The following is a 57,671-nucleotide window of genomic DNA, read 5'->3' as shown; positions in this document are numbered from 1 at the left end:
GAGCACTAACGAAGCACTAGCGAAGCAGCAGAGTCTTAGGCGCGCATCTGTGCGCCAAGGCGCTGCTTGGCCAACTCCGCAGCGGCGAGGCGATGCTCGTTGGCCTCTTCATCAGTCAGAGTGCGGTCACCAGCACGGAAGAGAAGCTGGAAGGCTAGGGACTTCTTTCCTTCGCCGAGCTGCTCGCCACGGAAGACATCGAAAAGCTCCACGGACTCGAGGAGATCACCAGCACCCTCCTCGACCACACGGCGAACCGTCTCCGCCGGGGTTTCCTCGTCCACCACCAAAGCGATGTCCTGGTGCAAAGCCGGGAAGGAAGACAGCACGGGGGCGGGGAACTTCTCATCCAGCGGCAGAGCTGACACATCGAGCTCCATCGCACACGTGCGTGCTGGCAGCTCCAAGGCCTCAAGGACCTGCGGGTGCAGCTCACCCGCGTAGCCAACGACCGTCTCCTCATCGCTTGCGAGAACGATTGCAGCACAGCGGCCCGGGTGCCACGGCAGCTGCTCAGCTGCCTTCACTGCGATGTCCACGCCAGCGGAACGAGCAACCTGGCGCGCAGACTCAATAGCATCCGCGTAGCTGTAGGCGCGGCCCGCTCCCCACGGCCCTTCGTGTTCAATGTTTCCGGTGGCCACCGTGGCTACGTGCAACGGCTGGAGCGGCAAAGACCCAAGGAGATCGGCGACCATTGACTCCTCTGGGCGCGACTCCACCGACGGCATGGGAGAAGAATCAGCGCGCTTGAAGGCCACCTGCTGGAGGCCGAACAAGGCCAGATCACTGCGGCCACGGGCAACGTTGCGGGCGATAGCCTCAAGGAGATTGGGCAGCAACGTCGTGGACAGGATCGCCTTGTCTGACTCGAGCGGATTCTGCACGGCCACGGTCTGGCGGCGCGCATCCTCCTTGTCCAAGCCCCACGTGTCGAAGGTGTCGTTCGCGATGAACGGCGACGGGAGGACCTCGGCGTAGCCCGCGTAAGCCAACCCATGTCCGATCGCACGGCGACGCTTCTGCGCCGGAGTTAGGCCGCGGCCGCCCACCGGAGTGGGCAGGATGGTCGGAATGTCTTCAAGCCCTTCCAGACGCAGGATCTCCTCAATGAGATCAACGTCCATTTCGATGTCCGCGCGCCAAGAGGCGGGGACGACGGAAAGCTCCTCCCCGCCAGACACCTCGCAGCCGACCTCCGTAAGGCGCTTCACCACGGTCTCCTGGGAGTATTCGATACCGGCATACTCACTCGGCTTCGCCGCACGCAGGGAGATGGGCTCGCGCTTGGCGACGTCTCCCACAAGCGTCCGCCCAGCCTCGATCGTGCCGCCAGCAATCTGCTGAAGCAGCACGCACGCCACGTCCAGCGCAACCTCAACGATGGCCGGATCTACTCCGCGCTCGAAACGGCGAGAAGCCTCCGAGGAGAGCTTGTGGCGGCGGGATGTGCGGGCCACGGTGATCGGATCCCAAATGGCCGACTCGAAGTAGACATCAGTCGTCTCGTCAGAAATTTCGGAGGTGGTGCCACCCATGACGCCCGCCAAGGATTGGATACCGTTGTCATCGCAGATGACCACGTCGCCCTCCGAAAGCTCCCGCTTGACATGGTCGAGGGTCTCGAACTTCTCGCCCTCGTTGGCATTGCGCACAACGAGGTTGCCCTTGATCACGTCGGCGTCAAAGGCGTGCATCGGCGCGCCCAGAAGCAGCATGACGTAGTTCGTGACGTCGGTAGCCACGTTGACGGCGCGCTGACCGGAGAGCATGAGCTCGCGCTCCATCCAGAACGGGGTACGCGCTGCCGGGTCAATACCGGTCACCTTGCGCAGACCAAATCGCTGCGCCTTGGTTTCCTCCCTCAGGTCAACGTCGATAAGCGTGCCCTCCGGAGCCGGCACGACGGAGGTGTCGATGCCAGCCACGCTCGGATCCTGCGCCACGTCGGGGAAAGTGAGATCAAATGCGGAGGCAATTTCACGCGTCAGGCCACGCGCAGACAAGGCATAGCCACGATCCGGGGTGATGTTGACGTCGAAGACGGTATCGGACAGCCCAATAAGGGGGCGGGCATCCTCACCAATCTTGTCGGCAACCTCCTCCCCTAGCACGATGATGCCGTCTGCCTTGGGTCCGAAGCCCAGCTCAGCTGCGGAGCACATCATTCCGTTGGAGATATGGTCGTAGGTCTCGCGGGCGGCAATCTTGAACCCGCCCGGCAGCTCAGCGCCCGGAAGGGAGACCACGACGTAGTCGTGGAGGCGGAAGTTGCGGGCGCCGCAGATAATGCCCTGCAGCTCCCCCGTCCCATTGGCCTGGCCAACGTTGACCTGGCAATAGCGAATTGGTTTCTTGAACTGGGTGAGCTCTTCGATCTCTACAACCTGACCGATAACCAGCGGGCCCGTGGTTTCCGGAAGGGCCTCGTAGCCCTCGGTTTCAAAACCTACGCGGACAAAGCCAGAGTCCAGTTCCTCAGGGGACACGGTCCAGCCGGAATTAGCAGTGCCCAGGATGCGGGTAACCCAGTCTTGGGAAATAAGCATTGTTTTCTTTCTATCCTTTCTCTGGGTTCCTATGCCTGCACGCCAAAAGGCAGGGTGAAGCGGACATCGCCTTCGACCATGTCGCGCATATCGGTCAGGCCATTGCGGAACTGCAGGGTGCGCTCGAGGCCCATGCCGAAAGCGAAACCGGTGTATTCCTCGGGGTCAATGCCTACCGCACGCAGGACGTTGGGGTTGACCATGCCGCAGCCGCCCCACTCGATCCAGCCGGCGCCGCCTTTCTTGTTGGGGAACCAGACATCGACCTCAGCGGAGGGCTCGGTGAACGGGAAGTAGTTCACGCGCATGCGAGTGGTGGTCTCCGGACCGAAGAGCACCTTGGCCAAGTGCTCCAAGGTGCCGCGAAGATGAGCCATGGTCAGCCCCTTGTCCACGGCAAGGCCTTCCACCTGGTGGAAGACAGGAGTGTGGGTGGCATCGAGCTCATCGGTACGGAAAACACGGCCCGGGCAGGCAATGTAGAGCGGGACATCGCGGTCAAGCATCGTGCGCACCTGCACCGGGGATGTATGGGTACGCAGCACCTGCTTGGAACCTTCCTTGCCCACGTGGAACGTGTCCTGCAAGGTGCGGGCTGGGTGGTCGGGCTTGAAGTTCAGAGCGTCGAAGTTAAAGTACTCTGCTTCTACCTCAGGGCCCTCCGCGATTTCCCATCCCATGCCCACAAAGATGTCCGCGATGCGCTCCGACAGCGCTGTGATGGGGTGCAGGGCACCGGTCTGCGCGCGGGTGGTAGGGACGGTGACATCGACCTTCTCCGCCTTCAGCTGCGCGGCGCGGGCCTCCTGCTCCAGCACTTCACGAATCTGGGCAAAGCGCTTTTCCACCTTGCCGCGGGCCATGTTCACTGCGCGTCCAGCATCCTTGCGCTGGTCCTTCGGCAGCTGTCCGAGCGATTGGCGGGCCTGCGGGATATAGCCGCTATCACCAAGGTGCTCGCGACGGGCGGAGGTGAGCTCGTCGAGGCTGGTTGCAGCTTCGAAGGCGGCGATGGCCTTCTGCGCGGCGGCCTCGAGGGCCTCTTCGGTCAATTCGATATGAGGTGTATCGGACACGTGCCTTGATTACCTTCTTCTCGCACAAAAACTAACGCGAGCTATCTTACCGTGCCGCCTGACTTCTGTGGCCACCAACCCAGGCACGTCGGCGGCGCTAGCTGCTCTGCTGCTTCGCAGACTCATAGAGGCAAATGCTGGCGGCCGTAGCAAGGTTCAGAGATTCCGCTCGGCCAAGAATCGGGATGCGCACACGCATGTCCGCCTCATCCTGCAGATCACCCAGGCCGTGCGCCTCATTGCCAAAAAGCCACGCGGTGGGCTGGGACAGGTCCGCATCGGCGAGGTCCACCTCGCCGTCGGCTGCCGTAGCCAACACTTGCAGTCCAGACGAGCGCAGCTTGCCCAGTACATCCTTGATGTTGGGGTCTCGGGCTACGGGCACATGGAAAAGCGATCCGGCCGACGCGCGCGCCACCTTACAGCCCAAGGGATCCACGGTTTCCCCGGCAAAGATGACGCCATCGGCACCCATGGCATCCGAGGTCCTGATCAGCGTTCCCGCGTTGCCCGGCTCCGCCGTCAAGACAGGAACCGACACCAGCTTCGGCTTGCCGGCCAAAATCTTCCCGGCGGTCCACAACACTGGGCGGCACACGGCAAAGAGCCCGGTGCTCGTGGCGGTGTCAGACAGGTGCTTTGCCGCCCTATCCGTAATGGGATGCACATACACGTCCATGTAGCCGCAGGCTTGAACAATGTGTGCAAAGCGCTCGGCGGCCTTCTCCGTCACGAAAACATCCGTAGCGGCACCGGTGGACACGGCCGCGTCCACGGCGTTTTCGCCCTCAATGATGAAACGCTCCGCCTTTCGGCGGCTGGCCGCCCGGTGCAATTTGGCGGCATTAACCACGCGCGGGGTGCGTTCAGTAAAGGCAGAGGAAAAATCCAGATTCATGCATTTGACGGTACCCACCGAACCAGACATTGAAAAGTCCCGCTCCCCCAGCAAGTTTGAGTGGGTAGCGGGACGGTTGGTCTCCACGTCATCTACGCGGATACGGGTGGGCTTTATTTCTTTAGCGGAACTCCGTCGGCGTCCTTATCAAAGCCAGATAAACCACCGGCGATGAATACGAGCTCGACCCACTTCCAGATCACCAAGGCACCGATGAGGATAAAGCCAATGAGGATAAAAGAGGTAACGAATCCTACGATTGCAAGGCCCAACTGCCACATGCCGCGCTGCGTGCGACCAATATAGAAGTTATAAACCCCCAATTCGCCCAAGAAGAAGCACAGGAGCAGCGCTACCAACCATGACTTCTGCTCGCCGCCCGGGTGTGGCTGCTGGCCATAGTTTGACTGGTATGCATCCTGCTGTGCGGGCAGATTCTGGGACTGCTGCGAACCGCCATACGGAGCCGAGCTGTAACCGTACTGATCACTGAATGATCCGAAGGGGTTCGACTGCTGCGACTGTCCGCCATAAGAGCCACCGCCATAAGCATCGCCATTGGGCTGATACGCGCTATTCGGGTTGGTCATAACTATCTTTCCTTCGCACCATGTGCCCCTAGGGCAGGCCCAGAAGCCAACGGCTACCTTGATTTACACAACAACGAGCAATGTAACACAAACCACAAAGAGGAGCAGTACGCCCGCCAACCTAGCGGGTGCTACTCCCCACAACAAGAAACCCACCGGCCCTCCATAAGAGGGCGGTGGGTTCGTGACGTTTCTACGCTCGACGCTTACGCAGCCTTCGGTGCGTTAACGTCCTCCGGCAGTGCGGCCTTGGCGGCCTCGCACAGTGCGGAGAAAGCCTCGAAGTCGTTGACGGCAAGTTCAGCGAGAATCTTGCGGTCGACCTCGATCTCAGCCAGGCGCAGGCCGTGGATGAGGCGGTTGTAGGTGATGTCGTTCATACGAGCGGCAGCATTGATGCGCTGGATCCACAGCTTGCGGAATTCAGACTTACGGGCGCGACGGTCGCGGTAAGCGTAAGTCATGGAGTGCAGCCACTGCTCCTTGGCCTTACGGTAGAGGCGGGAGCGCTGGCCGCGGTAGCCCTTAGCGGACTTCAGGATCGCGCGACGCTTCTTCTTGGCGTTAACTGAGCGCTTTACTCGTGCCACAGTAATACTTCCTTATCTTGATTGTGAGTGTGTGGGGATGGGAGTTTCGGCGCTGACTATGCGCGGCCGAGAAGGCGCTTGACGCGCTTGGTGTCTGCCTTGGCGACGTCCTCGGTGCCCTTCAGACGACGGGTGCGCTTGGAAGGCTTGCCTTCCAGGAGGTGGCGGCGGTTAGCCTGCTCGCGACGCAGCTTGCCGGAGCCGGTCACCTTGATGCGCTTGGCGGTGCCCTTGTGAGTCTTCTGCTTCATGAGAATTAAATCCTTAAATCCTAAGTGGAGCGTGGTCTACTTCTTGCCTTTGCGGACGGGCCCAAGGACCATGGTCATATTGCGACCATCCTGCTTGGGGCGCGACTCCACGACGCCGACCTCTGCGACATCGTCAGCCAAACGCTCCAGCAGGCGGAAACCCAGCTCCGGACGCGATTGCTCGCGGCCACGGAACATGATGGTCACCTTGACCTTGGAGCCCTTCTCCAGGAAGCGCACCACGTTGCCCTTTTTGGTCTCGTAATCGTGATCATCAATCTTCGGACGGAGCTTCTGCTCCTTCACCACGGTTTGCTGCTGGTTCTTACGGGACTCGCGGGCCTTCTGAGCCTGTTCGTACTTAAACTTGCCGTAATCCATGATCTTGGCTACGGGCGGCTTAGCGTTCGGGGCAACCTCGACCAGGTCGAGATCGGCTTCGTACGCAAGCTTGCGAGCATCGTCTGTACGGACAATGCCCACCTGTTCACCACCGGGGCCAACAAGACGGACCTCGGGTACTCGGATGCGCTCATTAATGCGAGCTTCAGCGCTGATTGTGGTTCTCCTCGATTGTGGGGGCTAGTAGTGTGCCTACCGTGACCACAAACGAATAAATCCCGGTGCCAAAGGCATCCGGGAGTTTCTTTTCAAGCACGCGCCAATGTATGGCGCCTACTCTTAACCTTTATCCTGCGGCGAAACTAGTGTCCGGCGCGGCTTCGGGTGGGAGAAACTCCGCTTGCGGCCCAAGTACCTCCTGGAGGAGGCGCTACGGGCGGTAGTGCGCACTACTTTAACACCTGATTTTTCAGGAACCAAATCGGCGTGCCGATGTCGTTCCTGCAGTCTGCGTTGCCGTGGGCGGTGCGCAGCCCTCCACCGGTTTAAGCGCGCCAGCCTCCAAGGCCTCAGTTACGACTCGGTCCACTCCAGCAGCAAGAACGTTGAGCGCAGGAATTGCTTCTTCGGCGTACTCACCCGGCATGGTGACTTCAATGGCCAATCCCACCGTGGACTCTTTACTCGAGCCCGATGGGGTGGTTTCCCGCACACCAATTTGGCGGTGGGTATAACCGTCGTCGTACTCGGATAGTCCCCACCCGCCCTTGGCGCGGGTGTTCGGGAGCTTGTCCAATCCGTTGTCTTGCCACTCCACAATGTCATCCATTGCGTCATAGACCTGTTCTGCTTCCGGAATACACGGTAAGTGTGCGCCAAACTCTGCCTGGTCTTGCAGCAGCCACGTGGAGTAGCCAAAAGGTTCCTCGAACTCGCCGGTCGAACCATAATCTTCCAAGAGCGCCGTTACTGCGCTCCCAGCATCGCCCTCAGTCCATCGCACGTGGGACCACAACGCGTAGGCAGCATCATTGTCGGATTCCTTAATCGCGAGGTCGACGAGCTCCGGGCTAGCGCCGTCGCGCAGCGCGGCAATCGCGATAGGAACCTTCACCGTCGACCACGCAGGCTCTTCACCGCGTAATCCGGCGTTGACAGTCCCTTCCCTATCCGCCACCGCCACGCCGGCGCGGACATTGAACTCCTTCTCTACTTCAGAGACGACATCGCGTAATTCGGCGCGCACGTCATAGCTGGCGGGTGCTTCCACGCCTGGTGATTCTTCGGGAGCCGGCGGCGATGTGTCTTCCGCTGGTCCGGAACACCCCGTCATGGTGGCTGTCGCAGCAATGCTGATGGCTAGTGCTGCCGTGCGGGTACTTCTGTGGCCCAACATCACACCAGCTCCTTGAGGAACCCTCCCGTATAGGAGCCTTCCACCTGCGCCACGTCTTCTGGCGTGCCTTGGGCCACGACGGTGCCGCCGCCCGAGCCGCCTTCCGGGCCCATGTCCACGATCCAATCGGCGGCCTTAATGACGTCGAGGTTGTGCTCGATGATGATCACCGAGTTGCCCTTATCAACCAGGCCTTGAATGACGAGCATGAGCTTTCGGATGTCCTCGAAATGCAGTCCGGTGGTTGGCTCGTCCAGGATGTAAACCGTGCGCCCATTCGTGCGCTTTTGGAGTTCGGAGGCCAGCTTCACGCGCTGCGCCTCACCACCGGAAAGCGTCGTGGCGGCCTGACCCAAGCGAACATATCCCAGGCCCACCTCCACCAAGGTGTTGAGGTAGCGGTGGATCGACGTGATGGGTTCAAAGAACTCGGCTGCCTCCGAGATCGGCATGTCGAGAACCTCGGCGATGTTTTTGCCCTTGTAGAGGACCTCCAGGGTTTCGCGGTTATAACGGGCACCGTCACAAACCTCGCACGGCACATAAACATCGGGCAGGAAGTTCATCTCGATCTTTATGGTGCCGTCGCCCTGGCACGCCTCACAGCGTCCGCCCTTGACGTTGAAGGAGAACCGGCCCGGCTTGTAACCGCGTACCTTAGCCTCCTGGGTTTCCGCGAACAGATTACGGATCTTGTCGAAGACCCCTGTGTAGGTTGCCGGATTCGAGCGCGGGGTGCGGCCGATAGGGCTCTGGTCCACCTGCACCAGCTTGTCTAGGTGTTCCACGCCTTCAACGCGCTTGGCGCGACCGGGTACTTGGCGGGCACGGTTGAGTTTGTTGGCCAAGGTCTTGGCCAAGATCTGGTTGACCACGGTGGATTTACCGGAGCCGGACACGCCTGTCACACACACGAGCACGCCCAGCGGAATCTCTACATCAATGCCCTTGAGATTATTCTCGCGCGCGCCGACCACCTTGAGCATGCGCTCAGGGTCAATCTCACGGCGCGTATCCGGGACCGCAAGCTTCTTCTTTCCTGACAGATACTGCCCCGTCAGGGACTCCTCCACAGATTCGATGCCGGCGGGCTCGCCCTGATAGACCACCGTTCCGCCGAATTCGCCGGCCCGCGGTCCAACGTCGACAAGCCAGTCCGCCTCCCGGATGGTGTCCTCATCATGTTCCACCACAATCAAGGTGTTTCCGATATCGCGCAGGCGCTTCAACGTGGCGATGAGGCGCTGGTTATCGCGCTGGTGCAGACCAATGGAGGGCTCATCCAGCACGTAGAGGACTCCCGCCAGGCCGGAGCCAATCTGGGTTGCGAGGCGAATGCGCTGTGCTTCGCCACCGGACAACGTGGAGGCGCCGCGGTCAAGGGTGAGGTAGTTCAGGCCGACGTCGAGAAGGAAGCGCAGGCGAGCCTGGATCTCCTTGAGCACAGCACCAGCAATGATCTCCTCGCGGTGGCCCAACACGAGAGAGTCGAGGAACTCCGCCGCCTCCTCGATGGACAGTGCCGTCAAGCCGGCGATGGACTGCTCGCCATGCGCGGTGGAGGCCAAACGCACCGCCAAGATTTCCGGCTTCAGGCGGGTACCGCCACAAGCGTTACACGGCACACGGCGGGTGTACTGAAGGAGACGGTCCTTCTGCGACTCGGAATCCGCCTGATCGAGCTTGCGCTCCAAGAAGCCGATAGCTCCCTCGAACGGCGCTGACCAGTTGCGCTGGCGGCCATAGCGGTTCTTGTAGCGCACACTGACTTCCACATCTGTGCCATAGATCAAGGCGTGGCGCTGCTCCTCGGTGAGCTCGGAAACCGGGGTGCGCGGATCAAAGTCCAGGGCTTTCGCCAGGCCTTCGACCAGCTTGACAAAGTACCGCGCATTGGGGCTCGACGTCCATGGTTGGATGGCCTCAACGGCTGGGGCATCCGGGTCCGGGATCAACAGATCCACATCCACCTCAAGGCGCGTGCCCAAGCCATCACACACCGGGCAGGAACCGAAAGGCGCGTTGAACGAGAACGCGCGGGGCTCGTATTCCTCAATGGTCAGCGTGTGGCCGTTAGGGCAGGCAGCCTTTTCCGAGTAAGTGTGCGTGAGCTCTTCGCGGTCTACGAAATCCAGGGTGACGAGTCCGTCTGCCAAGCGCAGCGCCGTCTCGACAGAATCCGTCAGCCGCTGCTTTTGGGAAGCTTTCACCTGCAGGCGGTCCACGACGACATCGATGTCGTGCTTGATCTGCTTCTTCAGCTTCGGCGGGTCACTGAGCTGGTAAAGCTCCCCATCTACCCGAACACGGGAGTAACCCTGGGCCGCGAGGTCAGCAAAGAGGTCAACGAACTCGCCCTTACGTCGGCGAACGACCGGTGCGAGGACCTGGAATTTCAGCTTTTCCTCGTGGCTTAAGACTTCATCAACAATCTGTTGCGGGGTTTGGCGCTCAATGACAGCATCACACTCAGGACAGTGCGCAGTGCCCGCGCGGGAGAAAAGCAAACGCAGGTAGTCGTAGATTTCGGTGATGGTTCCCACCGTCGAGCGCGGGTTGTGGTTGGTGGACTTTTGGTCAATGGACACTGCTGGGGATAGACCGTCGATGAATTCGACGTCCGGCTTATCCATTTGGCCAAGGAACATGCGTGCATAGGAGCTCAAAGACTCCACGTAGCGCCGCTGGCCCTCGGCGAAGATGGTGTCAAAGGCGAGTGAGGACTTGCCTGAGCCCGATAGGCCGGTAAACACCACCAGGTTATCGCGCGGGATATCGATGTCCACGCCCTTGAGGTTGTGCTCACGCGCACCACGTACGACCAAACGATCAGCCACTAGTTGTTGCCTTCCTACACAAAAGAATGTGTGTTCAGAGAGTTCTCATTCAGAATGTACCCGTATGGTTGGACTTATGAACAACGCGCTTGAGCTTCATAAAATTTCCGTGTCCGAGATGGACAACAATTGCTACCTGCTGTGCGCGGGTGACGAGGCGCTGCTTATCGACGCCTCCGCTGACGCCCCCGCGCTGCTCGCTTTAGCCGCCGACCACGGAGTAAAGATCTCCGCGGTGCTGACCACGCACCGCCACTGGGATCACGTACGCGCACTCAAGGAAGTCTTGAATGAAACCGGTGCCGTTCACTATTCCTCTTTCTTGGACGCCCCTGCTTTGCCCGCGCCCGTCGACGTGGAACTGGAGCATGGCGATACGCTTCCTTTCGCCGGTTACGATCTGCCCGTCATTATCCTGCGCGGACACACCCCGGGCGGAGCAGCAATTGCAGCGGAGATTGATGGCGTTACCAACCTCTTCGTCGGTGATTCCCTCTTCCCCGGCGGCGTGGGCAAGACCACCTCGGAAGGTGACTTTGTGCGCCTCTACAAAGATGTCACGCAGCGGCTCTTTGATGTCTATCCGGACGACGCAATTGTCCGCCCCGGGCACGGGGCCCCCACCACGCTCGGCGCGGAACGCCCGCACATGGACGAGTGGTGGGAGCGACGCTGGTAACTACGTGTTAACTGCTGCGCTCACAGCAGCAGTTGTTTAACGCGCGTACTATGGTGTGGCGAACGTCTTTACAGATCTATTGAATGGAGCACGTTATGATTCGTAAATTTGCCCGTCCTATGCTGGCCTCCGTGTTTGTCTGGGATGGTGTGGATACGCTCCGCAACACCTCGGAGCACGTCGCGGACACCGAGTCCGTGCTCAAGCGCCTGCGCAAGGTGCTGCCCCGCGAATACGCGGGTTACATCCCCAATGACCCAGAGCTGGTTACCCGCGCGCTCGGCGGCGCGAAGACCGCTGCGGGCACGAGCCTCGCGCTGGGCAAGGCTCCGCGCACCTCGGCTGCAGTGCTCGCGCTGACGCACGTCCCCAACCTGGTCGGCAATGCTTTCTGGACCGCGGATTCCAAGAAGGACAAGGAAGCACAGCGCAACAGCTTCATCACCAACACCGCTCTGCTTGGTGCCCTCGCCATCGTTACGCAAGACACCGAAGGAAAGCCTTCCGTGCGGTGGCGCGCTGCTAAGGCCTCTGAGCGTGCAAACAAGAAGATTCAGCAGGCGCTGCCGGGCAAGTCCGAACAGCAGAAATTTGCGGAGGACTTCTCCAATCGCGCAAACGAGATTTCTTCCGATGTCACGGCCAAGGCCAATGACTGGTTTGAGACCGCCAAGGACTACGTCGAGGACAACCGCGATGACTGGGAGTCTGCCGGCCGTGACTTCATCGACTCCGCGCGTTCCTTCGTCGAGGACACCGCTGAGACGGCACGCGAGTTCTTTGAGGAGAACAAGGACGATTGGCTCGACGCTGCACGTGACAACACCGAAACCGCCCGCAAGGGTCTGGTCAAGGCAGCCGGCAAGGCACAGGACCGCGCTGACGAGGCACTGGCCAAGGCGGATTCGCTCGATGGCAAGCGTGCCCAGAAGAAGGCTCGCAAGCGCGCCGAGAAGCTGCAGAAGGAAGCCTCCAAGAAGCTGGATAAGGCTTTCAAGAAGTTCGGTGACCGCTTCTAAGCTCTCCGTCCTTCGCTGCGGATAACTCCGCAACACACCGCGGCAATCGCCGCGGTGGAGAGAACAACGGCTCAGCTAGTATGCTGGGCCGTTGTTCTTTTTCCTGTCCACCCTTCCCCATCTCCCTTACTTCCCGTCTGTCCACGAGAAGCCTTCATACGCACCCAAGGAGCCTTGTGTCTGAATCTTCACCCGCGACTCATACCGGGAAACCCGGCGCCCACGCGAACGAGCAGAGCGCGGAAATAGCTAGCGAGCAAGCATATGTCGATGGCCTCTTCGAGCGTCTGGACAACGAGGTTCAAGCGGCCAACGAGCGCTTGAACGAAGTGCAAGCTGCCGTCGATCCACATACCCCGGACGCCGATGCACTCGTTCGGCGAGAGACCGAGTACCACGGCCTGCAGGCTAAATTGGATCGCCTCAACGTCGCCCAACTCGGCTTAGTTTTTGGGCGCATCGACATCGATGCACCCGGTGATAACCCCACCCCGGAAGGCCTGGACCGGCGCTACATCGGCCGCATGGGACTCGACGCCAGGGAGGAGAACTACCGGACACTCCTTCTGGATTGGCGTGCGCCGATGGCGCGCCCCTTCTACCTCGCCACTACAGCGCACCCTGAAGGCGTCCATGTCCGTCGGCATATCCGGACCACTGGGCGCACGGTTATTGGAATCAGCGACGAGGTCTTGGAGGGAGAATCCTCTGCTGACAGCAGCGATGTCGCAAGCGAGTCCGCCCTCCACCACGTGATGCAGCGCGCCCGCACCGGGCACATGCCCTCCATCGTGGAGACCATTCAGCGCGAACAGGACGAAATCATCCGTGACAGCACGCGGGGCGTCATGGTGGTCGAAGGTGGCCCGGGAACCGGCAAGACCGCTGTTGCACTGCACCGCGTGGCCTACTTGCTCTACACCTACCGCGAACAATTAGCCGCTACGGGCGTGCTCATCGTCGGACCCAATTCCACCTTCCTGGAATACATTTCCCGAGTACTCCCGGAACTTGGTGAAACCGGCGTCGTGCTTTCCACCATCTCTTCCCTCTTCCCCGGCATCGAGGCTACTCACTCGGAGTCCTTGCTCGCCCGCGAGATCAAGGGCTCCGCTGCCATGGTGGAAATCCTCGGCAACGCGGTCAAGGATTATCAGCGCCTACCGGAGCAGCCGCGCACGGTGGAGATCGATCGGCTCGAGCTCACCGTCACCCCAGCTATGGTCAAAGCGGCGCGTACCCGCGCGCGGCGCTCACGCAAGCCGCACAACGACGCTCAAGCGGCATTTGCGGAACACCTCATCGAGTCTCTGGCCCAGCAGATGGCCGAACGCATCGGTTCTGACCCGCTGGGAGGTGCCAACCTGCTCTCCCGCGCGGACGTGGATCAGCTCCACGATGACCTCGCCGAAGAACCACAGGTCACAGAACTCATCGACGAGTTCTGGCCCCATCTCACGCCTACCGAGGTACTCGCCAATCTCCTGAGTAGCGCCGAACGAATCGATACGGCAGCCTACGCTTATGATGACGAAACCCGCGGTGCCCTCTACCGCGAAGACGGTACGTCATGGGCGGCCTCCGACGCCGCGCTTCTCGACGAGCTCGCGGTCCTCATCGGCATGCCCGACCCCGAAGCAGAGCGCGCCGCCGAGGAGAAAGAATGGCGCGAACAGGTCGCGGAGGCAGAAGACGCCCTCGATATTCTGAGCTCCTCTGATTCCACTGACAACGATGATGACATGTTCGAAGCCGAGATCCTCTCTGCGCACGATGTCATCGACGCCGAGCACCTCGCTCGCCGTCACGAGGTTCGGGATTCTCGCACCACCGCCCAGCGGGCCCGGGAAGACTACACGTGGGCCTACGGGCACGTCATCGTTGACGAAGCCCAAGAACTTACCCCCATGGAATGGCGCATGATTTTCCGGCGTAGCCCCTCGCGATGGATGACGCTCGTGGGCGATACGTCCCAGACTGGAGCGCCCGCCGGTGTGGATGACTGGGGCGAGACGCTCGAGCCTTTTGTTGGAGAGCGCTTCCGACTGCACGGGTTGACGGTCAACTACCGCACCCCACGCCCGGTTACGGAATTAGCCAATCGGCTGTTGGAAGAAATCAACCCTGAGGCCACGCCGAGCATCGCGGTGCGCGATGGTGTTGACGTTGTCTGGCACGACGACGCCACCGATGCGGAGCCGAGGACATTTGAGGATGAGGACGGGCGCCTGCGCGCCGTGATCACGGCTGCCAACGTCGAGGAGATCAAAGGCCTCGAGTTTGATCACGTCACGGTGGTCAACCCCGATGACATCGTGGCAGCCTCCCCACAGGGTTTGCACAACCTCTATGTTGCGCTCACGCGTGCGACGCAGTCCTTGACCATCACCGGCCGTTATGCGGAGGTTTTCGGATAGTCTGGTGCCCATGGCTCTTTCCGATATCGCCCGCAAAGTCGAATTCACTGTAAATTCCCTCTCGCTCAAGCGCTCGGCGCGCAAAGGGTGGCAACCCAGCATCACTGGCTATGCCGGTTACGGCAATGAAGAATTCGTCCGTGTTCTGGGCCGTGTCCTCATGCATGACCCGACGGCTGAAGAAACGGATACCTGGGCGCAGCGTGGCTACCGCCAGTTCTTCACCATTCAGGTCACAGACCACGAGGTCGAAGTCACGGTTGGTGGGAAGACGGTATCGGGAACCACGAACGACAACGGCTACATCGATATCCTCGTCTACAACCACGGCCTAGAGCCCGGCTGGCACGAGGTCACCATCCGTGCCAAAGGCGCGGACGCGGTGACCTCGGAAGTGCTCATCGTGGACAAGGACACCACGTTCGGCGTGGTCAGCGACATAGATGACACCATCATGGTGACGTGGCTCCCGCGCGCAATGATTGCAGCATGGAACTCGTGGGTTAAACGCACCAATACCCGCACCCCCGTCGAAGGTATGGCACGGTTCTACCGGGAAATCGCCCAACATCACCCCGATATCCCCTTCATTTACCTCTCCACCGGCGCCTGGAACACCTACGACACCTTGGTTAACTTCATGGCGGAGAAGGGCTTCCCGCGTGGTCCCCTGCTGCTGACAGACTGGGGTCCTACCCCCACCGGCCTCTTCCGCAATGGTCAGGAGCACAAGCGCGTGCAGCTCCGCAACCTCTTCATTGCTTTCCCGAAGCTCCGCTGGCTGCTCATCGGCGACGACGGTCAGCACGATCCTCTTACCTATGCAGACGCGGCGGCGGAGCACCCCAACCACGTAGCGGCCGTGGCGATCCGCAACCTCAGCCCACAGGAGCAGCTGCTCGCACACGGTTCGCTCGCGCCTTTGGTGAAGGTCAACGAGCAGACCTCCTTCGATATCCCACTCATTCAGGGGACGGATGGCAACGTTCTTGCCCGCGCTTACCGCGAGCTGCGATTGAGCGACTAAAGCTCGTTAGAAACAAAACGGCGCGCAGGCCCAGAGACTTCCTCAATGCTAAGGACTTCTCCGGAGCATGCGCGCCGTGACGACTAGCGTCCTAGCTCACAGTGTGAACAATCATAACGTCACAGTCAGACTGACGTGCGACATCCGCCGGAACCGAACCGAGGAGGCGGCCGGTCAGGGAGTTAATTCCGCGGTTACCGACGACGAGCAGGTCTGCCTTGTTGTCGTTGACGATGGACATCAGGGCCTGAACCGGGGTTCCCGGGCGCACAGCGGTCTCCACCTTCGTCACGCCGAATTTCTCTGCGTGTTCCTTGCCGGAAGCGAGGTTGGCCTGGGCCTTCTCATCACCGAGAATCGTCACGGAATCCTGGCGCAGCGTCTTGGAAGCCTGCTCCTGATTCTCGTAGTAGGCGCAACCGATGATGAGGGTGGCATCGAAGGCTGCGGCGATCTTGGCGGCACGCTCCACTGCGAGCAAGGAGGACTTGGAACCGTCGGTACCGACCACGATCTTGTTGTAATCGCTCATGATGACCTTTCTTCGCTGGCCCCAACCGTGGGGCCACCGCTTGACAAAATTTTAAAGCTTTTGCGCACCAGCTAGTCTAACAACGCTGGCGCGTTCACGTCGATCAGCGCGCACGAGGATACGCGCGCGGTGCACTGCCCTAGTCAGTGGTGTTGACCACCACGACGTCGGCGTGGGCCTTGCGCGTGAGCTCCGTCGCTACGGAGCCAAACACTCGACCGCGCACCGAGTGAATTCCCTTGTTGCCCACGACGAACATATCCACGTCGTAGTCCTTGCCCACCTCGAGGAGCGAATTCACGGGGTCACCAGACTTAGCAATGATTTCAATGCGCTTCGCACCCTCACCGTGCGCGATCTCCGCAGCATTGCTGAGGAAGCTTTCCGACATCTCCTCGCTCACCACCGGTACTCGTGCGTCCTCCGAGTTCGGGGCGCCGAGCATCGAACCAGAGTGGTTGTAGAAAGCGGACACGATAATCAGCGTCGCGTCATAGGCGCGCGCCATGGATGCGGCAGAACGGACAGCGCGCATGGAAGTCTGAGAGCCATCGGTTCCGACGGCGATGACGTTGTAGCTCAGCATGATTCTCCTTATAAGTAGCGATTAATCCTTAACAGTATGACACGGCCTTCTACGCAGAGATTGGTTTTACCCGCATATTGAGTAGGCAAATTTCAGCACTGGGCGCGCCATTAGATCCCGGCCTCCTTAAGACCGCGTTGCTCCTTTTTCAGATCAGCGATCTCATCGCGCAAACGCCCCGCCAACTCGAACTTGAGCTCTCGGGCAGCCTCTCGCATTTGGGTCGTCAGGTCGTCGATAAGCGCCTGCACCTCGTCGGCTGCCATGGAGGACACATCCGGCTTGTCGACGATGGCCGTGGGATCCGCGTCTTGCCCCTGCTCATCGGCGTTCTCATAGACCTGGTCCAAAATGTCGGCGATCTTTTTGCGCAGCGGCTGCGGGTCAATGCCGTGCTCCTTGTTATACGCAATCTGCTTCTCTCGGCGACGCTCGGTCTCCTCGATCGCCTCCTGCATCGAGTCCGTAATTTTATCCGCGTACATGATGACCTCACCGGAGACGTTTCGGGCGGCGCGGCCAATCGTCTGAATAAGCGAGGTGGTGGAGCGCAGGAAACCTTCCTTATCGGCATCCAAGATCGCAACGAGTGAAACTTCAGGAAGGTCGAGGCCCTCACGCAGCAGGTTGATGCCCACGAGGACATCGAACTCACCCAAGCGCAGCTGGCGCAACAGCTCCACGCGCTGGAGCGTGTCAATATCCGAGTGGAGGTAGCGCACCTTGATGCCGTGTTCCAGCAAGTAATCTGTGAGGTCCTCCGCCATACGTTTGGTCAAGGTCGTGACTAGGACGCGCTCCTGCTTCGCGGTACGGGCGCGAACCTCATCGATGAGATCATCAATCTGGCCCTTGGTGGGCTTGACCGTCACCTTGGGGTCTACGAGGCCGGTGGGGCGAATAACCTGTTCCACGAACTCGCCGCCGGAAGCCGTCATTTCGAAATCGCCCGGTGTGGCCGACATGTAGACGGTTTGGCCGACGCGCTCCTCAAACTCATCGAAGGTCAACGGCCGGTTGTCTACGGCAGAAGGAAGACGGAAGCCAAACTCCACGAGGTTGCGCTTGCGCGCCATATCGCCCTCAAACATGCCGCCGATCTGCGGGACGGTCACGTGAGACTCATCGATGATGGTGAGGAAGTCCTCTGGGAAAAAATCCAAGAGCGTCGCCGGCGCGGAACCGGCGGGGCGGCCATCAACGTGGCGCGAGTAGTTCTCAATGCCGGAGCAAAAGCCCACCTGCTCAATCATCTCGAGGTCGTATTCGGTACGCATGCGCAGGCGCTGCGCTTCGAGCAACTTGCCGCGGTTCTCCAGCTCGGCGAGGCGCTCCGCGAGCTCCTCCTTGATGTCCTCAATGGCACGGGCCATACGCTCTGGGCCTGCTACGTAGTGGGTCGCGGGAAAAATCCGCACCTCATCGACCCGCTCCAGAACATCACCCGTGAGCGGATGGATGTAATAGAGCTCGTCCACGTCATCACCAAAGAACTCGATGCGTACCGCACGCTCTTCGTAGGCGGGGATGATATCCACGGTATCGCCCTTGGCGCGGAAGGTTCCGCGCGTAAAGCCCACGTCATTGCGCTCATACTGAATATCGACGAGCAGACGCAGGAAGCGATCGCGGTCAATTTCCTCCCCTTCCTCGAGCACGACGGAGCGGTCAAGGTAGGACTGCGGGGTGCCAAGGCCATAGATGCAGGACACTGAGGAGACGACGACGACATCACGGCGAGAGAGCAGGGCCGACGTTGCCGAGTGGCGCAGGCGCTCCACGTCCTCGTTGATAGAGGAATCTTTCTCAATGTAGGTGTCCGTCTGCGCGATATAGGCCTCCGGTTGGTAGTAGTCGTAATAGGATACGAAATACTCAACCGCGTTGTGTGGCAGGAGTTGGCGCAGCTCATTTGCCAGCTGTGCTGCCAGTGTTTTATTTGGTGCCATCACCAGTGTCGGGCGCTGCTGCTGTTCAATGAGCCACGCAGCGGTCGCTGACTTACCGGTGCCCGTGGCACCCATGAGGACGACGTCGCGCTCTCCGCGGTTGAGGCGTTCGTTGAGTTCCGCGATCGCCGCAGGTTGGTCACCGGCGGGCTGGTACTCGGACTCAACACGAAACTCGGCCGAGCGGCGCTCAACTTCGCCGACTGGGCGGTGTTCAGAGACCGGCAGGATAGGGTGTTCAGCAGCAAAAGCCATGCCGACCAGTCTAACGCGGCGCGGACGAAACCTGCTAGGACAGCGGCTTAGGGCAGCGCCGCACGCGTGGTGCGCAGCCACAGCTCAAGCTCACCGGTGGTCTCCCAGAGCGCATAGATTGCGGATTTGTCCGGCTCCATCGCCGTGTTGATCCGCTTGCGCAACCACGCCCGGGTCTGCGGTGTGCGCAGCGCCTTGACAGCGTCAGTGCTGATCCCCGGGGGCAGCTTGTCGGCCGGCGCCGTGGCCAGCGCTCCCAAGGCGATGACAATCTCGGCGTCGTCGATATCAATGGGCGAATCCACACAGCTCTTTTTGAATGCATCGAGGTCGAAGGAACCGTCACGAATATCCGCGAGCACTTCGCACGCGGCATGATTATCAAAAGGCCCAACGTCCCAGGTTCCCATGAAGGGGGAGAATAAACCGCTTACATGAACGGGATGAGAGCAGCAGGTAAATTTTACCCGCCATATCCTTTAAAAGTTCCTGCCTTCCTTTAGAATCGGCTGGCATGAAGTTCCGTTCCCTTGCCAGCACCCTGACGATTGCCGGGCTGCTCCCCCTCGCCGTACTAACCCAGACACCCTCGGCCTTCGCCGCGCCGTGCACACCCTACTCGAAGTCTGGTAGCTTTACCTCCACTCCGAAGGCTTCCGGTCCAGCCGGTGGATCCTCTCTCGGTGGGCTCGATGCGCTCTTCGGCAGCTCCTCCCGTTCGGGAAAGCCGGGAGAGCCTGCGAATGGGCAGCGCAGCAACTATAACCAGCGCCAAATCACTGGCGGGCCCACCCAGATCATGCAGCTGATCACCGGTTCCGGTTCACCCAACCGCACGGATCAAAAGTTTGGCATCTCCGGGACCGATCTGGGCATCGCCTACTCTGATGACACAGGTCATTCCTACTACGTCTTCGGTGACTCCATGGACTGCGTCGGCGAGGGCGATGGTTGGCGTTCTAACCTCCTGTTGCGCACGACGGACCACGATTATGGCGACGGCCTGCGTCTCGAGGAGGCACTGACTACTGGCGGCTGGTCCGACAATGGCCGGGCAAAGGAGTTCATTCCTTCACAAAAGGTTGGGGATGCCGATACCAACGGTGAGCGCACCACGATCCCCACCGCGGGCATCGTTGTTGACGGCGTGCATTACGTTGACTACATGTCCGTGCGCTCGTGGCACGACCCGAACACAGGCTGGTCCACCAACTATGCCGCGACGGTGAAGTCCACCGATGGCGGAGTCACGTGGCGCGCGGTTCCGGAGGCCACACGCACCAACGCTAGCCACGGTGCGAACGCGCCCATCCCTGGCGGGGCCAACTATCGCGCCGGTTTTGAGAAACTACAGCAATCGGCCTACATCGAACACGGGGACTATGTCTACCGCTTCACCACGGGCAACGGCCGCCGCGGCCCCGCTTACCTATCGCGCGCACCAAAGTCGGAATTCCCCAACGAACGTGCCTTCAGCTACTACTCTGATGGCTCCTGGGTAAAGGACCCCGCACAAGCTAGCGAAGTGCTTGACGGTAAGGTCTCAGAGCTCTCCGTCGCCTACAACCAGTACTTGGGCAAGTTCGTCACCATGTACGGGGTGGAAGGTGAAGGCATCGTCATGCGCACTGCGGATAGTCCAGAGGGACCGTGGTCGCCACGCCGCATGCTAGTCAGCGCCGAGACCACAAAGGTCGTCAGCGGCGAACCTCTCAACGACACCTACGCGCCCTTCGTGCTGCCAAACCAGGATGATCAGCACCTGTATTACACGCTAACGTCGTGGCGCGACTACAACACCATGCTTATGCGCACGGACCTCGATTTTGTGGGTGAAGACATGGAAAACAATGACCACATCGCCGTCTCAGACGTCGTAGCAACGCGATAGTTAGAAAGAGATTCTTAGCTATCGGGTGAGCCTAGGAGTGCACGCAGCTTCTCGACGACCCCCGCGACCTGCCCATCGAGCGCTTCGCGGGGGCCGTTGTTATCAATGACGAAGTCGGCGGCGGCACGGCGCACATCGTCGGGGAGCTGCGCGGCTATGCGGCGGCGTGCATCGGTTTCCTCCAGGCCGCGGTACTCGACTAGTCGGCGTACTCGCTCCTCTGCGTCGACGTCGACGACGATGGTGGCGTCCATGTCTCCGTGGAGCCCTTTATCGACGAGGAGCGGCATGTCATAAACCACGAACTCGGCACCGCCTTGGCGCGCTGCCTCGAAGCGTGCCTGGGTTTCTTCCTGGATACGCGGGTGGGTAATGGAGTTGAGAACAGCGGTTTTCTCGGCGCTGGCAAAAGCGCGGGAGGCCAAGAGACCGCGATCAAGGCTCCCATCGGGGAGCAGAATGTCCTGCCCAAAGGCCTCCGCCAGCTCAGTGAGTGCCGGCTGGCCTGGCTCAACGATGTCACGGGCGATGCGGTCTGCATCGACCAGTACCCAGCCTTCCTGCACGAGGAGCTGCGCTACGGTGGATTTTCCGCTGCCGATTCCGCCGGTAAGTCCAATCAGTTTCATACCGGCTTAGGATACGCGAAAGGCCGCCTCTCCCCCAGCGGGAAAAGACGGCCTTTCCTAAGAAGCAATGTCCTTAGTTGCCAGCGAGCTTGTCGCGAAGAGCAGCGAGCTGCTCGTCGGATGCGAGGGAGCCGCCAACCTCTGCCTGAGAATCGGATGCCGGAGCTGCATCCTGAGACTCGGAAGAGTAGTTGGAGTTGGCAGCGGACTCGGCGGCCTCAGCGGCTGCAGCACGGTTGCGCTCGATCTGAGCGGTGTGCAGGTTGAAGCGACGCTCGGACTCGGCGTAGCGAGCCTCCCAAGCCTGGCGCTGCTCGTCGTAGCCCTCGAGCCACTCGTTGGTCTCCGGGTCGAAGCCCTCCGGGAACACGTAGTTGCCCTGCTCGTCGTAGGAGTCAGCCATGCCGTACTTGGACGGATCGAACTCGTCGGTGTAGTCCTCGTCTGCCTGCTTAACGGACAGGGAGATGCGGCGACGCTCGAGGTCGATGTCGATGACCTTGACCATGACTTCCTGGCCAACGTTGACAACCTGGTCCGGAACCTCCACGTGGCGCTGAGCCAGCTCGGAGATGTGGACGAGGCCCTCGATGCCCTCCTCGACGCGAACGAAGGCGCCGAACGGAACGAGCTTGGTGACCTTGCCCGGGACGATCTGGCCCACAGCGTGGGTGCGGGCGAAGACGCGCCACGGATCCTCCTGGGTTGCCTTCAGGGACAGGGACACGCGCTCGCGGTCCAGGTCGACGTCGAGAACCTCGACGGTAACCTCGTCGCCCACGGTGACAACCTCGGACGGGTGGTCGATGTGCTTCCAGGACAGCTCGGAAACGTGAACCAGGCCGTCGACACCGCCGAGATCGACGAAGGCGCCGAAGTTGACGATGGAGGAGACAACGCCCTTGCGGACCTGGCCCTTCTGCAGCTGGTGCAGGAACTCGGAGCGGACCTCGGACTGGGTCTGCTCGAGGTATGCGCGGCGAGACAGGACAACGTTGTTGCGCTGCTTGTCCAGCTCGATGATCTTGGCCTCGAGCTCCTGGCCGATGTACGGCTCCAGGTCGCGAACGCGGCGCATCTCAACGAGGGAAGCCGGGAGGAAGCCACGGAGGCCGATGTCCAGGATGAGACCACCCTTGACAACCTCGATGACGGTACCGGTAACCGGCTCCTCCTTGGCGTGCAGCTCTTCGACGGCGCCCCAAGCGCGCTCGTACTGTGCGCGCTTCTTGGACAGGATCAGACGGCCTTCCTTGTCCTCCTTGGTGAGAACAAGAGCGTCGATCTCGTCGCCGACCTCGACAACCTCATCCGGGTTGACGTCGTGCTTGATGGAGAGCTCGCGGGACGGGATGACGCCTTCGGTCTTGTAACCGATGTCGAGCAGGACCTCGTCGTGGTCAACCTTGACCACGGTGCCCTCGACGATGTCACCATCGTTGAAGTACTTGATGGTGGCGTCGACAGCTGCGAGGAAGTCCTCTGCGGTTCCGATGTCGTTGATCGCAACCTGAGGGGTGTTAGAAGTTGGCATGTAGTTATGCTCCGAATAAACGTAGGAGATCGTAATTGGACAGTTACGCGTCTCTTGAAAAGCGTCATTAAGCAGCGTAAATACGCAAGGCTTAAGATGGATTCCAATCCCGACTCGCAGCCGTGCCAAGCTCTCCTACAGTAGCCCAGCGCGTCCCGAGTCATAGACACGCCCGTACAACCCTACATCCTCGCAGCTAAAACGGCAAATACGACATGGAAAAAGAATTGGGAAAGGAAGAATGTCTTCAGCATCGTTTTCTGCATCCGCAGCCAATCGTAATTTCTGGGATGATGACGCCGACTCCTACCACGCAGATCATCCCGAGTATCTATCCTCTTTCTACTGGTGTCCGGAAATGCTGCATGAGGCTGAAGCGCAGCTGCTTGGCGACGTCTCCTCCGCTACCGTCCTCGAGCTCGGCTGCGGCTCCGCGCCGTGCACGCAGTGGTTGCAAGGACGCGCGCGCTTTGCGACGGGCTTCGATCTCTCGCCTGGAATGCTCTCCCATGCCGAGACTGGCCTACCGCTCGTTCAAGCAGATGCCCTGGCGCTTCCCTATCGCGATAAAGTCTTTGACATCGCTTTTTCTGCCTTCGGGGCCCTTCCCTTCGTAGCCGACCTTGACCAGGCACTGTACGAAGTTCACCGCGTTCTGCGCCCTCGTGGCCGCTTCGTCTTTTCTGTGCCACACCCCATGCGTTGGGTCTTCCCCGATGATCCACAGGACCTCACTGCACAGCTGTCCTATTTCGAGCGCGCCTACCTCGAGCAGGATGCCAACGGCGAGCTCACCTATGCTGAGTTTCACCGCACGATGGGCGATTGGGTGCGAGCGCTCCAGGTGCGTGGTTCATTTGAAATTTACAACCTCATCGAGCCCGAGTGGCCAGAGGGCCTCGACATCACTTGGGGCCAGTGGTCTCCTGAAAGGGGAGCCATTTTCCCCGGTACCGCCATCTTCGTCTGCGAAGCGCGCTAGGCCGGCACCGCCCACCCTGTTGCGGAGTTTGCCGGCCGCAGCGAACTAAGCTGGCAGCCATGCTTTTAGAACGCCTCGGGATTTTTCTGCGCCGCACGGTGGCGTGGTGGATCGACGCTTTCCTCGCCGCCGCCGTCATCGTGGTGCTCAAGTGGCTCATCAACCTCAGCACCGATGCCGCACTCACAGGCAGGGCGGGCGCCATATATGACATCGTCGCCCTCGCCCTCGTCTTCTACGTCTACCGGGTGTGGGCAGAGGCGACCAAGCAAACCTCCCTGGGCAAGTGGTCGCTGAAGCTGGAGGTCATCGCCGAGCGTCCCGGCATCGCCAGCGCTGCAATTCGCAACAGCTGGCTACTCCTCACCCTTGTTGCACTGACAGGACTCCCCTATGTTGAGGCAACCATTTTGGCCATCCTCGGATTGAGCGTCCTACTGCTGGGACAAACTCCCTTCGATCTCCTCGCCGGGTGCTTGGTGGAGCGCCGCACGCCCACCGAGGACGAGCGCGCGGTGGGCTTGACTTAAATCCCTAAAGCGCTCCCTAGTGCGCTGCGGCATCCCAGTTCTTGCCCACGCCCACGGAGACTTCGAGGGGCACGGTCAACTCGATAGCCTTGTCCATCTCGTGTTCGAGGATGCGCTGGACTTCCTCGGTTTCACCTGTCGCCACCTCCACGACGAGTTCGTCGTGAACTTGGAGGAGCACGCGCGAAGCCATGCCTTCCAAAGCCTTGTCCACGCGGATCATGGCGACCTTGATGATGTCTGCCGCTGTGCCCTGGATGGGCGCATTGAGGGCCGCACGCTCGGCGTTTTCGCGCGCCACACGGTTATCGGAGTTGAGCTCCGGTAGATAGCGGCGGCGCCCGAAGACCGTGGAGGTGTAGCCATCCTTGCGGGCCTGCACGACAACCTCATCGAGATAGCGCTTCACGCCACCGAAGCGTTCGAAATAGCTCTCCATGATCTCCTTGGCTTCACGTGCCGGGATACCTAGCTGCTGCGACAGACCATAAGCGGAAAGACCATACACAAGGCCATAGGACATGGCTTTGACGCGGCGGCGCAGCTCCGGCGTGACCTCATCCACCGGAACGTCAAAGACCTTGGAGCCGACGTAGTTGTGCAGATCCTCGCCCTCACGGTAGGCCTCGATAAGGCCCGGATCAGCAGACAGGTGCGCCATAACGCGCATCTCGATCTGCGAGTAGTCCGCCGTAATCAGGGTTTCATAGCCTTCGCCCACGACAAAGGCCGAGCGGATCTGGCGCCCCGCCTCCGTGCGCACCGGAATGTTTTGCAGGTTCGGCTCCGTGGAGGACAACCGGCCCGTTGAAGTCACAGTCTGGTTGAACGTGGTGTGGATGCGGCCATCCGGCTGGACGGTCTTGATGAGCCCCTCCAGCGTCGTTTTCATCTTCTGGTACTCGCGGTGCGCCAGCAGGTGATCCAAGAAGGGGTGCGGGTGGGTAGCAGCGAGCTGCTCGATTTCCTTAGCCGCGGTGGAATAGCCCGTCTTGGTCTTCTTCGTCTTTGGCATATCGAAGGTCTCAAACAGCACTGCCTGCAGCTGCTTCGGGGAGTTCAGGTTGAGGGAGTCGTCGCCAGCCAACTCACGGGCAGCGCGCTCCTGCTCGTTAACCTGCTCGATGAAGGCATCGCGCTGCGTCTCTAAGACGTCTCGGTCCACTGCGATGCCCGCGGCTTCCATGCGCGCCAGGATGCTCACCAGAGGCAGCTCAAGGTCGGTATAAAGCTCGAAGGAATCAATCTCCTGCAGTTGACTCGTCAACTCTGCCGCGAGCTCCATGATGGCGCCGGCCTGTTCCGCAAGCTGATTGTCATCCAAGAGGGAGAGCTGCTCCGTGGCGGCCCCGAGAGACTTCTGCAGATGGCGCTGGTACACATCCGTCAAGGCGTAGGTGCGCTGGCCCGGCCGCAAGATATAGGCGGCGAGAGCGGTGTCGTGGGCAATTCCTTGCAGCTCGATTCCCCGGCCGGACAACATATGCCATGCCGCCTTTGCCTCGTGGAGGTACTTCGGCGCATCCGATTCCAACCAGGCAGCCAGTGCGGCGTCATCGGCCGCGTCCAGGTCCGCCAATTCAATCTGGAGTCCCTCGAAGGAGGAATCGACGAGTGCTAGTGCGGCGGCATCACCCGCGCCCGGTGTTCCGTCGCCTTGCACGAAGACCGCTACGTGTTCTTTGTCTTCGAGCCACTCAGCCAGCGGAGTGTTTACCACGGTCACCGATACGTCTGGTGCCTCCTCAGCCGCCGCAGCTTCAGCCGCTGCGTCATGCGGTACGGCGTTGAGAACCCGCTCGCGCAGATTCGTGCCGAATTCCAATTCATCGAAGCGAGCTGCCACCTCGCTAGCCACGGCACCCTTAAAGCCGAGGTCCGCCGGGCCGACCTCGAGGTCCATATCCGTCACCATTTGCGTGAGCTGTCGGTTGAGCTTGACCTGCTCGATGCGATCGCGAAAGTTTTGCCCCGCCACGCCCTTAATCTCCTCGGCGTGCTCGATGAGGCCATCCAAAGAGCCGTACTGCGTAATCCACTTCGTGGCGGTCTTCTCCCCTACCTTCGGGACAGACGGCAGGTTATCGGAGGGGTCCCCGCGCAGGGCTGCGAAATCTGGGTATTGCTCGGGGCTGAGGCCATACTTCTCTTCTACTGCCTCCGGGGTAAAGCGGTGCAGCTTGGAGACTCCGCGCATGGGATAGAGGACGGTCGTGGAGTCGTCGACAAGCTGCAAATAGTCGCGGTCACCAGTGACCAGGAAGGTCTCATAATTCGCGCCGGCCTGAGTGGACAACGTCGCCACGATGTCGTCAGCTTCGAAGTTATCGCGCGACAGCGTAGTGATTCCAAGCGTCTCCAAAACCTCACGGATGAGCTCGACCTGGCCGCGGAACTCTTCGGGGGCGGCTTCACGCTGCGCCTTATACTCGGGGAACATCTCCGTGCGGAAGGTCTTTCGCCCCACATCGAAGGCCACCGCGACAAAGTCCGGCTTTTCCTCAGTCAGAATGTTCGCCAACATGGAAAGAAAGCCATACACCGCATTAGTGTGCTGACCGCCCGAGGTGGAGAAGTTCTCTGCGGGCAGTGCATAAAATGCGCGAAAGGCCATGGAGTGGCCATCAATGAGCAGGAGTCGAGGCTGAGAAGTAGTCACCCGGCCCATCCTAACGTGTTGCGCTCAATGACACCGTCGAGGGCCACAGGCAGGCAATTAGGTTCGAATTGGTCCGCTGCGCTAGTATCGTTGCTTGTGCGCCCCTGTAGCCCAATTGGCAGAGGCAACGGATTCAAAACCCGTGTAGTGTGAGTTCGAGTCTCACCAGGGGCACAATTCCACCCCACGACAGAGCCTGTTGTGGGGTGTTAGCGTTTTCAACGGAAAGGAACCCGTCGCCATGCGTCGCACTATCATCGCTGTGAGCACCGCCATTGCCCTCACCGTAGGCGGCACCGCCGCTGCTACTGCTGCCGAATCTAGCGCGGACAAGCAGATATCCACCAAGGTTGAAGGATCTTCTTACTATCAAGAACTGCGCAAGTCCACGGCTTCCTCCAACGATCCTCAGCTGAATAATTTCTACGCAGTGCTTCTCGACGGCCTCGTCGGCCTCACTGTCTTCGCCATCCTGGGATCGATCTACGGCGAAGTATCCAAGCGCCTGCCGATGTAAAAGGCGTATATCCTTCTACTGATTGAATAGTTTGCATAAGCCTGCGTTGAGGTGAGAGAATAAAAAGTCATCTGCTCACCCGCTCTTCCCGGCACGGCAATCCCACCGGGTAGACAGTCAAGGTTACTTTCGGTTTATGCATTATCTTTTCAACGCCATTCGCGGCGCCCTTATTGGCATGGCCGAGTTAGTCCCCGGAATCTCCGGCGGCACCGTTGCGCTCATCGTCGGCATCTATGAGCGCGCTTTGCATAACGCCAATGATCTCATCTCCGGCCGTTTCAAGAAGGTCGAATGGGGCTTCCTCGTCTCCGTAGCCGTCGGCATGTTCGCCGCCGTTTTCGGCTTCTCCACGATCCTCCATAACTTTGTGGAGGGCCAGGTTTCGCTATCCAGCGCGCTCTTCCTCGGCATGGTCGCCGTGTCTATCATCGTGCCGCTGAGCATGATGTCGCGCGTTTCACCCGCGTCCATCGCCGCGCTTGTTATCGCCGCCGTCGCAATCTTCTTCGTCACCGGCTTCACCTCCACCCCAGTGGAAGACCCCAGCCTGATCGTCGTCTTCCTAGCGGCCATGGTGGCTGTGTGCGCGCTCGTTCTTCCCGGTGTGTCAGGCTCCCTCATTTTGCTGACGATGGGACTTTACGCACCAATCATTGGCGCGGTCTCGGACCGCAACATGATCGTCGTGGGTGTCTTCGCACTCGGCGCGGTGTGTGGCCTCGCAGCTTTCGTCAAGGTGTTGAACTACCTGCTGGATAATCACCGCGATGTCACCCTTGCAGCCATGGCTGGTTTCATGCTTGGCTCCCTGCGTGCGTTGTGGCCGTGGGGCGCTGACCAAGACGCCTCCACACCACTGATCCTGCTTATGTTCGCGATTGGTGGCATTATCGTGGCCATTTTCATCGTTGTGGACCGGCGCAAAGCCGCTAGCTACCAAGAGAGTTAAAGCATGAGAAAGAAAACGGCCATCGTGGGCGCTGCCGGGTTGCTAGCATCCGCGGCCCTCTCCGGCTGTGTCACCAACGAGGAGCCGGCGCTGCCGGAAGGCTGGTCCGCGCCCAACGTGGACGAAGTTCCCGAGATTGCCGCAATGTACGAGGACGCCGATGGCGTCCTCACCGTAGGCACGAACCCGCCTTTTACACCTTTCGAATTCAAGGATTCCGACGGCTCAATCATCGGCCTAGAGATGGACTTGGCCAATGCCGTCGCCCAAGTATTGGGGCTTGAATTTCAGCCGGTGGAGCAAGACTTCTCTATGATTCTACCGGCGGTCCAAGCCGGACAAATTGATCTCGGCGGTTCCGGATTCACCGATACCGATGAGCGGCGCGAGAACTTCGATTTCGTCGATATTCTCTACGCCGGCATTCAGTGGGCGAAACTCACCGATGGCCCCAATGAGGTGGACCCATCCAACCCCTGTGGCCTCACCGTCGCGGTCCAGCGCACCACGGTGTCGGAGACCGACGATCTGCGCCCCAAGCAGGAAGCCTGCGACGGCGACCTGACCATTCTTCCCTATGACACGAGCGACAATGCCGCCCTAGCGGTCCTGATGGGGCGCGCTGATGCTCTCTCAGCGGACTCCCCCGTTTCTGCCTGGGCTGTCAACCGCTCAGATGGACGTATGTCCATGGTCGGCGAAATGTTCGACGCGGCACCCTACGGCTTCGCCGTGCCCAAGGATTCTGACCTCGGCCCCGCCGTGGCCGCGGCACTCCAACACCTCATCGACACCGGAGCCTATGCAGAGATACTCAATAAGTGGGGCGTCGACGAGGGCCTCGTCGAGCACGCAATGATTAATGAAAGGCCGATCAATGACTAACTCCTCTCTCCCGGCAGCGTCGGAGTCGTCGGCTTCGACTACCCCAGAAAAGATCGAAGCTCGCCCACTGCGCCACCCTTGGCGCTGGGTCTTCGCTACCCTCCTCGCGCTGCTTGCAGTGTGGTTCATCATCTCCTCGGCACGCAACGAGGCCTTCGGATGGGGAACGTATTTCCAGTATCTTTTCGATACTCGGATTGCCACCGCTGCACTGCACACCATTGCCATTACGATTCTGGCGATGATCATCGGCGTCGTGGGCGGCGCTGCCCTCGCGGTGATGCGCATGTCCCCCAACCCTGTGCTGGGAGGCGTGTCGTGGGTCTTCCTGTGGCTCTTCCGTGGCACGCCAATCTACGTACAGCTCGTTTTCTGGGGTCTACTTTCAGCCCTCTACCAATCCATCAACCTAGGATTCGCGGAGATTTCCCTCACCGAGGTTCTCAATAACGCATTCCTTCTTTCCGTCTTGGGCTTGGGCCTCAACGAAGCCGCATACATGGCGGAGATCGTCCGCTCCGGTATCTCCTCCGTTCCGGAAGGCCAGAAGGAAGCCAGCAAGGCCCTGGGAATGGGCTGGTGGATGACCATGCGCCGCACGGTGCTGCCGCAGGCTATCCGCATCATCATCCCGCCGACCGGCAATGAGTTCATTTCTCTGCTCAAGACTTCCTCCCTTGTGGTTGCCATTCCCTACACCGCCGAAATCTTTGGCCGCGCTACGGATATCTCCGCTGCGCTCTTCGAGCCCATTCCACTTCTGATGGTGGCCGCGACGTGGTACCTGGCCATCACCTCTCTGCTCATGGTGGGCCAGTACTTCCTGGAGCGCCGCTTTGAGCGCGGCGCCACCCGCGAGCTCACCGGCCGCCAGCTGGCCGCGCTAGCGGATGCCGAAGGAACTATCCCCCGCAACGTCTCTGTCATCCCGGAGGTAAAGAACTAATGACCACCCCCATGATCTCCGCGCAGAATGTGCACAAATCCTTCGGCCAGCTCGAGGTTCTTAAAGGAATCGACCTCACCGTCATGCCCGGCGAGGTCACCTGTCTCTTGGGTCCCTCCGGTTCCGGCAAGTCCACCTTCCTGCGCTGCTGCAATCACTTAGAGAAGGTCACGGCCGGCCGACTCTACATCGACGGCGAGCTCATCGGTTTCCGCGAGCGCAACGGCGTGCTCTATGAGATCTCCGAGAAGGAAGCCGCCGCCCAGCGCCAGGATATCGGCATGGTCTTCCAACAGTTCAACCTGTTTAGCCACCGCACCGTGCTGGAAAACATCATCGAGGCACCGGTCCAAGTAAAGAAGCAGAACCCAGAGCAAGCCAAGAAGAAGGCCATGGAGCTGCTGGAAAAGGTTGGCCTCGCGCACAAGGCGGAGGCCTACCCGGTGCAACTGTCTGGTGGTCAGCAGCAGCGTGTCGCCATTGCCCGTGCGGTTGCCATGGACCCGAAGCTGATGCTCTTCGACGAGCCCACTTCCGCCCTCGACCCCGAGCTCGTCGGTGAGGTTCTCCGCGTCATGAAGGAGCTTGCCGCTGATGGCATGACCATGCTCGTTGTTACCCACGAGATGGGCTTTGCCCGGGAGGTCGCCGACACCATTGTCTTCATGGATGGCGGCGGCGTCGTCGAAACCGGCACCCCGGAGCAGGTCTTGGACAACCCGCAGCACCAGCGCACGAAGGATTTCCTCTCTTCGCTGCTCTAGCGCGCTGCACTGCAACCACCGACGCAACTGCCCTAGTTGCCAAAGTTATTGCCTCTGACTCAAGATCTGGCAATAACTTCGTCAACTAGGGCAGTTTTCTATTTGAACCCGTCCAAGACAAAGCTCCGACCAGTTCACAAAGGATAGCTGGCCGGAGTTTTCTGAAGAGAGCTAGCGAAACAGCTAACGCTAGCGGTGGGGTTCTATTCGGTGTCCCTTTCCGTTTCCGCAGTCTCAGCGGGCTCCTCAGAGTCCTCGGCAGAGGCCGAGGCCATCGGGCTATCCGCGGACTGGGCTTGGATGACGTCATCCAGCACCGCGTGGATGTAGGGCGCGGCCTTGTCATTGGAGTACTCCGAGGCAAGCTCTACGCCTTCGACGAGCGCAGTCGCGTTGGGAACATCCGCGTTGAAGAGGATTTCCCATACCGCTACGCGCATGATCGCGCGGTCAACAGCAGGGATGCGCTCGAGGGACCATTCGCTGGAAAGGTAGCGGGCGATGGCGTCATCGATAGCGTCCAACTCTTCAGCTGCGCCGCTGACGATCTCGCGGGTGTACTCAGCGATCGGCGCCACACCATTTTCCGGATCGCGGGCAAGCTCGACGCGGTCCTCCACGATTGCTACCGGATCAACATCGCGAGACTCTGCCTCGAAGAGGATATCTGCGGCTCGGCGGCGCGCACGGTAGCGCGCCGTGTGACGCTTATAGTTAGGCTCTGGCTGGGTCATCTTAGTTGTTAACGCGAGACAGGTACTCGCCAGTACGGGTATCGATCTTGAGGGTGTTACCGGTCTCAATGAACAACGGAACCTGGATCTCAGCACCGGTCTCGAGCGTCGCCGGCTTAGTGCCGCCGCTGGAGCGGTCACCCTGCAGGCCCGGCTCAGTGTGCTCCACCTTCAGGTCAACGGAGATCGGCAGCTCACCGAACAGAGCCTCACCGTCGTGGAAGGAGACCTGGACGCGCATGTTTTCCAAAAGGAACTTGCCGGCGTCGCCGAACTTGTCAAATGGCAGCTCGTACTGCTCGTAGGTCTTATCATCCATGACCACGTAGTTCTGGCCATCGTTGTACAGGTAGGTCATGTCGCGGCGGTCGACGTTAGCGGTCTCCACCTTCACGCCAGCGTTGAAAGTCTTGTCCGTTACCTTGCCAGAGACCACGTCCTTGAGCTTGGTACGCACGAAAGCTGGGCCCTTGCCCGGCTTCACATGCTGAAACTCAACAATCTGCTGCAGCTTGTTGTCGATCTTCAGAACGAGACCGTTCTTGAAATCAGTGGTATCTGCCATGAAATGACTCTCCCAAATTACTTGTAGTCGAAACTATGAAAACAGTGTCTAAGCATACCGTACGCACGGCACCAGCGGAGCGAAGGGGTGCTGGCTACAGCACCTGAAGTTCCTTCGGGTAGGGCGTAATGATCTTCGGCGCACCGGAGGTAATGAAGAGGCTGTCCTCGATACGAACACCGCCCTTGCCCGGAACGTAAATGCCTGGCTCGATGGTCAGCGTCATACCTTCAGCCAACTCGCCCTTCCCGGTCTTTGCTGCGGAGGGGCCTTCGTGCACGTCAAGCCCGATGCCGTGGCCGGTGGAGTGGACGAAGTACTCGCCATAGCCGGCCTCGGTAATGATGTCGCGGCAGGCCGCGTCGACGTCGACAAGCTTCGCGCCCGGCACCGCAGCCTTGACGCCTGCTTCCTGGGCCCGCAGCACGACGTTATAGATCTCGCGGGCGAAGTCGGTGACCTCACCGATGACAAAGGTGCGTGTGCAGTCGGAGTTAAAACCGCGCAGGTGAGCGCCGAAATCAATCGTGACCAAGTCACCCTTGCGCAGCTCACGGTCATCTGCACCATGGTGCGGCTTAGCGGAGTTTTCGCCGGAGGCCACGATGGTGTCAAAGCTCACGCGCTCCGAACCGAGCATGCGCATGCGGTATTCCAGGTCAGCAGCGACCTGTCGCTCCGTGCGGCCAGCAGCTACCTCACCAGCCTCGATGAGCTCGGTAAGCGCCTGGTTTGCCAAAGCGGCAATTTCTTCCAGTTTCTGGAGTTCAATGTTGTCCTTGACCAGGCGAATCTTCTCAATCACCCCGCTGACGGGTACCAGCGTTACGCCTTCGGGCTTTGCCTTCTCCAGACGCTCGAGTTGTGCGACAGTGACATAGTCCGCCTCGTAGCCAACCCGCAGATCATCGGATACCTTTTCCAACAGGTGCGGGCCCACATCGCGGCCAAGGCTGGCTTCGATATCCGGGACTTCCTGGGCAATCTGGGTGGTGTAGCGGCCATCAGTTGCCATGAGCGCGGAGAGATCCTTGCGGAGCAACAAACCGCCATTCGAGCCGGAAAAACCTGTCAGGTAGCGCACGTGCGTCAAGTGGGTAACAATAATGGCGTCAATACGCTGGCCGGACAGCTCGGTCATAAGCTTACGGCGACGGTTGCTATAACGAGTATCGGCTAATGCCATGAGAGAACCACTCCATTCATTTTCAAGCGATACTCCATGATAGCTAATTTGCCAGCAGGTACCCCAGTGCCGCGACGTAGCCATACGAGCCCAGCCCTGCGATAACACCGCGCGCGAGTGGACTGAGGTAAGAGTGTTGGCGGAAAGCCTCGCGTGCATGCACGTTGGAGAGGTGAACCTCGACGAAACCGGCGCCATCGGCTACCTCCGCCAAGGCATCTCGTAGCGCCACCGACGTGTGGGTAAAGCCGCCTGGGTTGATGATCACGGGCCAGCCTTCGTCGGCGGCTCGATGCACTTGCTCGATGAGTTCACCCTCATGGTTGGACTGGAAGAAGACGATCTCTTCCTCCCCCGCCGCGGCGCGCACTTGGCTTTCGATATCCGCTAGGCTTTCGCTGCCGTAAATCTCCGGCTGGCGCTTCCCCAAACGGTTCAGGTTGGGGCCGTTGAGAACGAGGATGGTCATGGTGTGCGCTCCTTAAACTTCAGGGGGTCAGCTGAAACTCTACGAGGCCAGTTGCGCGTAAGCTGCGCGCAACTCCTCTTCTGTGGCGTCTTCTAGGCGGGTTGTTTGCCCAATACCAGTGAGCGCGACGAAGCGGATGCGACCCTCGCGGTTCTTCTTGTCGTGCCGCATGCCGTCGAGCAACTCCTCGAAGTGGCCCTGCTCATAGGTGGTGGGCAGCCCAATCCGGGTGAGGATGTCTCGGTGGGTGGCGACGAGGGTGGCGTCGATTAGCCCCCGAGCGTGGGACAGGTGCGCAATAAACATCATGCCCACAGCCACAGCACGGCCGTGGCGCCACGAGTAATTTTCGCGGCGTTCCACAGCGTGGCCGAAGGTATGGCCGTAATTGAGGGTTTCGCGCAGACCGGACTCCTTCAAGTCCTGGCCCACCACGTGCGCCTTGACGGCAATGGACCGCTCGATGAGTTCAGGAAGCAGGCCTTCCGGTTTGAGGCAAGCGGCGGGGTCCGCTAGATAGTGCTCGATGATGCGTGGATCGTGGATGAAACCAGTCTTGATGATTTCTGCGGAGCCAGCGATGATCTCATCTTCGGGCAGCGTGCGCAGGTGATCCAGGTCGACGAAGACTGAATCCGGCTCGTGGAACGCCCCAACGAGGTTCTTTCCTGCGGCTGTGTTGATACCTGTCTTCCCGCCCACGGCAGCATCAACCATCGCCAGCAGCGTCGTCGGAGCCTGAATAACCGGGATGCCGCGCATCCACGTTGCCGCAGCAAAACCCGCCAAATCTGTGACGGCACCGCCGCCGAGGCCGATGACTGCATCGCGGCGGCTAAACCCAGCGTCACCGAACACATCCCACAGACGTGCCAATACATCAAGCTGCTTGGCAGCCTCGGCATCGGGAACCTCGACCGGGGTGGCCTCGAGGCCCTGTGTGCTGGCTTGCTCAGCGAGTTTGCGGGCAGCTTGGGACAGCGGCGGCTGGTGGATAATCGCCACCTTCGCCGCACCAATACTGGCGGTGCGCTCAATCATCGCAGCACTGAGCCCACTGCCGATCGTGACCTCGTAGGGGGATGGTCCGTTAACCGGAATGGTGTGCATGGGAGCGGCTCCTTCAGCAGCGCTAGTAGTCGTCTTCATTAGTCGTCGCGGGGGTGGAGTGACAATAAGCCAGTGTCTTAGAGAGTCTCAAGGAAGCTCAAAATATCGCCCACCACCTGCTGCGGGGAGCGCACGCCTGTGCGTACCTTTAAATCCGCAACCTTGGTGTAGAGCGGCCGTCGCTCCTCCAAGAGTTGGGAATAACGCGCGAGAGGATCCGCCGACTCGAGAATCGGGCGGCTGGTACCCCCCATCGTGCGGGTGACGCCTTCTTCGGGTGTGATGTCGAGGTAGACGACGGTCAGGCTATCGAGCAAGTCACGGGTCGATTCTGTCAGCACGGCACCGCCACCCAGGCTCACCACCCCGGTGGTAGCCAGCGCCTCGCGCACGACCTCGGCTTCCACTTCGCGGAATTCCGGCTCACCCAGCTCGGAGAAAATCTCGCCGCACTTCTTTCCATAGCGCGCCTCAATGAGGCTGTCGGTATCAACAACGTCGCAATTCAGTGCCCGCGACAGGCGGCGACCAATCGTGGTTTTGCCGGCACCGGGAGGTCCTACAAGGACGACGTGTGGGGAGTTCATGCGTCACCCCACTCCAGTCGGCCTGCCACGTAGTCCTGGTAGGCAGCGATGTTGCGCTTGGTTTCGGCGAGGCTATCGCCGCCGAATTTCTCCAGCACCGCACGCGCGAGAACGAGCGCCACCATCGCCTCTGCCACGACACCGGCAGCCGGTACCGCGCAGACGTCGGAACGTTGGTGAATAGCGGTAGCCGCCCCACCTGTGGCCATGTCGACCGTCTTGAGCGCACGCGGGACCGTGGAAATCGGCTTCATCGCCGCGCGGACGCGCAGCGTCTGGCCGTTGGTCATGCCGCCTTCCAGACCACCAGCGCGGTTAGTCTCACGATCCACGCCATTGTCTGTGCGGACCATTTCATCGTGCGCTTCGCTCCCGCGGCGGCGGGCCTCAGCGAAGCCATCGCCGACCTCGACGCCCTTGATCGCCTGAATCCCCATCAAGGCGGCGGCGAGCTGTGCGTCGAGGCGGTCTTCACCCGAGGTGTGCGAGCCCAAGCCAATCGGCAGGCCTTCCACGATCACCTCGACAATGCCGCCCAGAGTGTCTCCCTGCTTTTTCGCGGTTTCGATTTCTGCGATCATGGACTCTTCCGCCGCCTTATCGCAGGCGCGTACCGGTGAAGCGTCGATAGCCTCAAGGTCCGCGAAGCTAGGATGCGGGCCCTCATACGGTTCTGAGGCACCGATGGAAATGACGTGGGACAGCACCTCGACTCCCAGGGTTTCGCGGAGGAAGTTGCGCGCGACCGTGGCCGCGGCCACACGAGCAGCGGTCTCGCGTGCAGAGGAGCGCTCCAAAATGGGACGGGCCTCCGCGTGATCAAACTTCACCATGCCGGCGAAATCGGCATGCCCCGGGCGAGGACGAGTGAGCGGGGCGCCGCGGCCGGAAGCCATCGCCTTAGCGGTCTCCGGGTCATCGAGATCGAGCGCGTCCGGGGACATGATGGTGGTCCACTTCGGCCACTCCGTGTTGCCGATCATGATGGCAATCGGACTGCCCAGGGTCAGGCCGTGGCGAATGCCACTGAGCAAGGTGAGTTCATCGGCCTCGAACTTCATGCGGGCACCGCGGCCATAGCCGAGGCGGCGGCGAGAGAGCTGGAGAGCGATGTCGTCTTGGGAAACGGGAACCCCGGCGGGCATGTGCTCAATAAGTGCAACGAGTGCCTGGCCGTGAGATTCACCTGCGGTAGTCCAACGAAGCATGCGGACTATTATCACACGCTAGGGGTTCTTTCGGGGGCACTGGGCCGCCTATCACACCGTGTCGGGGTTAAACAGCACGACAAGTGCTGCCGCAATGAGCATGCCGGGCCCGTGCGCGGGTTTCCGATCCTGCGTTATGAATCCCCAGAGCAGCGTGCTCAGCGACGCCCCTACCATCGCGAACGCTACCCCTAGTACTCCCGCCGCATGGGCGGTCACCATGCCCAGTGGCAACGCCAGCTTGAGATCACCCCCGCCCACGCTTCCGGTACGGCTCAGCAAGGCAACCAGAATATAAAGCCCCGGCCATAGCAGCCCAGCTGGGTCGAACCACCACAGCGACAGCACGGCGGCAGGCAAGGTCAGATAGTTGGGCAGGCGTTTGAAACGCAGGTCATAAACGATTAAGGCGCACCCCCACGCCAGGAAAAGCACATCCCCCATGACTGCGCAGCCTACCGTGCGGGGTGCTGCCGCGCATGCTGTTGATTAAGGCAGCTTGAGCGCAGCGTTGAGAGCAGCCAGCATCTCTGCCCGCGGGGCGGTGTGCCCGGTGAATTGTTCAAACTGCGAATAAGCCTGGTTGGCCAGCATGATGTGCCCGCCGACGGTCGGATAGCCATCAGCAGCCGCATACACAGTTAAAGGCGTAGGCCATGGATCGTAGATAACGTCGAACACCGGAGCCTTGGCCAACTGGGGCAGATGCTCTTCCACTACGGCGGAGGGAACAGTGGAGACGATGAGGTCCACCGAACGCGCTAACCCCGCGAGATCCTCGCCAAAAGATGCCGAGTGGAGGGAGAGGCCGAGGGCGTCGCCCAGCGGGCGTAGCTCGTCGAGGCGGTCGGAGCGATTGAGCACGGTGACATCGGTGACACCACGCTGGGCTAGTCCCCACAGGACCGGCCGTGCAGTACCGCCTGCACCGATGAGCAAAGCCGTCGCGGGCTGAGAGGACCCCAGCAGCTCATCGAGTGCGCCCAGCACGCCTTCCGTATCCGTGTTGTCCGCGCGCCACCCTTGCGGGGTGCGCACCAAGGTATTCGCGGAGCCGATGAGCTCGGCGCGCTCGCTCACGATGTCTGCGCAAGCCAAGGCGTCGAACTTCAATGGCATGGTCACCGAGAAACCTCGGTACTCTTCCCCTACCTCGGCGAGGAAGGCAGCCAAGTCGGTCACCTCGAACCTGGTGTAATCCCAGTCCTGCAGGTCCAGCGCATCATAGCCGGCCTTATGGAGGACCGGGGATAGCGAATGCTCGATGGGGCTGCCTAAAACTGCGGCGCGCGGCATCCTATTACTGCTCCTCTGCTGGTGGCTCGCCGGCGCCTTCGCGCTGGCTGTCCAGGATGCCCGAGCGCACTGCATCATCGACGTTGGCAAGGTGCTCATCATAGTTGTCGGTAAAGACCGTCGTGCCCTTGTCATCAACCGTGACGAAGAAGAGCCAATTGCCCTCTGCCGGGTTCTCCATAGCCTGGATGGCCTCCTCCGACGGCGAGGCGATCGGGGAATCCGGAAGACCATCCTTCGCATAGGTATTCCACGGGGTCTCGCGGTTACGGTCCTCATCGGTGGTGGCCAGCTCGACGTCCTCGAGCCCGTAGTTCACAGTGGAGTCCAACTCCAAGCGCATCGGCTCGTCGAGGCGGTTGAGGATGACGCGCGCAACCTTGTCGAATTCACCGGCCGGCGACTCACGCTCCACCAGGGATGCTGCGGTCAGAAGCTCATAGGGTTTCAGGCCAATGGCCTGGGCGCGGTCGACAATGTTGGTGTCGTTGTACTTCTTCGTCGAACGACTGATGAGATCGGTCAGGATCTCCTGGGCATCCATGTTCGGGTCAAGCACGTACTGTCCCGGGGCGATAAGCCCCTCAATACGCTTGGGATCCTCGCCGCGGGCACGGACTTCCTCCACAGCCCAGTCCGGCGCACCCAGTTCAGCTGGGTCTACCGTGGCCGCGATCTTCTCTAGTTCCTCGGCGGATACGCAACCACCCTCCTTACAGGAGACCTGCGAGATCAGGGAGTAAATACCAAACCGGACATCGCCCCCCAGTACGTTAACGTCCAGCAACGTCGCTCCGCCGTGCACGTCGAGCAAGTCCACCATGTTGGCGTCATCAAGCAGTGCCTCCACGGCGGATTTGGCGCTCATCTCCTCTTGGAGACGGTAAAACCCGGGCTTGATTTGGCTCGCGCGCGGATTGGAATTGGCCGCCGAAGAGAAAGCCTCAGGCGTCTTCACCACATTTTTTTCTGCTAGCTCAGGTGCCAGTTCTCCCATGGATGAGCCTTCCGGGACCTGAACGAGCTGTGTTACACCATTGCCTTGTCCCTCATAGTCCAAGGTATTGCCCCCTCCCAACAGGCGGAAACCAATGTAGCCGAGGCCGCCGATGATGAGGACAAGGCTGGCAATAAGCACGGCCATGCCGCGCTGGCGGCGCTTGACGTACTGGGGTTCCATCGAGCGTCCGATGCGTGAAGGTTTACGGCTCACGTACTTCGTCTCCTAGGTTTGAAGGGCTGTGGCCGTTCAACGCGAAATGGCGCGCATCCAGCCAGGATTGCAAAATTTCCACCGCGGCCGCTTGGTCGATAACCGAACGACCGCGTCTCTCTGACACGCCAGAGGCTCGCAGTGCGGATGATGCCACCACCGTGGTGAGGCGCTCATCCACCATGCGCACAGGCGGAGGTGTGTTTATCGTGTCATCTTTTGCCAAGCGGCGGCGGATACGAAACGCGATTTCTTTGGCATGTTTAACACTTGATGAGCCGTTGCCTTTGAGATCACGCGGCAAACCGACCGCCACCTCGACGACGTCATACTCGTGAATAAGCTCAAGCAGTCGGTCGATGTCACCCTTGTCGCGGTCCTTAAACCCGGTTTCACGGCGGACGGTCTCGACCGGCATAGCCAGGCGAGCATCCCGATCGGAAACCGCCACGCCGATGCGGACAGTTCCGACGTCGAGACCCAACCGGCGCCCAGGTCCGGGATCGTCTGCTCCTGGCTTATCGGGCTCTACGGCCATGGTGTTCCTCCTCGTCCTGAGAGTCAGCTACTTCTGCACACCTACTCGTGCGCATCCATTAGTGGGTTTCGAGCTCATCACGGACGGCGTCGAAGGCAGCTTGCAGGCCTTCGGCGTTTGCGCCGGAGCCTTGAGCCATATCCGGCTTGCCGCCGCCCTTGCCATCAACGTAGCCGGAAACCAGCTTAACCAAGTCACCAGCCTTGACACCACGCTCGATGGCGGCCTTCGTAGCACCCACGATGAATGGCAGCTTGCCGCCCTCATTCTCCGATGCCAAGACGACCACACCAGCGACATCACCGAGGCGGTTCTTAATGTCGGAAGCCAGCGTGCGCAGGTCACCGCCGTTCACACCCTTAGGGAGCTTGACGGCCACGATAGTGAAATCGTTGACGGTCTTCGCCGTAGAGATCATGTCCGCAGTCTGGGACATGAGCTGGGCCTTGTGCAGCTCTGCAATCTGCTTCTCTGCGGCCTTGAGCTTCTCCGTCAGCTGCGCGATGCGTTCCGGCAGGTCCTCAGTCTGGACCTTCAGCTCGCGGGACACGCCTTCCACCAGGGCTGCTTCCTTGGAGTAGTAACGGAAGGCATCCAAGCCCGAATAGGCCTCGATGCGGCGCGCACCGGAACCCACGGAGGATTCACCAAGGACAGACACTGGACCGATCTCTGCGGTGTTCTTCACGTGCGTACCGCCGCACAGCTCGATGGAGAAGGGCCCGCCCATCTCCACGACGCGGACCTCGGAACCGTAGTTCTCACCGAACAGGGCCATCGCGCCCATCTCCTTGGCCTTGTCCAAGGAAGTCTCGATGGTATTGACCGGGAAGTGCTGGTCTACCGCCTGGTTAGTCACCAAAGCGATCTCATCGAGCTGCTCCTGGGTGAGCTGGTCGGTGTAGTTGAAGTCAAAGCGCAGGTAACCCGGTCGGTTCAAGGAACCAGCCTGGACAGCCGTCGGCCCCAGTACCTGGCGCAGCGCAGCGTGGATGAGGTGCGTGGCGGAGTGCGCCTGCACGGCACCGTGGCGCCACTGCTGGTCTACCTCGGCTGTTACGCCAGTGCCTAGTTCAAGGCCACCAGCGGTCACCGTAGCTTTGTGGACCCACAGCTTCTTGCCGATCTTCTGCACGTCATTGACCTCAAGGAGGGTTTCACCGGCAATGATCCGGCCTCGGTCGGCGGTCTGGCCACCGGCTTCGGCGTAGAGCGGCGACTGGTCCAGAATTACCTCGACGGTGTCGCCTGCTTGGACTTCAGAGACCTTCTCGCCATCGCGGACGAGGCCGAGTACCTTGGCCTCGGACTCCAAGGTCTCGTAGCCCGTGAACAGAGTCGGATGGTTATCCACCCACTCGCGGTAGAGCGACAAGTCGGCGTGACCATGCTTCTTAGCCTGGTTATCAGCTTTGGCACGGCGGCGCTGCTCGCCCATGGCGGCATCAAAGCCCTCCATGTCCACGCTAAGGCCAGCCTCTTGGGCCATCTCCAATGTCAAGTCGATGGGGAATCCATAGGTATCGTGCAGTTCAAACGCCTTCTCACCGGACAGCACCTTCGGGGTGGCCGCGCGGGAGGTGCTCTTTAGCTCGTCGACAGCTTCGTCGAAAAGCTTGGTGCCCGACTCCAGGGTCTTGAGGAAGGCCTTCTCCTCCGCCACGGCGACGCGCAGGATGCGCTCACGGTTCTCCGCAATCTCCGGGTAGGACGGAGTCATGGTGTCCATGATGGTGTTCATGAAGCGTTCCATGGTCTCACCCTTCGCACCCAGCAGCTTGGCGGAGCGGATGATGCGGCGCAGCAGTCGGCGCAGGATATAGCCACGGCCCTCGTTACCGGGGGTAACGCCATCCAGGATGAGCATCATGCCGGTGCGCGAGTGGTCCGCCACCACGCGGAAGCGGATCAAGTCTTCCTTCGGTGCATCGGGCGTGTATTTCGCCCCGGTGAGTTCCTCGGCAACGTCAATGACCGGGCGCAGCAGATCCGTCTCGTAGACGTTGTCCACGCCCTGCAGGATGCAGGCAACGCGCTCGATGCCCATGCCGGTATCGATGTTCTTCTTAGGCAACGGGCCGAGAATCTCAAAGTTGCCCTTGCCGATGCCTTCGCCGCGCTCGTTCTGCATGAAGACCAGGTTCCAGATCTCCATGTAGCGGTTATCGTCCGCGACGGGGCCACCGTCCTGACCATATTCCGGGCCGCGGTCATAGTAAATCTCAGAGCACGGACCGCACGGGCCAGGAATACCCATGGACCAGTAATTATCCTCCATGCCGAGGCGCTGAATGCGCTCGCGGGGAACACCGATCTTGTTGTGCCAGATATCGGCTGCCTCATCATCATCGAGGTAGACCGTGACCCACAAACGCTCGGGATCTAGCCCCAAGCCGCCATCCTCTACCGAGTTCGTCAACAGGTTCCAGGCGTGGGTGATAGCACCCTCCTTGAAGTACTGGCCAAAGGAGAAGTTGCCTGCCATCTGGAAGAAGGTGTTGTGGCGGGTGGTGATGCCTACTTCCTCGATATCCAAGGTGCGCACGCACTTCTGGATGGAGGTCGCCGTACCGTTAGCAAAAGGCGGGTTCTGCTGGCCCAAGAAGTAGGGCTTGAAGGGAACCATGCCGGCGTTGACGAAGAGCAGGTTCGGGTCATCCAGGATCAGCGACGCGCTGGGGACGGCTTCGTGGCCGGCCTTGACGAAGTGCTGGGTAAAGCGTTCCCGGATCTCATGAGTCTTCACGAGCAAAAGTCCTTCACTGTTGAGAGGTTTCTAGTCAGCGCTCAACTTTACCCGTCCGGTGCTGTGCTTAGCGACGCCGCCCCCGGATGATGTCCCGCAACCTTCCCAGGTACTCGCGCACGCGCTTTTCCGCTCCGTGGTCGGTGGGCTGATAATACTCGGCATCGGCCAGCGTCTCCGGCAGATACTGCTGGGCTAGAACACCGCGTGGATCATCATGCGGGTACTGATAGCCGACGGCGTTACCTAGGCGCTTAGCACCCTCGTAGTGCCCGTCGCGCAAGTGCGGCGGGACGTAACCGCTCTTACCGGCCCGGACATCGGCCTGAGCAGAATTGATGGCATTAATAACGGAATTCGACTTCGGCGCAGTAGCCAGGTGGATCGTGGCCTGAGCCAGCGGGATGCGCGCCTCGGGCAGGCCGATCAGCGCAGCGGCCTCCGCGGCGGCCACGGCGGTGGGTAGCGCGGTGGGGTCGGCCATCCCAATGTCCTCTGAGGCGTGCACGATGAGCCGGCGCGCAATGAAGCGTGGATCCTCGCCAGCCTCAATCATGCGGGCGAGGTAGTGCAACGCAGCATCGACGTCAGAACCGCGAATGGACTTGATGAACGCGGAGACTACGTCATAGTGCTGGTCGCCGTCACGGTCATAGCGCACCACCGCGCGGTTGACATTGTCTTTGAGAATGTCGACGGTGAGCTCGCCACCATCTGGTACCGCCTCAGCCGCAGCCTCGAGGTAGGTCAGCGTGCGACGCGCATCTCCTCCGGCGAGCAGCACCAGTTGGTCCAGAGCGTCTTCCGTTGCGGTGATTCGCCCGGCTAAGCCGCGCTCGCTCGTCAGCGCTCGCTCGGCGAGAGTGCGCAGGGAGGCGTCGTCAAGCGGCTCCAAGTGCAGCAGCAGCGAACGCGAGAGCAGAGGCGCCACCACGGAGAAGGAGGGGTTCTCGGTGGTAGCTGCCACGAGCAGCACCGTCCGGTTTTCCACCGCAGCCAGCAATGCGTCCTGCTGGGTTTTGGAAAAGCGGTGCACCTCATCGATAAAGAGCACTGTGCGGCGGCCCTCAATCAGCTCGCGGCGAGCATGCGTGATGACTTCCCGTACCTGCTTGACGCCGGAGTCGAGGGCGGACAGGCCGATGAAGTTATCCCCCAGAGAGGACGCGATCAGCGAAGCCAGGGTCGTTTTTCCGGTGCCTGGCGGGCCGTACAGGATGACGGAGGCCTCGCCGGAACCCTCGACGAGGCGGCGCAGCGGAGTCCCGGGTTCCAGAAGGTGCTTTTGGCCCACTACTTCGTCGAGGCTTTGCGGCCGCATGCGCGCGGCCAGCGGTGACCCCGAATGAGTCGCAAAAATATCGGGGCCACCCGGCAGGCTTGGCGCTGATTGGTCGTCGCCGAAGAGTGACTCCTGCCCCATCAGGACTCCCGGAGACGGGAGGCCACAGCGCGACCGAAAGCGGCAACAGTCGAGCACCCATCGTGCTTACACTGCGCGGCAAAACGTGAGAGCGCTTCGAAAGTTTCATAAAGGTCGCGCCGAATCAAGAGCTCATCCTCGCTGAACGGGCCGTGATCGGAGCGGCGCAGCAGCGAGCGACGCGGGTCACGATAAATCTCGGCGTTACCCTCCGCCAGTGCTACTACCCCTTCAATCCCACCGGCATACATGGTGGTCACGCTCGACAAAGCCCAACCAATGAGACAAGCGACTATCAGCTCATGCAGTGTTTTCTCATCCGCCAGCTGCGGCCACACGTCGACGACCCGGCGCTGCCAGGCTTGGATGAAGACGTCCGCCTCAGAATCCGTAATCGGGCGGCTGAAGAGGAACTGTGGGAAGCCGGCGACAACGCAGGCTACATCAAAGCCCACGTTGCGAAAACCGGCCCACTCATAATCCAGGAAGGTCAGTGTTGTCCCCACGATGATGTTGTCTGGGGACAGATCGAAGGGCGTAAAAGCGCGGTTGCGGCCAGAACTAAAGCTCTGCATGGCGGTGCGGGCTAGTTCGCGGACGTGCTCTGGTGGCTCCAGTCCTGCTTCGCTGAGGATGTCCGCACCGATCAGGATGGAGCTTTTCAGAGACTCATCCCGCAGGGCTTGGTGCTCGGCGTATTCGGGATGCCGGCGCAACTGCCGGTTCAGCAGAGCCTCGTAATCCTCTTCGCGCCCAGCCGTGCCCGCGTGCATTTTGCCCAGCGCGCCGCCCAGGGACCTGAGCAGCTCTCCGCGTTCTTCGTCATTGCTGCGGGCAAGAGTGTCCGCCAGGGTGTCGCCATCGCCGGCGTCAGACAGCACCAAGATGCGCTTCTCGACGTCGTGTGCGAGCAGTACTGGGCCTGGGCGAACCTCTTCGGACAACGCTGTGGTGAACTGATAGGCCACCACCTCACGCAGAAGGGCGGCGTCATCAATGGTGTGCCCGGTGACTGGGTTGTACTTGATGACCACCGAACGATGCGGGAAAAAGGCACTCGGTGACGTGCGGGCACGAAGCACCACGGCGTTGCCCGAACCAGTGAGTTGCTCGACGTCACTAAGCTCAGGCTCCCCGCCAAAGCGGCGCGAGAGCATCTGTGAGGCTTCCGCCACCACGGCATCCGCCACAGATTTTTTCTTGGACTCGTGTCCCATCGGATTCACTTGCTTGCCTGCTTCCACATATCGAAGGCCCAACTACATCACCGAGTTGAGCGACCTAGGACTCCTTCCCTGCCTTGTCGCCCTGAGCGGCCTTGGCTGCCTTCTCCGGCTTGAAATCCACGCCGGTCTCCTTGCGCTGCTCGGCAGGAATGGTGCCCGGAGCATCGGTCAATGGATCCACGCCGCCACCGGACTTCGGGAAGGCGATGACGTCACGAATGGAGTCGAAACCGCCCAGCAGGGAGACAATGCGGTCCCAACCGAACGCGATACCACCGTGCGGCGGGGCACCAAACTGGAAAGCGTCGAGCAGGAAGCCGAACTTTTCCTGTGCTTCTTCCTCACCGATGCCCATAACGTCGAAGACACGCTTCTGCACGTCCTGGTCGTGGATACGGATAGATCCGCCGCCGATCTCGTTGCCGTTGCAGACGATGTCGTAGGCGTAGGCCAGCGCCTCACCCGGGTTCTCGTCGAAGTTGTCCAGATACTCCGGCTTCGGCGAAGTGAAGGCGTGGTGTACCGCAGTCCACTTGGAGTGGCCCAGAGCCACGTCGCCGGAGGCGGTGGCATCAGCGGCAGGCTCGAACAGTGGTGCGTCCACAACCCAGGTGAAGGCCCAGTCGCCGTCCTTGATGAGATCCAGCTTCTTTGCAATCTCGCCGCGTGCTGCACCCAGAAGAGCGCGAGAAGACTTGGTGTCACCAGCCGCGAAGAAGATGGCGTCACCCGGCTTGGCGCCGACGTGCTCAGCAATGCCCTCGCGCTCGGCATCAGTAATGTTCTTGGCCACTGGGCCGCCCAAGGTGCCGTCCTCAGCGATGGTGATGTAAGCCAGGCCCTTCGCACCGCGCTGCTTTGCCCATTCCTGCCACGCATCGAACTGACGGCGCGGCTGGGAAGCTCCGCCTTCCATGACGACGGCGCCAACGTACTCGTTCTGGAACACGCGGAAAGTGGTGTCCTTGAAGAACTCGGTGCATTCCACGATCTTGATGTCGAAGCGCAGGTCCGGCTTATCGGAACCGTAGTACTTCATAGCGTCTGCGTAGGTCATGCGCGGAATCGGTGTCTTGATCTCGTAGCCGATGAGCTTCCACAGGGCGGAGATGATTTCTTCCGCGAGAGCGATCACATCGTCCTGATCAACGAAGGACATCTCGACGTCGAGCTGTGTAAACTCCGGCTGACGGTCCGCGCGGAAGTCCTCATCGCGGTAGCAGCGAGCGATTTGGTAGTAACGCTCCATGCCGGCCACCATGAGCAGCTGCTTAAACAGCTGCGGCGACTGCGGGAGTGCGTACCAGCTGCCCGGCTTGAGGCGGGCGGGCACGAGGAAGTCACGAGCGCCCTCCGGGGTGGAACGGGTCAGGGTCGGGGTTTCGATTTCAGTGAAATCATGGCTATCCAGGACCTGGCGAGCGGCGCGGTTAGCTGCCGAGCGCAGGCGCAGAGCCTCGTGCTGGCGCTCCCGACGCAGATCGAGGTAGCGGTACTTCAGACGAGTCTCTTCGCCGACCTCACCGGAGGAAGAAGGATCATCGATCTGGAATGGCAGCGCTGCAGACTTGTTGAGCACTTCCAGATCCGTAACGTTGACCTCAATCTCACCGGAGGCCAGGTTCGCGTTAGCGGAACCCTCCGGACGGGGCTCCACCACGCCGGTGACCTTAACGCAGTATTCGGAGCGCAGATCGTGGGCGCGCTCAGCCACCTCGGATTCACGGAAAACCACCTGGGCAACGCCGGAGCGATCACGCAGGTCAATGAAGATAACACCGCCGTGGTCGCGACGGCGCGCCACCCAACCCGTCAGGGTGACGGTCTCCCCCGCCATCTCTTTGCGCAGTTCGCCTGCCAAATGTGTACGCAGCACTCTCGTTCAATCCCTTCTCATCGTTGACGCTCGCACCCACACACGCCACGCGTAGACAGCACGCGCCGAGGGATGCAAGAACTTGAACGGCCCAAGTCTACCGCCCGCACCAGACTTGCTCAGCGCTGGGGTAAACACCGAGCGCCGCCGAACGTCGAGCACTGGTACCCCCGCTTGACGCAGCTCCCCTCATCACACGCACATCACCGCCCGCATATGGCAAAATCTGGACCATGACTTTCAAATCTGGCGCCAACTTTGATGGCAAGCGAGCAAGCTCCGGCGGCGGGGGCCGCGGCGGCATGATCGCTACCGGCGGCGGCATCGGCTCCCTCCTCCTCATTGGCCTCTATCTCTTGCTTGGCGGCGATCTTGGTGACATCACCGAAAGCAGCCCCCAGCCCGACCAAACCCAGGTCGGCCCAGAGGAAAGCGGAGAGGATGCCTTCGCACACTGCCAAACTGCCGAGGACGGCAATAAGTACGACGACTGCCGCGTCATGTTCGCCGCCCAGTCCGTCGACAAGGTCTGGGCCCAGCAGCTGCCGGATCAGGCAGGCATCGAGTACGTCGAACCCGGCCGCGTCATCTTTAACAACACCACCATGTCCGGCTGTGGCCAAGCCTCCGGCGCCACCGGGCCGTTCTACTGCCCGGCCGATGAGTCCGCCTATTTCGACACCGCGTTCTTCGATCAGCTCCGCAACTTCGGTGGGGATAATGCACCTCTGGCACAGATGTATATCGTCGCCCACGAATTTGGCCACCACATTCAGAAGCTAGAGGGCACACTCAGCTTGTCCAATTACAACGAACCCGGCGAGGACTCCAACGCAGTGAAGATTGAGCTGCAAGCGGATTGCTATGCCGGACTGTGGGCACACTACGCCGACAAGGGTGAGGATGCTTTGCTCGAAACGATCACCGAACAGCAGGTCACCGACGCCGTCAACACTGCCCGCGCCGTGGGCGACGACAACATCCAGCGCCGCTCTGGCGGCGAGGTACGCCCCGATACCTGGACACACGGCTCCTCTGAGGACCGGGCACAATCCTTCCTCGCCGGATATAACAGCGGAAAGATGGAGCAGTGCGACACTTTGGGTCGAGGCGTATATAAGTCTTAATACCGAGCGTCAAAAATGTTGGTGTGTCCACCGAAAGGCCACACCACCCCCAAATGTGCCACAAAATGTGCAGATTAAATTCAAATACATGAGGTGTTTACCTGCCGGCAATCTTGATGCTTTACCCTGATCAAGTTCCCGCCGGTTCGTGGTGGGATCCGCTCTGTCTTTAAAAACATAAAAGAACTGTGCGTGATGTCATCACCTGCACCGCAGCAGGTACGTTAATCCCCATCATTATTGACGCTTTTACCTTGCCCGCGGCAGCCCGCGCTTCCTCATCACGCAGCGTTCTCTTCATGAAAGGAACGACGTTTTGAGCACCGCCACGCCGACGATGCCTGATCTCGAAACGATGAATGGTAAGAACAAGGACTGGATTTGGCACTTGTTCTTCGGCGCCATCACCGCTGTTACTCTTGTCCTCTTCATCATTTGGGGCAACGGAGAGGTTGCTGAGGGCGCTAACAAGATCGTCCTTGTTACCGCGATCATCTTCGCCGTATTCATGGCCTTCAACATTGGTGGCAATGACGTCGCCAACTCTTTCGGTACCTCCGTGGGTGCGGGAACCCTCTCTATGAAGCAGGCCCTCGCTGTTGCGGCGGTTTTTGAGGTATCCGGCGCGATCCTCGCCGGCGGCGAGGTTACCGACACCGTCCGCTCCGGCATTGTGGACCTCGACGCCATTGACGGGCTCGACCCCATGGAGTTCGTCTACATCATGATGGCGTCGCTGCTCGGCGCTGCCATCTGGCTGCTCGTCGCTACCCGCATGGGCTGGCCGGTTTCTACGACCCACTCCATCGTCGGCGGTATCGTCGGCGCCGCGCTGACCGTCGGCTTCGTCACCGGCAAGGGCGGAATGGACATGGTGCAGTGGGGCGGCATTGGCACCATTGCTTTCTCCTGGGTACTTTCACCAGTTCTTGGCGGTGTTGCCGCTTACCTTCTGTTTAGGTGGATTAAGGCTTCCATCCTCGTCTACAACGACGCCGCAGACGAGCGTCTGCGCGACATCAAGGTTCGCCGCGCTGAGCTGCGCAAGGAGCACAAGACCCGCTTCGAGCGCATGAACGAGCTGCAGCAGATTTCCTACACCAACGCCATGGCCCGTGATGCCGCCCTCACCGCGGAAGATGATTACGATCCAGAGGCGCTCGAGTCCGACTACTACCGAGATTTGCACAACCTCAACAAGGATCTCGAGGACGTCAACGCGCACCGCGCACTAGAGAACTGGGTCCCGCTGCTGGCAGCATTGGGCGCTGTTATCATCTCCGCGATGATGCTCTTCAAGGGCCTCAAGAACACCGGCGTTGACTTCTCCACACTTGAGAACCTCCTTGTCATGGGCATGGTAGGTGCCGTGGTCTGGATGGCCGTCTTCATCTTCGCCCGCTCTCTGAAGAAGAAGTCCCTGTCCCGCTCCACCTTCCTCCTCTTCTCTTGGATGCAGGTCTTCACCGCCTCCGCCTTCGCGTTCTCGCACGGCTCGAACGACATCGCCAACGCCATCGGCCCCTTCGCCGCCGTCTTCGATGTCCTGCAGACCAACCGGATTTCTGACGAAGTCACCGTCCCGCTGCCGGTCATGGTGGCTATGGGCATTGCCCTCGTTTCTGGCCTGTGGTTCATCGGCCGCTTCGTTATCCAGACCGTCGGTTCCGGCCTGACCCAGATGCACCCCTCCTCCGGTTTCGCCGCTGAGCTGGCTGCCGCTGCCGTTGTCATGGCAGCCTCCCTCCTAGGCCTCCCGGTTTCCTCGACGCACATCCTCATCGGTGCTGTCCTTGGCGTCGGCATCGTCAACCGCGCTGCTAACTGGAACCTAATGAAGCCCATCGCCCTCGCATGGGTCATCACCCTTCCAGCCGCCGCTGCCATCGCTGCCGTGACGGTCTCCATCCTGCGCGTCGTGTTCTAGTCTCAACACAGCACACGCACAAAGCGTCGCACCCAGCCGCCGCGAGTCTCCCGCCACCTTGGGATACTCGCGGCGTCTTTGTTTTCTCTTCCCTCCAGCAACCACCGGGTTTCAGAGCCCCCGTACACTGGGGCTCCATGAGCGATAACTCCCTGGCCAGATTCTTTTCCGCCTTCAACGACATTGAGCAGTTTCTCCGCCAGGCCGTCGGAGCCAAGAACTCCGATTCCTTCTGGTGGATTGTCGACCGCGCACACGACAAACACCTGCTTAGCAAGCGCCAGGCAGAGCAGCTCAAGGACTTTGGTAATCTACGCAACGCCATCGCCCACGGCCGCTATTTCGACGGCGAACCCATCGCCACCCCGCACCCACAAGTGCTAGCGCAGTTAGAAAACTTGCAGCGGCTTCTCACCGATCCGCCCACGGCGCAGTCCTTACTCGCCGACCGTGAGGTCACCACCCTTGGCCCCGATACCCCGATCATGGACGCCCTCCGGCTCATTAATAGGACCGGTTATTCGCAGATCCCGATTTACGATTCCGGCGCTTACCAAGCCCTCCTCACGACCAATGTCATCGCCCGCTGGGTCGCAGCAGATTTGGGAGACGATGGCGTGATCAACGCGGCGTCGATTAGCGCCGTTCTAGAGTTTGCAGAGAAGAAGGACAGGGCCGAGTTCCTCCCCCGCACCGCCAGTGCGCAAGAGGTCATCGATGCCCTCACCGAACCCGCGGCGGACGGCACGCATCCTAGTGCTGTTCTCCTTACCGAGCACGGCAAGCCTTCGCAGCGCCCGCTCGCCATCGCAACGCCAGCGGATCTTGCAGTCTTGGTCGACGCCCTTGAGTGGGAATAATTACCCGGCTAAACTTTGTTGACATGTCACAGAGAGGAGTATGGCATGCAATTTGGAGTCTTTAGCATCGGTGATGTCACGCAAGATCCCACCACCGGTCGCACCCCCACCGAGGCCGAGCGCATCCGCGCTATGACAGAAATCGCCCTCAAGGCAGAGGAGGTGGGCCTCGACGTCTTCGCCACCGGCGAGCACCACAACCCACCCTTCGTCCCGTCCGCACCCACCACCCATCTGGCCTACATCGCGGCGCAGACGAAGAACCTGCACCTCTCCACTGCCACCACGCTGATCACCACCAACGACCCCGTCCGGCTTGCAGAGGACTACGCTTTTCTCCAGCACCTGGCTGACGGGCGCATCGATCTCATGTTGGGCCGCGGTAACACCGGTCCGGTTTACCCGTGGTTTGGCAAAGATATCCGCGAAGGTATCCCTCTGGCGGTGGAGAACTACCACCTGTTGCGCCGCCTGTGGCGCGAACCGGTCGTGACCTGGCAAGGAAAATTCCGCACCCCGCTACAGGGATTCACCGCCACACCGGCGCCGCTCGACGGTATCCCGCCCTTCGTCTGGCACGGCTCTATCCGTTCCCCACAGATTGCCGAACAGGCGGCCTATTACGGCGATGGTTTCTTCCACAACAACATCTTCTGGAACAAGGAACACACCGCGAAGATGGTGAGCCTCTACCGCACCCGCTACGAATCCTACGGTCATGGTCGCGCGGATCAGGCCATCGTGGGCCTCGGCGGGCACGTCTTCATCGGGTCTACCGAGCAGGAGGCGAAGGATTTCTTCCGCCCCTACTTCGACAACGCTCCGGTCTACGGCCACGGCCCTTCCTTGGAAGAATTCACCGCACAAACCCCGCTGACGGTAGGCACGGTGGAGCAGGTGGTAGAACGAACCCTGCAGTTCGCCGACTGGGTGGGCGACTATCAGCGCCAGCTCTTCCTTATCGATCATGCCGGCCTCCCGCAAGAGGTGGTGCTGGAGCAGATTGAGATTCTAGGGACGCAGGTCGTCCCTGAGCTGCGCCGCCGCTTTGAGGAACGCCGCCCGGATCATGTACCTTCTGACCCACCAACGCACGCCACGCTCGGTAGTTATGAGCCACACGCGTTGGTCAATCCTGGAGAGGAGAAGTAGATGCGGTCACTCGTTGTCGTTACGGCCGGGTTGTCATCGCCGTCCTCGACGCGCGCGCTTGCCGACGCCCTCTCGGCCGCCACCTCCGCCCACGTCACCGCGCGGGGCGAAGGCACCGACATCACCGTCGTGGAGCTCCGGGACCTCGCGAGCGAGCTAGCTGAAGCAATGACGAACTGGGTTTCGCCCACGCCCCGCCTTAACGCGGCTCAGTCCGCGGTGCTGGATGCCGACGGCCTCATCGCGGTCAGTCCCGTGTTCCAGGGCAGTTACTCGGGACTGTTCAAGATGTTCTTCGACACCTTGGAGCCGCATTCCTTGGAGGGGCTTCCTACCCTCATCGCGGCCACGGGCGGCTCCAGCCGTCACGCCCTAGTGTTGGATTATGCCCTGCGCCCACTACTCAATTACCTGCATGCCACGGTGGTCCCCACCGGGATCTTCCAGGCCACGGAAGACTTTGGCACTGCTGAGGGCGCGCGCAATGAAAAGCGCATCGAGCGCGCCACGGGCGAGCTCGCAGACCTCATGGTGCGCCCGCTCGACCGCGTAGCTGGCCTTGCCGGCTCTCTCGGCGAACCGCACAACACACACCAGGGTTCTACCGGGAAGGCACCTGATTCGGGCTCAGGGGGATTCCGCGAACTCCTGTCCCGCCACGACGGCCAACCGGGCTAAGCAACTACTGGAGGCGCTCGGTACTATCGTAAGGCGTAACTTATCTAACGCTTCTAAGGAGGTTTAACCCCCCATGACAATTAGCGTGACCGACATCTTCTCGATCGGTATCGGTCCCTCCTCCTCCCACACCGTGGGCCCGATGCGTGCTGCTAAGGCCTTCCTCGAGACCCTTGAGCAACACCCGGCAAAGGTCCACATCGAACTGCGTGGCTCTTTGTCCGCTACCGGCCGTGGACACGCTACGGACCGGGCCGTCATTCTAGGCCTCGCCGGGTGGGATCCGCTCTCCGTTCCGCTCGATGCTGAGCCACGCGCAGATGCCTTCATCCCCACCGAGGGCAGCATCAGCGGCCCAGCAGGTGAGGTGGAATACAGCATCGAATTCAACAACGAGCCGGTGCCCGAGCACCCGAACTGCCTCATTTTCACTGCCTGGGACGAAGACGGCTCCATCCTCGCCGAGAACGCGGAGTATTTCTCCGTCGGTGGCGGATTTATCCTGTCCCGCGAGGAGTACAACGCCCAGCTCGAAACCGACACTGGCGTTCCGGCCGGTGTCGCTGCGGCTACCGCCGAGGACACCGTTCCTTATGAATTCCAATCTGGTGAGCACCTGCTTCACCTGTGCGCTGCCAATGACATGGCGATTTGGGAGATCGTTGCGGCGAACGAGGCTGTGCTTCACCGCGACGAGGGCGGTCTCGACTACGTCTACCAGCACCTCGATCTCGTCTGGGACATCATGCGCGAATGCGTGACCGAGGGAATTTCCACCAAGGGAATCTTGCCTGGTGGTCTCCGCGTCAACCGCCGCGCGCCGCAGATGTACCAGCAGTTGTTGGCCAAGCAGGACGACGAGTCCTGTGGCTTTTCCGCGATGGAATGGGTAAACCTCTACGCGCTCGCCGTCAACGAGCAGAACGCCGCCGGCGGCCGCGTCATTACTGCGCCGACGAATGGCGCCTGTGGCATCATACCGGCGGTACTCCATTATGCCCGCGACTTCATGGCGGACTTTACGCGCGCCGATGCTCGCCGCTACCTGCTCACTGCGGGTGCCGTGGGCATCATTATCAAGTCCAATGCCTCCATTTCCGGCGCCGAGGTGGGCTGCCAGGGTGAGGTAGGCTCCGCCTCCTCTATGGCGGCGGCCGGCATGGCCGAACTGCTTGGGGGGACTCCGGAGCAGGTAGAGAATGCTGCCGAGATCGCGCTTGAGCACAACCTCGGCTTGACCTGCGACCCGGTCGGCGGCCTCGTGCAGATTCCCTGCATCGAGCGCAACGCCATCGGTGCCGTCAAGTCCATCAACGCCGCACGCCTGGCCCGCATGGGAGAGGGAACGCACCACGTTACCCTCGATAACGCGGTACGCACGATGGCCGAAACGGGGCGCGACATGCTCTCCAAGTACAAGGAGACCTCGCTCGGTGGTCTAGCGAAGACGATGGGCTTCACCGTCTCCCAGGTGGAGTGCTAAACCAGCTGACGAAGCTGCTTGACGACGTCCCCCACGGGGACGTCGTGCTGCTCGTGCGCGCGCAGATCCTTGAGCGCCACGGTGCCAGACTCTAGCTCCTGGTCACCGAGGACGAGTGCGAAGCGGGCGTTGGCGCGATCAGCGCCCTTCATCGCTCCCTTGAGGCCGCGGTCACCGAAGGACATGTCCGCGGAAATACCGGCCTTGCGGAGGTCATCAATGATGCTGACCATCTTCTTCTTTGCCGCAGCGCCCAAAGCAACGCCATAAACGGCCACGCGCTCTTCGACGCCGTCGAGCTCCACGCCCTCGGCTTCCAGGGCCAAAACCGTGCGGTCCACTCCGAGGCCGTAGCCGATACCGGACAACTCCTGTCCGCCAAGCTGAGCCATGAGCCCGTCGTAGCGGCCGCCGCCGCCAATGCCGGACTGCGCGCCGAGGCCATCGTGGACGAATTCGAAACAGGTCTTCGTGTAGTAATCGAGACCGCGGACCATGCGCGGGTTGATGGTGTAGGGCACGCCCATGTCATCGAGCAGGCCAGTGACCGTCTCAAAGTGCTCGCGGCACTCGGCATTGAGGTGGTCGAGCATCAGGGGGGCGTCGACAAGCTGCTCCTGGACTTCCGGGCGCTTGTCATCGAGCACGCGCAGCGGGTTCAGCTCCGCGCGGGCCCTGGTTTCTTCGTCTAGATCCAGCTTGAACAGGAACTCCTGCAGCTTCTCGCGGTAGGCCGGGCGGCAGTCGTGGTCACCCAAGCTGGTCAGCTCAAGGCGGAATTGGCTCAGGCCTAGGCTGCGGTAGGAGCGATCCGCCAAGGCAATGATCTCTGCGTCCAGCGCCGGATCATCCACGCCGATGGCCTCCACTCCGACCTGCTGCAGCTGGCGGTAACGGCCCGCCTGCGGGCGCTCGTAACGGAAGAAAGGACCATAGTAGTTCAGCTTGACCGGCAGTTGGCCGCGGTCGAGGTTGTGTTCAATGACCGCACGCATGACACCAGCGGTGCCTTCTGGGCGCAGTGTCACGGAACGATCGCCACGATCGGCGAAGGTGTACATTTCCTTGGACACAACATCCGTGGACTCCCCCACACCGCGGGCGAACAACGAGGTGTCCTCGAAGATAGGGAGCTCGATGTGTTGGAAGCCGGACAGGTGTGCCTGGTGCACGAAGGTGTCGCGCACCTTGGCAAAGATGGCCGATTGCGGCGGGACGTAGTCCGGCACACCTTTGGGCGCGGACAGGGCTTTGAACTGCTTCTTATCACTCACGCCCTTTAGAGTACATCCCCCGCTGCGCGTAGAAACGGATTAGTCGCGCGTTCACGACGCATAGTCGTGGTCGGGCCATGGCCCGGCAAGATAGCAAGGGAGTCATCGAGGCCCCACACCGGGCCGCGCAAGGAACGCTGCATCGCGGCGTGGTCGGAGTGCGGCAAGTCGGTGCGCCCGATGGAACCCTTAAACAGCACGTCGCCCGTCAGGGCAACCTCCTCAGCCACGAGAATGACGCATCCGGGCGAGTGACCTGGTGCATGGAGCAGCTTGAACTCAAGGCCAACCAGATTCAACGTTTCTCCGCCGATCAAGTCGCGACGGTCCGCCACCTGCTTCATGGAGGCGGCAGCAAAGAGCATCTGCGATTCGGGGGACACACCGGAGCCATCCACAAGCATAAACGCGTCATCTGGGTGGATGTAGACCGGTAGGTCGAACTCGGCGGCATCGCGCGTGTGGTCAATGTGGCCGTGGGTGAGCACGACGGCCTCAAACTCCAAGGACTTCTCACGCGCGAGCTGCTCAAGCTTCTCGCGCGTGTGCATCCCTGGGTCCACGATGAACGCCCGGGATCCGTTAGCCACCACATAAGTGTTGGTTTTATAAGGCCCGGCGGCGAAACCGTAGATTTCGGGAGCGGGCATTACTTGAGCGATGCCAAAGCTGCGTCGTAGTCCGGCTCAGTCGTGACCTCCGGAACCAGCTCGGTGTAGGTCACCTTGTGGTCCTCGTCGGTGACGATGACCGCGCGGGCGAACAGGCCCTTGAGTGGGGACCCCTCTAGCACGAGGCCCAGCTTATCCGCGAAGTCAGAGCGGAAGTCAGAGGCGCTGACGACATTCTCAATGCCCTCAGCTGCGCAGAAACGCTCCTGTGCGAACGGCAGGTCACGAGAGACAGACAGAACAACAGTGTTCTCCAGTCCAGCCGCCTCCTCGTTGAACTTGCGCAGCTGCGCCGCGCACACACCAGTGTCGACGGATGGGAAGCATGAAACGACGAGGCGCTTGCCGGCGAAGTCTGCCTTGGTCAGCTCTGCCAGATCGGTACCGACAAGGGTGAAGTCCGGCAGGACCTCACCAACCTTGGGCAGCTCGGCGTTGGTTTCGACGGGTTCATTCTGAAAATTCGTTGTAGCCATGGCACCCAAGCGTACTGACGCGCGGGGCGTCGCGCCATGATGTAGGACGGTGCGGTTAGGATAGGTGAGTCGAAAGTTGTGAACCACCACTGTGGAGGAAACATAGGTGTCTACTAACAGCCAGCGCTTGGATGATGCGCTCAACCAGCTCGATCGCGAGCTGAAGTCCCGCGACCGTAAACAGAAGAGCCGCCCACTTGGCGTTGTTGTGATGGCAGCCGTCGTCATTATTGCCCTCGTCGGCGGAATCTGGTTCTTGGCTACCCGCTCGTCGGAGGAAGAGGAGATTCAGGCCGAGGAGAGCTCGGCCGCGGAGACCACAACCGAAGCCCCCACCGCCGAGCCTTTGATCGGCAAGCGTGCCACACCGCTGGGTGACACCGTAACGTGTGAATACCCAGAAGCAGGTGACGCCTCCCGTGAGGTGCCTACGCCTAACGGCAAGGACATTCCAGCCAAGGGTGAGGTGACCGTCAACTTCGCCACCAAGCAGGGCGACATCGAGATGACCCTCGACCGCTCCCTAGCTCCGTGTACCGTCAACGCAATCACGGACATGATTTC

The 57,671-nt window shown here is 60.7% G+C and carries 53 protein-coding genes and 1 tRNA gene (1 of these 54 running past the window's edge); 20 read left to right on the top strand and 34 right to left on the bottom strand.

Annotated elements, in window-relative coordinates:
* Positions 1-35: 35 nt before the first annotated feature.
* From pheT to uvrA, 9 genes are all read right to left on the bottom strand, one after another.
* Positions 36-2,549 carry a phenylalanine--tRNA ligase subunit beta gene (gene pheT / locus QKE52_RS02145; protein ID WP_347947978.1) on the bottom strand — a complete coding sequence of 838 codons (2,514 nt, stop codon included), beginning with the start codon at positions 2,547-2,549 and terminating at the stop codon, positions 36-38.
* A 29-nt stretch (positions 2,550-2,578) separates the two neighbouring features.
* Entirely contained in the window at positions 2,579-3,625 is a 1,047-nt protein-coding gene (pheS, locus tag QKE52_RS02140) for a phenylalanine--tRNA ligase subunit alpha (RefSeq protein WP_347947977.1), read from the bottom strand.
* A 97-nt stretch (positions 3,626-3,722) separates the two neighbouring features.
* Positions 3,723-4,523, bottom strand: coding sequence for an RNA methyltransferase (locus QKE52_RS02135; protein ID WP_347947976.1), 801 nt, complete (start codon positions 4,521-4,523; stop codon positions 3,723-3,725).
* Positions 4,524-4,636: 113 nt separating this feature from the next.
* Positions 4,637-5,113: a TM2 domain-containing protein gene (locus QKE52_RS02130; RefSeq protein WP_347947975.1), complete on the bottom strand. Its 477-nt coding sequence runs from the start codon at positions 5,111-5,113 to the stop codon at positions 4,637-4,639.
* A 206-nt stretch (positions 5,114-5,319) separates the two neighbouring features.
* Complete coding sequence (gene rplT, locus QKE52_RS02125) at positions 5,320-5,703, bottom strand: 50S ribosomal protein L20 (RefSeq protein ID WP_005323264.1); 384 nt, start codon at positions 5,701-5,703, stop codon at positions 5,320-5,322.
* Between the two features lie 56 nt (positions 5,704-5,759).
* Positions 5,760-5,954, bottom strand: a complete 195-nt coding sequence (gene rpmI / locus QKE52_RS02120; RefSeq protein WP_010190075.1) for a 50S ribosomal protein L35 — start codon at positions 5,952-5,954, stop codon at positions 5,760-5,762.
* Between the two features lie 36 nt (positions 5,955-5,990).
* Positions 5,991-6,512, bottom strand: a complete 522-nt coding sequence (gene infC / locus QKE52_RS02115; RefSeq protein ID WP_080975058.1) for a translation initiation factor IF-3 — start codon at positions 6,510-6,512, stop codon at positions 5,991-5,993.
* Positions 6,513-6,765: 253 nt separating this feature from the next.
* The gene (locus QKE52_RS02110; RefSeq protein ID WP_347947973.1) at positions 6,766-7,692 is read right to left on the bottom strand and encodes an S-adenosylmethionine synthetase; all 927 of its coding nucleotides are present in this window, start codon (positions 7,690-7,692) and stop codon (positions 6,766-6,768) included.
* Positions 7,692-10,529: an excinuclease ABC subunit UvrA gene (gene uvrA / locus QKE52_RS02105; protein ID WP_175973024.1), complete on the bottom strand. Its 2,838-nt coding sequence runs from the start codon at positions 10,527-10,529 to the stop codon at positions 7,692-7,694. The genes QKE52_RS02110 and uvrA overlap by 1 nt, the downstream gene beginning before the upstream one ends.
* Before the next feature lie 76 nt (positions 10,530-10,605).
* On the opposite strand from uvrA, the gene QKE52_RS02100 reads away from it, so the two are divergent.
* From QKE52_RS02100 to QKE52_RS02085, 4 genes are all read left to right on the top strand, one after another.
* Positions 10,606-11,208 (top strand): MBL fold metallo-hydrolase, encoded by a 603-nt coding sequence (locus QKE52_RS02100; protein WP_046648533.1) that lies wholly within the window; start codon positions 10,606-10,608, stop codon positions 11,206-11,208.
* Positions 11,209-11,303: 95 nt separating this feature from the next.
* On the top strand, positions 11,304-12,227 hold the full coding sequence (locus tag QKE52_RS02095) for a DoxX family membrane protein (protein WP_046648534.1): 924 nt from the start codon (positions 11,304-11,306) through the stop codon (positions 12,225-12,227).
* Between the two features lie 245 nt (positions 12,228-12,472).
* Complete coding sequence (locus QKE52_RS02090; protein ID WP_232745331.1) at positions 12,473-14,644, top strand: AAA family ATPase; 2,172 nt, start codon at positions 12,473-12,475, stop codon at positions 14,642-14,644.
* Positions 14,645-14,654: 10 nt separating this feature from the next.
* Complete coding sequence (locus QKE52_RS02085) at positions 14,655-15,671, top strand: phosphatase domain-containing protein (RefSeq protein ID WP_070513280.1); 1,017 nt, start codon at positions 14,655-14,657, stop codon at positions 15,669-15,671.
* A gap of 91 nt (positions 15,672-15,762) precedes the next feature.
* Here QKE52_RS02085 and QKE52_RS02080 read toward each other — a convergent pair whose 3' ends face one another.
* From QKE52_RS02080 to QKE52_RS02065, 4 genes are all read right to left on the bottom strand, one after another.
* Entirely contained in the window at positions 15,763-16,203 is a 441-nt protein-coding gene (locus tag QKE52_RS02080) for a universal stress protein (protein WP_046648537.1), read from the bottom strand.
* Between the two features lie 139 nt (positions 16,204-16,342).
* On the bottom strand, positions 16,343-16,789 hold the full coding sequence (locus QKE52_RS02075) for a universal stress protein (RefSeq protein ID WP_010190093.1): 447 nt from the start codon (positions 16,787-16,789) through the stop codon (positions 16,343-16,345).
* 110 nt (positions 16,790-16,899) lie between these two features.
* Entirely contained in the window at positions 16,900-18,993 is a 2,094-nt protein-coding gene (uvrB, locus tag QKE52_RS02070) for an excinuclease ABC subunit UvrB (protein WP_347947970.1), read from the bottom strand.
* A 47-nt stretch (positions 18,994-19,040) separates the two neighbouring features.
* Positions 19,041-19,403: a DUF4259 domain-containing protein gene (locus tag QKE52_RS02065; RefSeq protein WP_102234422.1), complete on the bottom strand. Its 363-nt coding sequence runs from the start codon at positions 19,401-19,403 to the stop codon at positions 19,041-19,043.
* Between the two features lie 104 nt (positions 19,404-19,507).
* On the opposite strand from QKE52_RS02065, the gene QKE52_RS02060 reads away from it, so the two are divergent.
* The gene (locus tag QKE52_RS02060; protein WP_347947969.1) at positions 19,508-20,884 is read left to right on the top strand and encodes a DUF4185 domain-containing protein; all 1,377 of its coding nucleotides are present in this window, start codon (positions 19,508-19,510) and stop codon (positions 20,882-20,884) included.
* A 14-nt stretch (positions 20,885-20,898) separates the two neighbouring features.
* Here QKE52_RS02060 and coaE read toward each other — a convergent pair whose 3' ends face one another.
* Complete coding sequence (gene coaE, locus QKE52_RS02055; RefSeq protein ID WP_049154593.1) at positions 20,899-21,513, bottom strand: dephospho-CoA kinase; 615 nt, start codon at positions 21,511-21,513, stop codon at positions 20,899-20,901.
* Between the two features lie 73 nt (positions 21,514-21,586).
* Positions 21,587-23,047: a 30S ribosomal protein S1 gene (gene rpsA / locus QKE52_RS02050; protein WP_010190105.1), complete on the bottom strand. Its 1,461-nt coding sequence runs from the start codon at positions 23,045-23,047 to the stop codon at positions 21,587-21,589.
* Positions 23,048-23,288: 241 nt separating this feature from the next.
* On the opposite strand from rpsA, the gene QKE52_RS02045 reads away from it, so the two are divergent.
* Entirely contained in the window at positions 23,289-24,029 is a 741-nt protein-coding gene (locus QKE52_RS02045; RefSeq protein ID WP_070516962.1) for a class I SAM-dependent methyltransferase, read from the top strand.
* 59 nt (positions 24,030-24,088) lie between these two features.
* A complete protein-coding gene (locus QKE52_RS02040; RefSeq protein ID WP_102234420.1) occupies positions 24,089-24,559 on the top strand; it encodes an RDD family protein in 471 nt (156 codons plus the stop codon).
* 16 nt (positions 24,560-24,575) lie between these two features.
* On the opposite strand, the gene polA is transcribed toward QKE52_RS02040, so the two are convergent.
* Positions 24,576-27,227, bottom strand: a complete 2,652-nt coding sequence (gene polA, locus QKE52_RS02035) for a DNA polymerase I (protein WP_347947966.1) — start codon at positions 27,225-27,227, stop codon at positions 24,576-24,578.
* A gap of 91 nt (positions 27,228-27,318) precedes the next feature.
* Here polA and QKE52_RS02030 point away from each other — a divergent pair.
* From QKE52_RS02030 to QKE52_RS02005, 6 genes are all read left to right on the top strand, one after another.
* Positions 27,319-27,392: transfer RNA gene (locus tag QKE52_RS02030), tRNA-Leu, on the top strand.
* A gap of 67 nt (positions 27,393-27,459) precedes the next feature.
* Positions 27,460-27,735, top strand: a complete 276-nt coding sequence (locus QKE52_RS02025; protein ID WP_046648545.1) for a hypothetical protein — start codon at positions 27,460-27,462, stop codon at positions 27,733-27,735.
* 136 nt (positions 27,736-27,871) lie between these two features.
* Positions 27,872-28,687 (top strand): DUF368 domain-containing protein, encoded by an 816-nt coding sequence (locus tag QKE52_RS02020; RefSeq protein WP_347947964.1) that lies wholly within the window; start codon positions 27,872-27,874, stop codon positions 28,685-28,687.
* Positions 28,688-28,690: 3 nt separating this feature from the next.
* Positions 28,691-29,572 carry an ABC transporter substrate-binding protein gene (locus tag QKE52_RS02015; RefSeq protein WP_347947962.1) on the top strand — a complete coding sequence of 294 codons (882 nt, stop codon included), beginning with the start codon at positions 28,691-28,693 and terminating at the stop codon, positions 29,570-29,572.
* A complete protein-coding gene (locus tag QKE52_RS02010) occupies positions 29,565-30,518 on the top strand; it encodes an amino acid ABC transporter permease (RefSeq protein ID WP_347947961.1) in 954 nt (317 codons plus the stop codon). Before QKE52_RS02015 ends, QKE52_RS02010 begins: the two co-directional genes overlap by 8 nt.
* Complete coding sequence (locus QKE52_RS02005) at positions 30,518-31,282, top strand: amino acid ABC transporter ATP-binding protein (RefSeq protein ID WP_102234417.1); 765 nt, start codon at positions 30,518-30,520, stop codon at positions 31,280-31,282. Before QKE52_RS02010 ends, QKE52_RS02005 begins: the two co-directional genes overlap by 1 nt.
* Before the next feature lie 203 nt (positions 31,283-31,485).
* Here the strand turns inward: QKE52_RS02005 and nusB are convergent, their stop codons facing one another.
* The 15 genes from nusB to aspS all read right to left on the bottom strand — a co-directional run bounded on the left by nusB (position 31,486) and on the right by aspS (position 47,459).
* Positions 31,486-32,016: a transcription antitermination factor NusB gene (gene nusB, locus QKE52_RS02000; protein ID WP_046648550.1), complete on the bottom strand. Its 531-nt coding sequence runs from the start codon at positions 32,014-32,016 to the stop codon at positions 31,486-31,488.
* A 1-nt stretch (position 32,017) separates the two neighbouring features.
* Positions 32,018-32,581 carry an elongation factor P gene (efp, locus tag QKE52_RS01995; protein WP_046648551.1) on the bottom strand — a complete coding sequence of 188 codons (564 nt, stop codon included), beginning with the start codon at positions 32,579-32,581 and terminating at the stop codon, positions 32,018-32,020.
* A 94-nt stretch (positions 32,582-32,675) separates the two neighbouring features.
* Positions 32,676-33,767, bottom strand: a complete 1,092-nt coding sequence (locus QKE52_RS01990; protein WP_102234416.1) for an aminopeptidase P family protein — start codon at positions 33,765-33,767, stop codon at positions 32,676-32,678.
* Positions 33,768-33,810: 43 nt separating this feature from the next.
* Positions 33,811-34,236 carry a type II 3-dehydroquinate dehydratase gene (aroQ, locus tag QKE52_RS01985; RefSeq protein WP_070516954.1) on the bottom strand — a complete coding sequence of 142 codons (426 nt, stop codon included), beginning with the start codon at positions 34,234-34,236 and terminating at the stop codon, positions 33,811-33,813.
* A 39-nt stretch (positions 34,237-34,275) separates the two neighbouring features.
* Entirely contained in the window at positions 34,276-35,346 is a 1,071-nt protein-coding gene (gene aroB, locus QKE52_RS01980) for a 3-dehydroquinate synthase (protein ID WP_102234415.1), read from the bottom strand.
* Between the two features lie 77 nt (positions 35,347-35,423).
* Entirely contained in the window at positions 35,424-35,933 is a 510-nt protein-coding gene (locus QKE52_RS01975) for a shikimate kinase (protein WP_070516947.1), read from the bottom strand.
* Positions 35,930-37,141: a chorismate synthase gene (gene aroC, locus QKE52_RS01970; RefSeq protein ID WP_070513255.1), complete on the bottom strand. Its 1,212-nt coding sequence runs from the start codon at positions 37,139-37,141 to the stop codon at positions 35,930-35,932. Before aroC ends, QKE52_RS01975 begins: the two co-directional genes overlap by 4 nt.
* A 51-nt stretch (positions 37,142-37,192) precedes the next feature.
* Positions 37,193-37,585 carry an A24 family peptidase gene (locus QKE52_RS01965; protein WP_102234414.1) on the bottom strand — a complete coding sequence of 131 codons (393 nt, stop codon included), beginning with the start codon at positions 37,583-37,585 and terminating at the stop codon, positions 37,193-37,195.
* Between the two features lie 45 nt (positions 37,586-37,630).
* Entirely contained in the window at positions 37,631-38,437 is an 807-nt protein-coding gene (locus QKE52_RS01960; protein ID WP_102234413.1) for a shikimate dehydrogenase, read from the bottom strand.
* 4 nt (positions 38,438-38,441) lie between these two features.
* Positions 38,442-39,617, bottom strand: coding sequence for an endolytic transglycosylase MltG (gene mltG, locus QKE52_RS01955; RefSeq protein WP_102234438.1), 1,176 nt, complete (start codon positions 39,615-39,617; stop codon positions 38,442-38,444).
* A gap of 22 nt (positions 39,618-39,639) precedes the next feature.
* Positions 39,640-40,188, bottom strand: a complete 549-nt coding sequence (gene ruvX / locus QKE52_RS01950; protein ID WP_049154578.1) for a Holliday junction resolvase RuvX — start codon at positions 40,186-40,188, stop codon at positions 39,640-39,642.
* 58 nt (positions 40,189-40,246) lie between these two features.
* Positions 40,247-42,934: an alanine--tRNA ligase gene (alaS, locus tag QKE52_RS01945; protein WP_102234412.1), complete on the bottom strand. Its 2,688-nt coding sequence runs from the start codon at positions 42,932-42,934 to the stop codon at positions 40,247-40,249.
* A 67-nt stretch (positions 42,935-43,001) separates the two neighbouring features.
* The gene (locus tag QKE52_RS01940; RefSeq protein WP_049154576.1) at positions 43,002-44,357 is read right to left on the bottom strand and encodes a replication-associated recombination protein A; all 1,356 of its coding nucleotides are present in this window, start codon (positions 44,355-44,357) and stop codon (positions 43,002-43,004) included.
* Positions 44,357-45,574: a phosphotransferase gene (locus tag QKE52_RS01935; protein ID WP_070516934.1), complete on the bottom strand. Its 1,218-nt coding sequence runs from the start codon at positions 45,572-45,574 to the stop codon at positions 44,357-44,359. The genes QKE52_RS01940 and QKE52_RS01935 overlap by 1 nt, the downstream gene beginning before the upstream one ends.
* A gap of 64 nt (positions 45,575-45,638) precedes the next feature.
* Positions 45,639-47,459, bottom strand: coding sequence for an aspartate--tRNA ligase (aspS, locus tag QKE52_RS01930; RefSeq protein WP_049154574.1), 1,821 nt, complete (start codon positions 47,457-47,459; stop codon positions 45,639-45,641).
* 233 nt (positions 47,460-47,692) lie between these two features.
* Here aspS and QKE52_RS01925 point away from each other — a divergent pair, with 233 nt between their 5' ends.
* From QKE52_RS01925 to QKE52_RS01900, 6 genes are all read left to right on the top strand, one after another.
* Positions 47,693-48,586 carry a neutral zinc metallopeptidase gene (locus tag QKE52_RS01925; protein ID WP_049154573.1) on the top strand — a complete coding sequence of 298 codons (894 nt, stop codon included), beginning with the start codon at positions 47,693-47,695 and terminating at the stop codon, positions 48,584-48,586.
* Between the two features lie 337 nt (positions 48,587-48,923).
* On the top strand, positions 48,924-50,513 hold the full coding sequence (locus QKE52_RS01920) for an inorganic phosphate transporter (protein WP_198525934.1): 1,590 nt from the start codon (positions 48,924-48,926) through the stop codon (positions 50,511-50,513).
* A 137-nt stretch (positions 50,514-50,650) separates the two neighbouring features.
* Entirely contained in the window at positions 50,651-51,373 is a 723-nt protein-coding gene (locus tag QKE52_RS01915) for a CBS domain-containing protein (RefSeq protein WP_144013639.1), read from the top strand.
* 45 nt (positions 51,374-51,418) lie between these two features.
* Entirely contained in the window at positions 51,419-52,525 is a 1,107-nt protein-coding gene (locus tag QKE52_RS01910) for an LLM class flavin-dependent oxidoreductase (protein WP_347947956.1), read from the top strand.
* Positions 52,526-53,203, top strand: a complete 678-nt coding sequence (locus tag QKE52_RS01905; protein WP_070679751.1) for an FMN reductase — start codon at positions 52,526-52,528, stop codon at positions 53,201-53,203.
* 73 nt (positions 53,204-53,276) lie between these two features.
* Positions 53,277-54,686: an L-serine ammonia-lyase gene (locus QKE52_RS01900; protein WP_049154569.1), complete on the top strand. Its 1,410-nt coding sequence runs from the start codon at positions 53,277-53,279 to the stop codon at positions 54,684-54,686.
* Here QKE52_RS01900 and hisS read toward each other — a convergent pair.
* Genes hisS through tpx form a run of 3 tightly spaced genes read right to left on the bottom strand, consistent with a single transcriptional unit; the run spans position 54,683 to position 57,107 of the window.
* Positions 54,683-55,960, bottom strand: coding sequence for a histidine--tRNA ligase (gene hisS, locus QKE52_RS01895; protein ID WP_070821306.1), 1,278 nt, complete (start codon positions 55,958-55,960; stop codon positions 54,683-54,685). The genes QKE52_RS01900 and hisS overlap by 4 nt on opposite strands.
* Positions 55,961-55,965: 5 nt before the next feature.
* The gene (locus QKE52_RS01890; RefSeq protein WP_070513224.1) at positions 55,966-56,610 is read right to left on the bottom strand and encodes an MBL fold metallo-hydrolase; all 645 of its coding nucleotides are present in this window, start codon (positions 56,608-56,610) and stop codon (positions 55,966-55,968) included.
* On the bottom strand, positions 56,610-57,107 hold the full coding sequence (tpx, locus tag QKE52_RS01885) for a thiol peroxidase (RefSeq protein ID WP_070513221.1): 498 nt from the start codon (positions 57,105-57,107) through the stop codon (positions 56,610-56,612). Before tpx ends, QKE52_RS01890 begins: the two co-directional genes overlap by 1 nt.
* A gap of 106 nt (positions 57,108-57,213) precedes the next feature.
* Here tpx and QKE52_RS01880 point away from each other — a divergent pair, with 106 nt between their 5' ends.
* Positions 57,214-57,671 carry the 5' portion of a peptidylprolyl isomerase gene (locus QKE52_RS01880; RefSeq protein WP_046648581.1) on the top strand. 403 nt of this gene lie beyond the right edge of the window, so the window shows 458 of its 861 coding nt (coding positions 1-458); its start codon is at positions 57,214-57,216; its stop codon lies off the right edge, out of view.

The organism is Corynebacterium sp. c25Ua_47, assembly GCF_039907205.1.
Taxonomy (GTDB): domain Bacteria; phylum Actinomycetota; class Actinomycetes; order Mycobacteriales; family Mycobacteriaceae; genus Corynebacterium; species Corynebacterium hiratae.
The sequence above is the reverse complement of the archived record's forward strand: the minus strand, read 5'-3'. Positions and strand labels throughout refer to the sequence as shown.

Coding starts and splice junctions, on each gene's coding strand:
- pheT (WP_347947978.1), bottom strand. CDS start 2,549: ATGCTTATTTCCCAAGACTGGGTTACCCGCATCCTGGGCACTGCTAAT.
- QKE52_RS02135 (WP_347947976.1), bottom strand. CDS start 4,523: ATGAATCTGGATTTTTCCTCTGCCTTTACTGAACGCACCCCGCGCGTG.
- QKE52_RS02130 (WP_347947975.1), bottom strand. CDS start 5,113: ATGACCAACCCGAATAGCGCGTATCAGCCCAATGGCGATGCTTATGGC.
- rpmI (WP_010190075.1), bottom strand. CDS start 5,954: ATGAAGCAGAAGACTCACAAGGGCACCGCCAAGCGCATCAAGGTGACC.
- QKE52_RS02110 (WP_347947973.1), bottom strand. CDS start 7,692: ATGTTGGGCCACAGAAGTACCCGCACGGCAGCACTAGCCATCAGCATT.
- QKE52_RS02100 (WP_046648533.1), top strand. CDS start 10,606: ATGAACAACGCGCTTGAGCTTCATAAAATTTCCGTGTCCGAGATGGAC.
- QKE52_RS02095 (WP_046648534.1), top strand. CDS start 11,304: ATGATTCGTAAATTTGCCCGTCCTATGCTGGCCTCCGTGTTTGTCTGG.
- QKE52_RS02085 (WP_070513280.1), top strand. CDS start 14,655: ATGGCTCTTTCCGATATCGCCCGCAAAGTCGAATTCACTGTAAATTCC.
- QKE52_RS02080 (WP_046648537.1), bottom strand. CDS start 16,203: ATGAGCGATTACAACAAGATCGTGGTCGGTACCGACGGTTCCAAGTCC.
- QKE52_RS02075 (WP_010190093.1), bottom strand. CDS start 16,789: ATGCTGAGCTACAACGTCATCGCCGTCGGAACCGATGGCTCTCAGACT.
- uvrB (WP_347947970.1), bottom strand. CDS start 18,993: ATGGCTTTTGCTGCTGAACACCCTATCCTGCCGGTCTCTGAACACCGC.
- QKE52_RS02065 (WP_102234422.1), bottom strand. CDS start 19,403: ATGGGAACCTGGGACGTTGGGCCTTTTGATAATCATGCCGCGTGCGAA.
- QKE52_RS02060 (WP_347947969.1), top strand. CDS start 19,508: ATGAAGTTCCGTTCCCTTGCCAGCACCCTGACGATTGCCGGGCTGCTC.
- coaE (WP_049154593.1), bottom strand. CDS start 21,513: ATGAAACTGATTGGACTTACCGGCGGAATCGGCAGCGGAAAATCCACC.
- rpsA (WP_010190105.1), bottom strand. CDS start 23,047: ATGCCAACTTCTAACACCCCTCAGGTTGCGATCAACGACATCGGAACC.
- QKE52_RS02045 (WP_070516962.1), top strand. CDS start 23,289: ATGTCTTCAGCATCGTTTTCTGCATCCGCAGCCAATCGTAATTTCTGG.
- QKE52_RS02040 (WP_102234420.1), top strand. CDS start 24,089: ATGCTTTTAGAACGCCTCGGGATTTTTCTGCGCCGCACGGTGGCGTGG.
- polA (WP_347947966.1), bottom strand. CDS start 27,227: ATGGGCCGGGTGACTACTTCTCAGCCTCGACTCCTGCTCATTGATGGC.
- QKE52_RS02025 (WP_046648545.1), top strand. CDS start 27,460: ATGCGTCGCACTATCATCGCTGTGAGCACCGCCATTGCCCTCACCGTA.
- QKE52_RS02020 (WP_347947964.1), top strand. CDS start 27,872: ATGCATTATCTTTTCAACGCCATTCGCGGCGCCCTTATTGGCATGGCC.
- QKE52_RS02015 (WP_347947962.1), top strand. CDS start 28,691: ATGAGAAAGAAAACGGCCATCGTGGGCGCTGCCGGGTTGCTAGCATCC.
- QKE52_RS02010 (WP_347947961.1), top strand. CDS start 29,565: ATGACTAACTCCTCTCTCCCGGCAGCGTCGGAGTCGTCGGCTTCGACT.
- QKE52_RS02005 (WP_102234417.1), top strand. CDS start 30,518: ATGACCACCCCCATGATCTCCGCGCAGAATGTGCACAAATCCTTCGGC.
- nusB (WP_046648550.1), bottom strand. CDS start 32,016: ATGACCCAGCCAGAGCCTAACTATAAGCGTCACACGGCGCGCTACCGT.
- efp (WP_046648551.1), bottom strand. CDS start 32,581: ATGGCAGATACCACTGATTTCAAGAACGGTCTCGTTCTGAAGATCGAC.
- QKE52_RS01990 (WP_102234416.1), bottom strand. CDS start 33,767: ATGGCATTAGCCGATACTCGTTATAGCAACCGTCGCCGTAAGCTTATG.
- aroQ (WP_070516954.1), bottom strand. CDS start 34,236: ATGACCATCCTCGTTCTCAACGGCCCCAACCTGAACCGTTTGGGGAAG.
- aroB (WP_102234415.1), bottom strand. CDS start 35,346: ATGCACACCATTCCGGTTAACGGACCATCCCCCTACGAGGTCACGATC.
- QKE52_RS01975 (WP_070516947.1), bottom strand. CDS start 35,933: ATGAACTCCCCACACGTCGTCCTTGTAGGACCTCCCGGTGCCGGCAAA.
- aroC (WP_070513255.1), bottom strand. CDS start 37,141: ATGCTTCGTTGGACTACCGCAGGTGAATCTCACGGCCAGGCACTCGTT.
- QKE52_RS01965 (WP_102234414.1), bottom strand. CDS start 37,585: ATGGGGGATGTGCTTTTCCTGGCGTGGGGGTGCGCCTTAATCGTTTAT.
- QKE52_RS01960 (WP_102234413.1), bottom strand. CDS start 38,437: ATGCCGCGCGCCGCAGTTTTAGGCAGCCCCATCGAGCATTCGCTATCC.
- mltG (WP_102234438.1), bottom strand. CDS start 39,617: ATGGAACCCCAGTACGTCAAGCGCCGCCAGCGCGGCATGGCCGTGCTT.
- ruvX (WP_049154578.1), bottom strand. CDS start 40,188: ATGGCCGTAGAGCCCGATAAGCCAGGAGCAGACGATCCCGGACCTGGG.
- QKE52_RS01940 (WP_049154576.1), bottom strand. CDS start 44,357: ATGGGGCAGGAGTCACTCTTCGGCGACGACCAATCAGCGCCAAGCCTG.
- QKE52_RS01935 (WP_070516934.1), bottom strand. CDS start 45,574: ATGGGACACGAGTCCAAGAAAAAATCTGTGGCGGATGCCGTGGTGGCG.
- QKE52_RS01925 (WP_049154573.1), top strand. CDS start 47,693: ATGACTTTCAAATCTGGCGCCAACTTTGATGGCAAGCGAGCAAGCTCC.
- QKE52_RS01920 (WP_198525934.1), top strand. CDS start 48,924: ATGCCTGATCTCGAAACGATGAATGGTAAGAACAAGGACTGGATTTGG.
- QKE52_RS01915 (WP_144013639.1), top strand. CDS start 50,651: ATGAGCGATAACTCCCTGGCCAGATTCTTTTCCGCCTTCAACGACATT.
- QKE52_RS01910 (WP_347947956.1), top strand. CDS start 51,419: ATGCAATTTGGAGTCTTTAGCATCGGTGATGTCACGCAAGATCCCACC.
- QKE52_RS01905 (WP_070679751.1), top strand. CDS start 52,526: ATGCGGTCACTCGTTGTCGTTACGGCCGGGTTGTCATCGCCGTCCTCG.
- QKE52_RS01900 (WP_049154569.1), top strand. CDS start 53,277: ATGACAATTAGCGTGACCGACATCTTCTCGATCGGTATCGGTCCCTCC.
- QKE52_RS01890 (WP_070513224.1), bottom strand. CDS start 56,610: ATGCCCGCTCCCGAAATCTACGGTTTCGCCGCCGGGCCTTATAAAACC.
- tpx (WP_070513221.1), bottom strand. CDS start 57,107: ATGGCTACAACGAATTTTCAGAATGAACCCGTCGAAACCAACGCCGAG.